Genomic DNA, 57,671 nt, shown 5'->3' with positions numbered 1-57,671 from the left:
CTGAACAGCCATGCCTGCACGCGATCGTTCATGCGCGACACTTTCTCGAGGAACGTGTTGACCGACGCGTCGTCCTGCAACGTGCAGCCGGTCAGCATCGCGAGGCCGCCGAGCGTCAGCACGCGCCGGTTGAAGAGCCGTCGCGACGGCATCTCGAGCGTGCGGCGCACGTCGAGTTCGAGCGACTGCCGGTCGAGCGTCCAGCGCGACTCGCCGCGGTTTTTTTCGGATTCCGACATGATGATTTCCTTCACCCGCCACGCGCGGGTCAGTGGCCGCGCAGCATCGCGAGCAGCGAGCGCGGCACCAGCAACGCCATCGCGACGTGAACGACGACGAAGGCGACCAGCAGCGACATCGCCCAGAAGTGCACGATGCGCGCGTCGTCGTATCCGCCGAACAGCTCGCGCAACAGCGGAAATTGCACGGATTTCCAGATCGTCAGGCCCGACAGCACCAACACGACGAGATCGACGATCGCGGTCAGGTACGCGGCACGCTGCACCGCGTTGTAGACGCTCAGGTCGTCGTGCGACAGCCGGCCGCCGAGCGCGGCGCGCACGTCGCGCCACACCGACGCAGGCGTCACCGGCAGCAACTTGCGCGCGAAGCGCCCCGTCGCGATCGACATCGCGAGGTAGAACAGCCCGTTGCCGACCAGCAGCCACATCGCCGCGAAATGCCATTGCAGCGCGCCACCGAGCCAGCCGCCGAGCGTGATGCCGTGCGCGAACGTGAACGACGGATAGATCGGCGACGCGTCGTAGATGCGCCAGCCGGACAACACCATGAGGATCGCCGCGAGCGCGTTGAGCCAGTGGCTCGCGCGCACCCAGCGCGGATGGATCGTCGGCGCGGGCGGCGGCACGCCCGCGCGATCCGTGACAGGAACCGTTTGCATGATGATGACTCCGGGGATGAAGCGGCGGGACGCGGTGCGCGCCGGCAACCGGCCGGCCGCGCCCCGCGCACGCATTCGTCAGTTCGACGGGCTCATCGCGTCTTTCTTCATCGCGTCGTCCTTCTTCATCGCGTCGTGGCCCATCGCGTCCTTCTTCATCGCATGCTTCTTCATGCCGTCCTTCTTCATCGCACCGTCCTTCGCCATCGCGTCGTGACCCATCGCGTCCTTCGACATCGACATGCCGTCCTTCGACATTGCGTCGTTCTGCGCGTGGGCGCCCGTTGCGATCGTGGCAAGCGCGGCGACACAGGCGGCGAGGAATACGTTTTTCATGACATCTCTCCGATACATGGGTTTGGGAGCCGAATAGACGGAGGACGCCGCCGGAAATGACAGCGATGTCGAAAAATTTTTTGAAACCGGAAACACGGGATGGAAATGCTGCACTGCCCGCCCCTTCCGTCCCGGACGACATGGCGGATCGACGGCAGCGCTTGCCGCGGCGCACCGTGCGCGCACCGGCGGTCGCGATCCGCCGGCCGCCCGGCGCCATCGGCTTCGCACCCGGTTGAAACCGCCGGCAAGCCGGTGTATCGTGTGCCCTTGCTAACGCGGGGGTCCTGCAATGCGTTTGGTCGAACGACCGGCATTGCGGGTGAGAAATACCCTTTGAACCTGATCTGGATAATGCCAGCGCAGGGAAGCGTACGGGTTTCGCCGCCATCCTTCTGACGAAATCCGCCGCCTCACCAAGCCTCGTCTCCTGCTTAGCTCGAGCCCCACATTCGTCAAGGGCTCCGGGCAAGCGCCGAAGCGCCTGTCCGGCGCTCACACAGGAGATTGCATGAACGCCAATCCGAAGTTTCTGTCCGCCGACGCCCACGTCGACGCCGCTGCCGTCGCGCCGCTGCCCAATTCGCGAAAGGTGTATGTAACCGGCTCGCAGCCCGACATCCGCGTGCCGATGCGTGAAATCACGCAGGCCGACACCCCGACCGGCTTCGGCGGCGAAAAGAATCCGCCGATCTACGTGTACGACACGTCGGGCCCCTACACCGATCCGGACGCGAAGATCGACATCCGCGCGGGCCTGCCCGCGCTGCGCCAGCGCTGGATCGAAGCGCGCGGCGACACCGAGGTGCTCCCCGGCCTGTCGAGCCAATACGGCCTCGAGCGCGCGGCCGACCCGGCCACCGCCGACCTGCGCTTTCCGGGCCTGCACCGCAACCCGCGCCGCGCGCAGGCCGGCAAGAACGTCACGCAGATGCACTACGCGCGCCAGGGCATCATCACGCCGGAAATGGAATACATCGCGATCCGCGAGAACCAGCGCCGCGCCGAGTACATCGAGAGCCTGAAGTCGAGCGGCCCGAACGGCGCGAAGCTCGCCGCGATGATGGGCCGCCAGCACCCCGGCCAGGCGTTCGGCGCCGCGGCCTTCGGCGCGAACGCGCTCGCCGAGATCACGCCCGAATTCGTGCGCGACGAAGTCGCACGCGGCCGCGCGATCATTCCCGCGAACATCAACCACCCGGAATCCGAGCCGATGATCATCGGCCGCAACTTCCTCGTGAAGATCAACGCGAACATCGGCAACTCGGCCGTCACGTCGTCGATCGGCGAGGAAGTCGACAAGATGACGTGGGCGATCCGCTGGGGCGGCGACACGGTGATGGATCTGTCGACCGGCAAGCACATTCATGAAACGCGCGAGTGGATCATCCGCAACAGCCCGGTGCCGATCGGCACGGTGCCGATCTATCAGGCGCTCGAGAAGGTCAACGGCAAGGCCGAGGACCTGACGTGGGAAATCTTCCGCGACACGCTGATCGAACAGGCCGAGCAAGGCGTCGACTACTTCACGATCCACGCGGGCGTGCGCCTGCAGTACGTGCCGCTCACCGCGAACCGGATGACGGGCATCGTGTCGCGCGGCGGCTCGATCATGGCGAAGTGGTGCCTCGCGCATCACAAGGAAAGCTTCCTGTACGAACACTTCGAAGAGATCTGCGAGATCATGAAGGCGTACGACGTGAGCTTCTCGCTCGGCGACGGCCTGCGCCCCGGCTCGATCTACGACGCGAACGACGAAGCGCAGCTCGGCGAGCTGAAGACGCTCGGCGAGCTCACGCAGATCGCGTGGAAGCACGACGTGCAGGTGATGATCGAAGGCCCCGGCCACGTGCCGATGCAGTTGATCAAGGAGAACATGGATCTGCAGCTCGACTGGTGCAAGGAAGCGCCGTTCTACACGCTCGGGCCGCTGACCACCGACATCGCGCCGGGTTACGACCACATCACGTCGGGCATCGGCGCCGCGATGATCGGCTGGTTCGGCACCGCGATGCTGTGCTACGTGACGCCGAAGGAGCACCTTGGCCTGCCGAACAAGGACGACGTGAAGGAAGGCATCATCACGTACAAGCTCGCCGCGCACGCAGCCGACCTCGCCAAGGGTCACCCGGGCGCGCAGGTGCGCGACAATGCGCTGTCGAAAGCGCGTTTCGAGTTCCGCTGGGAAGACCAGTTCAACATCGGTCTCGACCCGGACAAGGCGCGCGAATTCCACGACGAGACGCTGCCGAAAGATTCGGCCAAGGTCGCGCACTTCTGCTCGATGTGCGGCCCGCATTTCTGCTCGATGAAGATCACGCAGGACGTGCGCGAATTCGCGGCCCAGCAGGGCGTGTCGGAAACCGAGGCGCTGAAGAAAGGGATGGAGGTCAAGGCGGTCGAGTTCGTGAAGACCGGCGCCGAAATCTACCACCGTCAGTAAGCGCGCCGCGAGCCGCATCGCGATGCACGCAGCCCGCTTTCGAGCGGGCTTTTTTGCGCATGTCGCGTGCCTGCCGGCCCATACGAAACAATTGATTACGAAACCGCGCGAGCCTTAACAAGTCCTTACAGCAGCGTCGCGGGACGGCGCGTAGATTGGGGACATGCGCGGCCGCCAGCCGGCCGTGTGCCTTCCGTTCACTACCACAAGGACAACGATCATGAACTCGATTCGGCGTTTTGGGGTATGCGCGCTCCTCGTCGCGACGGTGGCCAGCCTGTCGGCCTGCGATTCGATGTCGCGACGCCAGCGCGATACGGCAATCGGTGCGGGTGTCGGCGGCGTCGCCGGCGCGGCGATCGGCGGCAACGCGCTGTCGACGCTGGGCGGCGCGGCGGCCGGCGGCATCATCGGTAACCAGGTCGGCAAGTAAAGCAGTCGCATCGGCCGGTTGGGCGTCGCCCAGCCATCGGCAGGTCGGTTCAAACGGCGTTTCCGCACTGCGGAAGCGCCGTTTTCGCATGCGGCATCGCAGCCGGCCCGGCCGCGACCCGGAAATGATCGGTTACCGTTTCTCATACCGTGTCATCGGTACTCGGCCTAAGCTTCAAGCATCTGCCGATGGCCGGCTTTCGCCGGAGACACATCATGAACAGGACCTTCGTCGCCGCGGCGCTCGCCTGCACGACGCTCGCCGGCTGCTATTACCCGTACGGCTACTATCCGGGCGGCTATTACACGGCGGCGCCGGTGCCGGTACAGCCCGCGCCCGTGTATGTCGATCCCGGCCCCGCCTACTACTATCCGGCCCCGGCGTATGCGCCCGCGTGGGGCAGTTATTGGGGCCCCGCGCTGTCGCTCAATTTCGGCTTCGGCGGACGCGGCGGCTGGCGTCATCACTGATCGACCGCGCCGCGTGCGTGTGGCCGGCCGTCCGCCGCCGGTGCCAAACGGCGGAATTCCCGTTTCTTGTCGTTTCATTCGATCGTGAAACGACGGTGCGGTAACGCGGTGTAAGATTCGTCGCATCCCGTCCCCGCCCTCGCCGATCGATGTCGCCCAAGAACGCTTTCCTGCTGACCGTGCTCGCCGCCCTGTGGGGCGCATCCTTCCTGTTCATCCGGATCGGCGTGGTCGATTTCGGCGTCGCGCCGCTGATGGCGCTGCGTGTAGGCATCGGCGCGCTGTTTCTCGCGGGCTTCGCGCTGACGCGCTTCAAACCCGCCGATCTCGGCGCCCGGCTGCGCCGTCATGCGTGGCCGCTGTTCGTCGTCGGCGCGCTGAATTCGGGCATCCCGTTCTGCCTGTTCGCGTTCGCCGAACTGACGCTGTCGGCCGGCGTGACGTCGGTGATCAACGCGACGACGCCGCTGTGGGGCGCACTCGTCGCTTACCTGTGGCTGAAGGACAAGCTGTCGCTGCCGCGCGCGCTCGGCCTCGTCATCGGGTTTGCCGGCGTGCTCACGCTCGTGTGGAACCAGATCGCGAACGCGCACGGCGACACGGGCGCCAGCGCGACCGCGCTCGCTGCGGCGGCCGCGCTCGGCGCGACGCTGCTGTACGGCATCGCGGCCAACTATACGAAACGCAAGCTCGGCGGCGTCGATCCGCTCGTCAACGCAACCGGCAGCATGATCGGCTCGACCGTCCTGCTGCTGCCGTTCGCGATCGCGACGTGGCCGGCCGCGCCGGTCGGCGCGCACGCATGGGGCGCGGTGCTCGCCCTCGGCATCGCGTGCACGGGCATCGCGTATTTCATCTTCTTCTACCTGATCGCGCATATCGGGCCCGCCCGCGCGATTACCGTGACGTTCGTGATCCCGGTGTTCGGGCTGCTGTGGGGCGCGCTGTTCCTCGGCGAACACGTGTCGGCCGTGATGATCGGAGGCTGTGCGATCGTGCTCGTCGGCACCGCGCTCGCAACCGGCGTGATCAAGCGGATTCCCGGCGTCCGACCGCGCGGCGGCGAAGCGGCGTGACGATCGGCGCGCCCGGCGCGCAGAAATCGCCGGCCGCCGCGCGGCCATGCCGATGGCGACGCGACGCGGGTGCGCTAACGCGCCGCCGGTCGCACCGCGGCGCGCGGGCATTCGACTCATTCGTCTGACGGCAGCGGCCGGCCGCCGGGATTTCCCGCATCGGCTCGCATCGGGCGGCAGCGACGCACGGTCATGCCGCCGCCTTGTCGCGGGATCGTCATCCGCCGCCGCGGCGCGCTTCGTTTCGCGACGGTCATGCACCGTACGCATGCACGCGGGGCCGGTCGCCGCGCCGCAGCGCGCGGGCCGCAATCGCGGTGTACCGTTTGCGTCTGGAGTTACCCTGATACGCGCTCCGCGGCAATCCCGTTACACTCGGAACACTCATCCGCAGAAGGCGGTCTCGATGCCTCCCGTTCTTTCGCGTCCGCCAGCGCATGCGGCTGCATCGGCGTGGCGGTACGCCGCCGCCCGCTCCCGGGCACCGTTGACATGAAGTCCTCCCGCGACCTGTCGCTCGACGCCCTGCTCGAACGCCTCACGCCGACGCCCCACGGCTGGCTCGCCACCTACCGCACCACGACATTGCGCAGCGTGTTCCAGCCCGTGCTGTCGATCACGCACAAGCGCGTCGTCGGCTACGAGGCGCTGCTGCGCGTCGTCGACGGGAACGGCGCGCTGGTGTCGCCCACCGCCCTGTTCGACAAGACGCGCGGCGACGCCGACGCGCTGCTTCTCGACCGGCTCGCGCGCTGCCTCCACACGGCCAACTTCGTCACGCAAGGAATCGGCGACGGCTGGCTATTCCTGAACGTGACGCCGCGCGTGCTCGACACGGGCCTCGTGCAGCGCGAGTTCGTCGAGGCGCTGTGCCGGCATTTCGCCCTGCCGCCGAACCGCATCGTGCTGGAAGTGGTCGAGCAGCCGGCACGCGACGAAGCCGCGCTTGCCCGCACGATCGACATGATCCAGCATCGCGATTTCCTGATTGCGATCGACGATTTCGGCACGGGGTTCTCGAACTTCGACCGCGTGTGGCGGGCGCGGCCCGACATCGTGAAGCTCGACCGCTCGCTCGTCGAGCGTTCGACCGCCTCGGCCGACGATCGCCGCATCATGCATCACCTCGTGTCGATGCTGCACCAGGCCGGCGCGATGGTGCTGGCCGAAGGCGTCGAAAGCGACGACGCACTGCAGGCGCTGATGGAAGCCGACATCGATTTCGTGCAGGGTTTCCAGTTCGGCCAGCCCGATGCATCGATCGCGCACGCGAGCGCGGCGGCGCCCGCGATGCTCGATGCCGCGTGGCGGCGCTTCATCGCCCGCCGGCACACGCCGGTGATCGCCCAGCAGCCGGGCTTCGATGCGATCGAACGGCTCGTGCTCACCGGTGCGGCCGCGTTTTCGGCGAGCGGCAACCTGCAGGACGCCGCGCAACGCGTGTTCGCGGTGCCGGCCGCGCGACGCGTGTTCGTCACGGACGAGACCGGCGAACAGTTCCTGCCTTCGATCGGCGCACCGCCCGACGACAGCCAGGCGAGCGTGACCCGCCTCGCGCCGCTATTCCCGGAAACCCACAGCAACTGGTCGCGGCGCCCGTATTTCCAGCGCGCGATCGCCGCCCCCGGGCGCGTCGCACTGATGGGCCCTCACTTCTCGCTGACGGAAGGCCGCGACTGCTATACGGCCGCCGTCGCGATCCGCGCGCAGAGCCGGCTCGTCGTGTTCTGCGTCGACTTCGTGCTCGACAGTGCGGGAACCGTGATGCGTTAGCCGCCGCGCGCGGCGGACGATCGCATGCGACGCACGTCTGCGATCATTGGTCAGTCGACCACCTTCCCGCGCCCCGACTTCACCACGCTGCGGCGCGACTTGTGCTCGAGCCGCCGCTCCTTCGACGCGCGCGTCGGCCGCGTCGCGACCCGGACACGCGGCGTGTGCGCGACGCTGCCGATCAGCGCATCGAGCCGCGCGAGCGCGGCCTCGCGGTTTTTCTCCTGCGTCCGATATTCCTGCGACTTGATCACGACGATGCCGTCGCGCGTGATGCGCTGGTCGGACAACGCGAGAAGCCGCTCCTTGATGACCGGCGGCAGCGACGACGCGCGGATGTCGAAGCGCAGATGAATCGCGCTCGACACCTTGTTCACGTTCTGCCCGCCCGCGCCCTGCGCGCGCACGGCCGTCCATTCGACCTCGGCCGGATCGAGCGTGTAGCGAATCATCATCGCGAAGCCTCCGTACGGCGCCGGGCGAGCGCCTCGTCGACGCGGGCCGCGAGCCCCGAATCGCGCTGCGTGCGCGTCGCGACCGCCTGCGCCAGCACGCGCCGCGGCCCGATCACCTGCACGCGCGTGCGTGCGCGCGTGACGGCCGTATAGACGAGCTCGCGCGTGAGCACCCGGCCGAACGACGCAGGCAGCACGAGCGCGGCTTCGTCGAATTCCGAGCCCTGCGATTTGTGCACCGTCAGCGCGAACGCCGTTTCGTGCGGCGGCAGCGCGGCCGGCGACACCGCACGCGCGGCGCCATCCGCACGCCGGAACCACACGCGCAGCACACCGTGCGCGTCGGGCAGCGCAATGCCGATGTCGCCGTTGAACAGCCCGAGCGCATAGTCGTTGCGCGTGACCATGATCGGCCGTCCGGTGAACCAGTGCGCGCCGACCGCGAGCGGCACGCGCGCCGCATGCCGCACGTGCGCGGCCACCAGCGCATTGACGTGTTCCGCCCCGCGCGAGCCGCTGCGGGTCGCGCACAGGATCCGGAACCGGTTGAGCGCGTCGAACAGCGGTAGCGGATCGGGCGCCGGCGCGGCCAGCGCGTCGCGCAATGCATCGAGGTATGCGCCGAAACGCCGCGCGAGCCGCTCGACCGTCGACGACGCCAGCGTGTCGCCCGCATCGTCGTGAAACGATGCGGCTGCCGAGTCGTCGGCGGGCAGCGCATCGAGCGCCGCCTGCACGTCGCCGCGGCGGATCGCGAGCGACAGCCGGCCGATCGGCGAATCGAGACCGAAGCGGTAATTGCGTTCGAGCCACACGACGCAGTCCGCGAGCGGTGCCGGAGCGGGCGTGCCGACGGACGCGGCAGCGGCTTCGCCGGCCAATGGCGATGCGGCCGCCGTCGTCGACGCCAGCGCCGCATCGTCTGCGTGGAACGGCGCCAGCTCGACGGTGTCGAGCCAAGCGAGTTCGTCGGCCTCGATCCAGGCCGGCGCATTGCCCGGTGCGCCGGCATCGGCCGGTGCCGACTCGGATGACGGCGACGGCGCGATGTCGGCCGACGACGCTTCGGCATCCTGCGGTTCGTCGTCGAAGAGCGACGCCTGTCGCGCATCGACTTTCGGCCGAGGCGCCGATTTGCGCGCAACAGGCGCGGATGCCGATGGCAACGCCGAAGCCTGTGCGGAAGCGGATGCCGGATGCGCGCGCGCATCCGCTGCCGGCGCGGCTTCGTCCGGCACCGGCAACGCCGCGACGAATGCCGCCTCGTCGATGTCCAGCGCCTGCGCGATGCGCTTGCGGGCCGCGGCGGTGAACGCCGGCCGTGCGCTCAGCTCCGCGAACACGGCGCCAGCCTCGACCGCGGCCAGTTGATCCTTGTCGCCCAGCAACACGAGCCGGGCGCCCGGTGCGAGCGCGTCGAGCAGATGCGCGGCGAGCGCGACGTCGATCATCGACGCCTCGTCGACGACGATCAGATCGTACGGCAACGGATTGTCGCGATGATGCCGGAAGCCGGCCGTCCCGCCGCCGCCCAGCAGCCGATGCAGCGTATAAGACGTGTCGGGCAGGCGCGCCGCGAGTTCGGGCGGCAAATCGCCGGCGCGTGCGTGCAGCGCCTCCTGCATCCGCTGCGCGGCCTTGCCGGTCGGTGCGGCCAGCGCGATGCGCAGCCCCGGATGCGCATCGAGCAGGCAGGCCAGCACGCCGACGACGGTCGTGGTCTTGCCCGTGCCCGGCCCACCGCTGACGATCGTCACGCGGCCGGTCAGCGCGACGATCGCCGCCACGCGCTGCCAGTCGACTTCGCCGGTGGCCGGCCCGAAGTAACGAGCGAGACTGTCGCGCAACCGGTCGGGCGACAGGCTTTCGTCCGGCGCGGCGACACCGGCCTGCGCGACGAGCGCATCGGCGAGCCGCCGTTCGTAATCGAAATAGCGCGACAGGTACAAATGATCGAGCCGGTCGACGATCAGCGGCCGTTCGTCGCCGCGTGCGAGCGTGCCGAACGCGACCACGCCGCTCGCGGCCAGCGACGCACGCACCTCGTCGAGCGACGCTTCGTAGCGCTGCGCGAGCGCGCCAAGCGCGACGCACACGTGGCCGCCGGCGGTCGCACGGCTCGTCGCGAACGCGGCGCGCGCGGCCCAGCGCGCCGCCGCGGCCGGCGCACCGGCACGGCGCGCGAGGTCGCCGATGCGGCGCGCGAAGCCTTCCGCGAGCGCGATGCCGAAATCGACCGGCTCGGGCAGCCGCGCGACGAGGCCGCCGGTGAATTCGAGCATGTCGTCGGACGCGGTCATGCGCGGCCCCCTTCCATCATCCGGTCGAGTGCGTCGACGAGTGCACGCGCGGGCCGCCGCGCGTGCACGCCGGCCGGCTCGCCGCCGCTGCGCCAGCCGGGCCGCACGCCGCGCACGAACAGGTACAGGTAACCGGCGATGTGCGTGTCGTAGTCGTAATCGGGCAGCCGGCCGCGCAGGTAGCGATGCAGCGCGACCGTATAGAGCAGCGCCTGCAGGTGATACGCGTGATCGGCCATCGCGACATCGAGCGCGCGCGGGCCATAGGCATCCGGCGTCGTGCCGAGGTGGTTCGACTTCCAGTCGACGATCCAGAAACGGCCGTCGTGTTCGACGATCATGTCGATGAAACCCTTGATGAAACCGGCGAGCGTGCCCGCCTCCAGTGCAACGTCCGGATAGCCGTGCGCGACCAGCAGCCGGCGCAGCGCCGTCAGGTCGAGCGACGGCGCCGGGAACAGGAAACCCATTTCGTCGAGCCGCCTGGCCGGATCGAGATCGGCGAGCCGCATGCCCGGCACGAGCTCGGTGTGCACGACGTCGTCGACGAGCCGCGCCATCATCGCCGGCAGGCGTGCCGCAAGCGCCGGCTCGGCCTCGACCGGACGGTCGTGCAGCGCGCCGAGCGCGGCCTTGTGCCACGATTCGGGCTCCGCGAACCGGCTGAGTTCGAACAGGCGGTGCAAGCATTCGCCGGCCGCCGCACCGCGCGGGAACATGAGGATGTCGTCGTCAGGCGGAGCCGTCACCGTGTCGGCCAGTATCGGTTCGCCGTCCGGCGCCACCGCGGCAAGCGCATCGTGATCGGGCCGCAATTCGTCGTCGGGCACGGCCGCGACGCCCGCCTCCTCGCGCGCCATCGACGCGGTCAACGAGCTGAAGCTCGCCATCCGCCACGCATCGCGCAGGATGCGCGTCGCATGGCGCGCCGCGAGCGTCTGCGACGCATCGTGCCCGGCCGCGAGACGCTCGCGGCGCGCAGGCACGGGCAGCGGCGCGATGCTCACGGGGCCGCCCGCGAGCGCGCGCCATGCCGCATCGAGCGCGGCCTCGTCGGGCGGCTCGTCGAGCCACGCGTCGAACGCATGGCCGGCACCCGCGACGAGCCAGTTGAGCACGCTGCGCCGCGCTTCGCGCGTCGAGCGCGACGACAGGTAGGGCCCGGCGACGACATAGCAGCGATACACCGCGCGCGTGAGCGCCACGTAGACGAGCCGCGCGCGTTCCGCGGCCTGCTCGCGCAGCGCCTGCCGCGCCGCGTGTGCAGCCGCCTCGTCGTCGCATCCGTAATGCAGCACCGCATCGCCCGCGTCGTCGTGATACTCGCGCGCATCGGGCAGCGCGGACGACGGCGGCTCGCGCAACCCGCCATCGTTCAGGAACGGACAGAACACGATCGCGTATTCGAGCCCCTTCGACTTGTGCACCGTGACGATCTGCACCAGGTTGCGATCGGATTCGAGCCGCAGTTGCGCTTCCTCGCCGCCGCCGTCGAGCCGTTGCGCGGCGAGCCAGCGCAGCGTCGGCGCGATGCCGGGCTGTGCGGATGCCCGCGCTTGCGTCAACTCGGCCAGATGGTTGATGTCGGTCACGCGGCGCTCGCCGTCCGCCCCCGCCATCAGCCGTTCGGCGATCAGCAGCTCGCGCGTGAACGTGCGCCACATCACCGCGAAACCGCGTTCGCGCCACAGCAGCCGATACCGCGAGAAACGCTCGACCCAGCTCATCGCATCGGCGCTGTCGGCCGGCGACGCGCCAGGTGGCGCATCGCCGTCGCCCTGCTCCATGCGCCACAGCGCGCCGGCGTCGAGCCCGAACCAGTCGGACGCGAGCGCCGCGCGCAAACGCCGCAGGTCGCCTGGCGCATCGATCGCCGCCAGCACGCGTTCGAGCTGCTCGGCGTCGCCGGTCGAGAACACCGATGCCTGCGCCAGCTCGACGCTGCCGATGCCCCACGTCGCGAGCACGCGCTTCACGAGGCTACCCTGCCGGTGCGTTTGCACGAGCACCGCGATGTCGCCAGGCGACAACGGCGTGTCCCCCAGCCGCACGCGCCCTTCACGTGCGCCGCGCATCAGCCGCGCGATCTCCGCCGCGCAGGCCTGGGCAGCCTGCGCTTGCGCGTCGCGCTTGAGCAACGTGCCTTCGCCGCCCGGCAGCGCCCATATCCGGAAATCGCCGGCCGGCCCCGGATCGGTCTCGTCGACGAACGGCGCCCGCACGCGCGTGCCGGCGCGCACCGCGTAATAGTCGAGCCCGTCGAGCACGAATGCGCGCGGATTCGACATGAAGAAGCGGTTGCACGCATCGACGATCGCGGGCGTCGAGCGCTGATTGACCGCGAGCGTGTAGCACGCACTCGCCCGTGCGCGCGCGGCGAGATAGGTATGCAGATCGGCCGCGCGGAAACTGTAGATCGCCTGTTTCGGATCGCCGACGAGGAACAGCGGGCCGCCCGGCGCGAAGATCCGGTCGAAGATCGCGAACTGCAGCGGATCGGTATCCTGGAACTCGTCGATCAGCGCGGCCGGATAGCGTGCGCGCAGCGTGTCGGCGAGCCACGGATGCGCGTGCAGCGCGTGATACAGGTTCGCGAGCAAATCGTCGAACGACACGACGCGCCGCGTGCGCTTGCGCTCGGCCAATTCGCCCGGCGCCATGTCGAGCCATTCGGCGATCAACGCGAGCCAGCGCGCGCGCTGTGCGGCCTCGGCCGCGGCCACGGCCGCTTCGAGCGCGTCGGCCACCTCGAAGAACGCGTGTGCGGGCGTCGCACCGCCTTTTTTCGTCGCCTTCGTCAGCGCGGTTTGCGTGAGCTTCAGTGCGGCTTTCGGCAGTGCGGCCGTCGCATCGCCCTGCTCGAAATGCACCGCCCACGCCGCGAGCGCATCGGCGAGCGCGTCGGGCTTGTGCGAGCGTTGATTGAGCGCGGGCTGCGCGGCGCGCAGCAGCGCATCGATCGCGTCGCGCTCGGCAGCCCACATGCGCGCGGCTTCCGCGAAGCATTCGGCTGCGGCCGCTTCGGCCGATTCGTCCGGCTCGGTCACGCCGTCCCAGCGCAACGCGGCAAGCGGCTTCTTCAGCCGGCGTGCGAGCTGCGCATCGAGCGCGGCCGGGCCGGCCCCCGATTCGACGAGCCAGGTCGCGAAGCCCGGCCAGCGCGCGGCTGCCGGTTCGACGCGCGTGCGCCAGAAATCCGCGGCGAGTTCGAAGCGCAGCGACGCATCGTCGGCCTCCATGTCGAACGCGAACGGCATCGCCGCCGCGAACGGCGCCTCCTGCAGCGCGCGCTGGCAGAACGCGTGGATCGTATGGATCGCGGCCTGGTCGAACGCGCGCAGCGCGCGCCGGATCCGCTTCGCAGCCGTCTCGGGATCGAGCGCGCCGTCGACGCCGAGCGTGGTCTCCCACAGACGCGCGATGAACGGATCGCCGCCGTCGTCGCCCGTGTCGAGCGCATGCGCAAGCTGCGCGAGCCGGCTGCGAATCCGCTCGTGCAGTTCGGCCGTCGCCGCTTTCGTGAAGGTCACGACGAGGATTTCGTCCGCGCCGAGATCCTTTTCGAGCAGCAGGCGCACATACAGCGCGCAGATGTTCCACGTCTTGCCGGTGCCGGCCGACGCCTCGATCTGGTTGACACCGTCGAGCGGGCACGCGAACACGTCGAGTTCGAGCGCCTGCGGCTGCGACACGGCGCTCATGCGACCTCCTTCAGATGCTCGACGAGCGGCTCGAACACGAGCCGTGCGAGCGTGCCGAACGGCTCGTCGAGCGACGGATGCGCGCCGCGCCATGCGATCGCGATGGCCGGATCGTCGGCTTCGCTGACCACCCGCTCGTTGATCCACACGCTCGCGGCCTTGGCCTCGCCGTCGGACACCCGCGCCCACGCGCTGCGCGGGAAAAACCGCAGCGGCATGCGCCGCCCCGCGCGAAACAGCGCGGCCAGCGGCGCGAGCCGTTCGAGCGGCGCCGCGACGGGCGTCAGCTCGAACGCACCGTCGCTGCCGAACCACAGCGTGCGGCGTGGGCCGCCGGGCTCGACCGCACAGTAGACGAGATGCGCGAGCCAAGCGGACAGGTAATCGCGCGCACTGGGCCGCGCATAGCGATAGATGACCTGCCCGGCCGGCGTCAGCCGATTCAGCGTGCCATGCAATTCGAGCGGCGCGCCTACCGCGTCGGCCGCCAGCATTGCGTCGTCGGCGCCGAACAGCGCCTGCTCGGTATCGGGCCACGCCGGCACGACGGTGAGCGAGAACGGCCGCCGCTCGATGCCGTCGGCCAGTGCACGGCGCACGTTCGACGCAAGCTGCGTCATCGAACCGAGCGCCTGATCGCGCCACACCGCGCCCGTCGCGCCGCCGGGCAGTTCGGGGCTCGCGTCCGCAATGCGCAGCGCATGATCGTGCACGCCGCCGTCGCCCGCTTCGATCAGGAGCGGCAGCACGCGCTCGGCAAGCGCGTCGCTGCCGGCGAAGTCCAGCGCGAACGGCTCGGTATCGAGCAGTTCGGCCTGCGCATCGGCCAGCACGATGCCGAGCCGGCCGCGCAGCAACGCACGCGCCGGATGGCGCCAGAAACGTTCGAATTCGCTGAACGCGACGGGCTCGACCGGCTCCGCCGGCAGCGGCTGCGCGAAGAACGGCTGCTCGCGCGGCCCGTCGCGCGACGCCTCGGCGGCCAGCAGCGACGCGAGCGTCGCCCGCTCGGCGTCATACGAAACGAGGCCGCTGCCCGGCTGGAAATACGCGGCCGCGAACGGTTGCAGCGGATGCTCGACGATGAACGCGCGGCGCGCGGCATCGACCGCGTCCGGTGCGGCGCCGGGCCCGGCCGTGACGTCCGCGAGATGATCGAGCAGTTCGTCGACCAGCGCCGCGGGCGGCAACGGCGCGTTGTCGCGAATGCTGCGGCCCGTATAGGCGATCAGCAACCGGTCGCGGGCGGCGAGCAACAGGTCGAGAAACAGATTGCGCTCGTCGTCGCGGCGCTGCCGATCGCCCAGCTTCGGCAGCACGGCCATCAGGTCGAACTCGTCCGCGCGCGCGAGGCTCGGCAGCACGCCGTCATCCATTCCGAGCAGGCAGACGACGCGATACGGCAGCCCGCGCAAGCTCGTCAGCGACGAGAACGTGACGCCGCCCCACGGCACGCCGCCGCGGGCCGGATCGTCGAGCGCCGCGGTGAGCCCCGCGCGGACGACGGCCGCCGGCAACGCCTCGTCGGGCGCGCCCTCCGTCATCGCGGCCAGCATCGCGTCGAGCGCGTCGCGCACGCCGGCCAGCGCGTCCGCATACGCGGCGCCCGAGTCGAAGAAGCGCGCGAGCGTGTCCGCAAACAGTTCGCTCCAGCCGCGCGGCGTGTGCGACTCCGCGAGCCGCCGCGCGAAGCCGTCGAGATCGTCGGTAAACCGTGCGAGCCGGCCGAGCAGTTCGGCCTCGCTGCCCGTGGCCGCCTCGATCGGCAGCCACGCACCGATCGGCGCCGCCCCTTCGGGCATCGCATAGCCGAGAAAGAGCCGCGCGAGCGCATCGGAGAACGTATGGCGCGGCGCAGGCACGGCCGCGTCGTCGCTCGCGAGCGGCGACAGCCCGCGCCGCGCGCCGGCGGCCGCGAGCCAGGTCTGCACCGTTTCGAGCGCGGCCGCGTCGATGTCGTAGCGCGCGGCCACCGCATCCACGCGCAGCCATTCGACCAGCTCCGGCGCGCCGACCTGCCGCTCCGGCAACGCGAGCCAGTCGAGCAGCACGCGTGCGACCGGATTCGCCTGCGACGGCGGCAGGCCGGTGATCCGGTAAGGCACCCGCGCACCGCCGGCGCCGGCCGTGCCGAACACCGCGTCGATCAACGGCCCGGCCGCGGCGAGATCGGCCACCGCGACGAGCACGTCGGACGGCTGCAGGCTCGCATCGGCGTCGAACCACGCGAGCAGCCGGTCGTGCAGCACCTCGAGCTGGCGCGCGAGGCTGTGGCACACGTGCACCTCGATCCCGCGCTCGACCGGCGTGTCGCCGAGTTCGGCCTCCGGTTGCAGTTCGAGGATCGCGTTCTGCACGCGCGCCAGCCAGGTAGGCGCGGGATTCTCGACGAAACGCGACGCATCGCCTGACGCGGCGCTTTCGGTCAGTTCATGCAGCATGTGCAATTGCGCCTGCGTCTGCCTGCCCCATTCGGCGAGCAGCGGATGGCCGACCTCCTGGTAATCGCGCCGCCCGGCCGCATCGAGCGCCTCGGCGTGCGCGGCGGTCACGATGTCGAACCAGAATTCGCGGCACGGATTCAGCGCGTAGACGCGCACGTCGATCCAGCGCGACAGTTCGCGCAACAGCGCGACGTGCAGCGGCGGCATCGTCGGCAACGCGAACACGCTGACCGATTCGGGCCAGTCGGCGCGCGCGAGCGCATCGGCATCGAGATGGCGCGCTTCGACGAGGAAGCGGTGCGCCGGCGGCGTACCGCTGTCGCTCAGCTCGGCGAGCAGCGCGCGCCACAGCGCGGCCTGCCAGCGCTCGTCGTCGCGTGCGGCGTCGCTGATCCCGCGCGGCGCGCCGTCGCCCGCGAGCACCGATTCGCCGGCCTGCCACGCGGCCAGCCATTCGGGGCGATAGGTCAGGTAATGATCGAGCACGGCCGCGACGCGATGAGCCAGTTCGTAGCGCATCGCATCGTCGGAGGCCGACAGATACGCGGCCAGCCGCGGCGACGCGAGCCACGGCGCACCGTCGGCCGCCTGCGCGAACAGCCGGTAGCAGCGCCACACGAGCCGGTCGGGCGCGAACGGCGAGCGCGCGGGCACCGTCAGCACACGGCCGATCTGCGCCCACAGCCACTGCGCGAGATACGTGAATTCGACGTTCGCGCACACGCCGTTGCGCGCGGCGATGTCGAGCTCGAGGCGGCGGCGCAGCGCCGCGCTCGGCACGATGACCTGTTGCGGCGCCCACGGGCCGTTGCGGGCCGGAAACGCGGCCAGATCTTCGAGCAGCGCGTCGGCCAGCGTTTCGTGACGGTTCGAATAGAAAAGATGGAGCATGAAGCGGGCGTCGGAACCTCGCACCGGCGGGATCGGGCGAACAGGATCACCAAGGATAGCAAATGGGCCGCCGCCGCGAACCTCGGCCGGAAAGCCAGCTTTTGCGAGCGGCGAAATACGATAGACTCGTCGCCAGTCAATACGCCGCCCCCGGGCGTCTTCGTCTGCCATTCAGCCCATCGATGCGCTATTCGGTCGAAATCAGAAAGTTTTTCTACAGCCAGTACTTTTTCGGCGGCCTGCGGATCGCGGTCGGCGTGTCACTGCCGGCCGTGTTGTGCCTGATCGTGTTTCATAACCGGGAGCTCGGCTTCACGATCTCGACCGGCGCGCTCGGCGCGTGCGTCGTCGACATGCCGGGCCCGCTCAAGTACAAGCACAACGAAATGCTCGCGTGCAGCGTGATCGGCTTCCTCGCCGCGCTCGCCACCGGCCTCGCGACACCGAACATCTTCGCGCTGTGGCTCACGATCGTGCCGCTCACGTTCGTGCTGTCGCTGATCGTCGTCTACGGCAACCGCTGGCCGCAGATCAGCTTCGCGACGCTGTTCATGATGGTGATGACGCTCGAGGAGAAGTTCACGCCGCTGCAGGCGTTCGTCAACGCGGGCTGGATTCTCGCGGGCGGCCTCTGGTACACGTACTGGGCCACGCTCGTGTCGCAATGGCAGGCGCGCCGGATCGAGCAGCAGGCGCTGGCCGAAAGCCTGTTCGCCTGTGCCGACTACCTGCTCGCGCGCGCGCAGTTCTACGATCTCGACGCCGATCTCGACGAGTGCTACCGCAATCTCGTCGCCCGGCAGATCACCGCGGTCGAAACGCAGGAAACCGCGCGCGACATCGTGCTGCGCAACCTGCCGAAGCTGCGGCGCGGCAAGCTCGACCCCGGCCGCACGACGATGTACAACCTGTTCATCAACAGCGTCGACCTGCACGAGCTGTTCGTCGGCGCGCACACCGATTACCCGCTCGTGCGCAACACGTTCGGCGGCTCGGATCTCATCATTTTCTACCGCGACCTGATCCGCAAGGCCGCCGCCGATCTCGAGCAGATCGGCCTCGCGGTGCTCGAGAACCGCGCGCCGCATTCGCGCATCAGCGTGAAGGCCGAGCTGCGCGCGATCGAGTACGAGATCGAGCTGATGCGCAAGAAGAACTTCGCGGCCACCAACGCGGAAGCGTATGCGGCCGTGCTCGCGACGTTCCGGCGCATCTGGAGCGCGACGCGCCTGATCGACCGGATGCGCCGCAACCTGTCGGGCCATGCCGATCCGCAGCAAACCGAACTGAAGATCGACAAGGCGCTCACGCGTTTCCTGCAGCGCCGCCGCATGTCGCCGCTGCTGATCTTCTCGAACCTGAACATGCGTTCGCCGAGCTTCCGCCATGCACTGCGCGTGACGATCGCCGTGGCGGTCGGCTTCTGGATCGGCCGGCTGCTGCCGCTCACGAACGCGTACTGGATCGTGATGACCACCATCATCATCCTGAAGCCCGGCTACTCGCTGACCAAGCAGCGCAACGCACAGCGGATCATCGGCACGCTGATCGGCTGCGCGGCGAGCATCGCGCTGATCTACACGGTGAAGGAGCCGCACCTGCTGATCGCGATCATGTTCGGGTCGATGGTGATGAGCTACAGCCTGCTGCTGTTCAACTATGCGGCAAGCGTCGTGTTCACGTCGTCGTACGTGCTGCTGATGTTCCACTTGCTCGCACCGGGCAGCATGCGGATCATCGGCGAGCGCGCGATCGACACGGTGGTCGGCTGCATGATCGCGATCGCCGCGAGCCGGCTGTTCCCGTACTGGGAATACCGGCTGATGGGCAAGCTCGTCACCGACATGCTGACGTCCACCCGCAAGTATTTCGAGGCCGTGTGGCGCGCCGGGCGCGGCATGTCGCCGCCGCCGGTGCCGACCGCCGACGGCGCGGCCGTCGTACCCGTCGTCGCCGCGGCGATCGAAACGCCGGCCAGCACGCTCGACGACGACTACCGCTACCGCCTCGCCCGCAAGGACGTGCACATCGCGTTCGCGAACCTCGGGCAGGCGTTCCAGCGGATGATGATCGAGCCGAAGGCGCACCAGCGCTTCGTGCCCGAACTGAACGATCTGCTCGTGCAGACGCACGTGCTCGGCGCGCAGATCACGGCTGCCGCACCGCTGATTCGCAGCGCATGCGCGGCCGATGGCGGCCTCGTCCACGACGACGCACTGCAGCGCGGCCTCGCCGCCGTGCTCGAGAATCTCGAGAAAGCCGAAGCCGGCGAGCCGCCGCCTGCCGACCAGCTCGAAACGTCGAAGCAGATCACGCGCGATCTCGATGCGATGGTCGTGTCCGCGGAAAAATCCGACGCGGTCGGCGCCGAGCTCACGCACGACCTGAAGGTGCTCGCGCACCAGTGCAAGCAGATGCTCGCGTCGTCGCTGCTGATCCGCAAGGATGCGAGCGTGATCCGCCTGCCCGCCTGACCCCGCATGTCCGCGCCGGCAGGCCGGCCCGCGCACGTCGCGGCTCGGCCATCGGCGCGCTCCGGCTTGACGATTGCCCGAAGCATGCCCCACCCGCGCCACGCGGCCCGCGCCTGCGGGCGCACGAATGCCCCAAGCGCCGTTCCGCTCGCCGCGCCAGTCAGGGAATACCCGATTCCGGTCACCGGGCCCGGCTTGTTATCATTCGTTCACATTCAAGTTGTATAGACAACTTGAGCCAATCGGGCCAGCCCCGCTCGCCCGGTTCGTCGCATAACGATATCGGAGACTCGATGAAAAACTTGCAGCGCCACCTGAGCGCGCGGCACATCCGCTTTCTCGCGCTGGGCTCGGCGATCGGCACGGGCCTGTTCTACGGGTCGGCGTCCGCGATTCAGCTCGCGGGTCCGGCGGTGATCCTCGCGTACCTCCTGGGCGGCGCGGCCGTCTACATGGTGATGCGCGCGCTCGGCGAGATGGCCGTGCGCGAACCCGTCGCGGGCTCGTTCGGCCACTACGCGACCGAGAACCTCGGCCCGTTCGCGGGCTTCGTCACCGGCTGGACCTACACGCTCGAAATGGTGATCGTCGCGATCGCCGACATCACCGCGTTCGGCATCTACATGGGCTTCTGGTTTCCGGATGTCCCGCAATGGATCTGGGTGCTCGGCGTCGTCGCGATCATCTGCGGGCTGAACCTGTGCCACGTGAAGGTGTTCGGCGAGCTTGAATTCTGGCTGTCGATCATCAAGGTCGGCGCGATCGTCGCGATGGTCGGCGGCGGCGTCGCGATCCTGCTGACCGGCATGCACCTCGGCCATTCCGCCGACGTGCCGACGTTCGCGAACCTGTGGAACCACGGCGGCTTCTTGCCGAACGGAATCGGCGGGCTGATCGCGTCGCTGTCGGTCGTGATCTTCGCGTACGGCGGGATCGAGGTGATCGGGATGAGCGCCGGCGAGGCGAAGGACCCGGAGCGCGTGATTCCGCGCGCGATCAACGCGGTGCCCGCGCGCATCCTGCTGTTCTACGTGCTGACGATGGTGGTGCTGATGTCGATCGGCCCGTGGACCGGCGTCGGCAGCGATGGCAGCCCGTTCGTGCAGATCTTCTCGGCGCTCGGCGTGAAATCCGCCGCGACGATCCTGAACCTCGTCGTGATCAGCGCGGCGATCTCGGCGATCAACAGCGACATCTTCGGCGCGGGCCGGATGATGTTCGGGATGGCGCGGCAGGGTCAGGCGCCGCGCGTGCTGATGACGACGTCGCGCCACGGCGTGCCGTGGGTCACGGTGCTCGTGATGGCCGCCGCGCTGCTGGTTGGCGTGCTGCTCAACTACCTGATGCCGAAGGACGTGTTCCTGGTGGTCGCCGCGATCGCGACGTTCGCGACCGTGTGGGTCTGGCTGATGATCCTGCTGTCGCAGGTGGCGATGCGTCGCCGCCTGTCGGGCGCGGAAGTCGCGGCGCTGAAGTTCAAGGTGCCGCTGTGGCCCGTGGCGCCCGCGCTGACGATTGCATTCATGGGCTTCGTGATCGTGATGCTCGGCTGGTTCGACGATACGCGCGTCGCGCTGTATGTCGGCGCGGCGTGGCTCGCGCTGCTCGCGGCCGTGTTCTACGCACGGATCCGCCCGAAGTTCGCCCCTGCGTCACGATGACGCTCGACTGATTGTTCCATGCGGCGCGCCGGCCTCGGCGCCTGCGTCTGTCCGGCGCGATGCGATGGATCACGCGTCGCGCCGCCCCCGTCTCCTCCTGCTTCCTGCGTCTCGCCCACGGCTCCATCGCGCCGCGCAGCGATCATGCACGCCGGCGCTCAGTGCGACGCGGCGCTCGCGGCCTCGGCCGGATGGGCCTCGTCGTACGCGTGCTTCTGCGAAATCGCGTTGTACAGGATCGTCCCGATCACGAGCAGCACGGCCACGACGATCAGGATGCTCACGTTGCGGACAGGGTCCTTCTTGCGCTGATCGTTCATGGTCGGTGCGGCTCCGTCAAATTCGTCGAAGCGGGCATTCTACGCGCTTGCGCCCGCGCTGCGCCGCCCCGTTCGCCGATCCCCGCCCCGTGCATCTCCGCCGCTTTCCGCAAGCTTTCGTTTGTTAATCATTCCCATTTCGATTTAGAATCGCTAATCTTTCATTTTGTAATGTTCCGGGTCGTTCGGGCGGCAGGCGCGCTCCGGAACGCTTCCTCGTCCACCTGCCCCACCGGAGTTCTCCATGTCGAATCCGCGCACCCGCCTGCTGCCGCTCGCCGGCGCCCTCGCCCTGGCTGCGGCCGCCTTCGCGCCGCTTGCCCAGGCGGCCGAGGAAGTGAGCCTGTACACCACCCGCGAGCCGAAGCTGATCCAGCCGCTCATCGATGCGTTCACGAAGCAGAGCGGCGTCAAGGTCAACACGGTGTTCGTGAAGGACGGCCTGCTCGAGCGCGTGAAGGCGGAAGGCGCGCAGTCGCCGGCCGACGTGCTGATGACGGTCGACGTCGGCAACCTGCTCGACCTCGTCGACGGCGGCGTCACGCAACCGGTGCGCTCGAAGGCGCTCGACGACGCGATTCCCGCGAACCTGCGCGGCGCGAACGGCGACTGGTACGCGCTGTCGCTGCGCGACCGCGTGCTGTACGTCGAAAAGGACCTGAAGGTCGATGCGTTCCGCTACGAGGATCTCGCCGATCCGAAATGGAAGGGCAAGGTCTGCATCCGGTCGGGCCAGCATCCGTACAACACGGCGCTCGTCGCGGCGATGATCGCGCACGACGGCGAGGCCGCGACCGAGCAATGGCTGCGCGGCGTGAAGGCGAATCTCGCGCGCAAGGCGACGGGCGGCGATCGCGACGTCGCGCGCGACATCCTCGGCGGGATCTGCGACGTCGGGCTCGCGAACGCGTACTATGTCGGCCACATGAAGCATGCCGAAGCCGGCAGCGATGCGCGCAAATGGGGCGACGCGATCAAGGTCGTGCGCCCGACGTTCGCGAACGCGAAGAGCGGCGGCACGCACGTGAACATCAGCGGCGCGACGGTGGCGAAGCATGCGCCGCACAAGGCCAATGCAGTGAAGCTGCTCGAATACCTGGTGTCGCCGGAAGCGCAGGCGCTGTATGCGCAGGCGAACTACGAATACCCGGTGCGCGCGAACGTGAAGCTCGACCCGGTGATCGCGAGCTTCGGCACGCTGAAGGTCGACCCGCTGCCGCTGGCGGATATCGCGAAGCATCGCAAGCAGGCGAGCCAGCTCGTCGACAAGGTCGGCTTTGACAACTGACGCATCGCCTGCCCGCGTCTATCGAGAGCCGCGCGCGGGCAGCTTGTGGCTGCTCGCGGCGCTGACGATCGCCGCGGCGGTCGCGGCGCCGCTCGCGGTGCTCGTGGCCGCCGCGTTCGACGCCGATCTCGCGCACTGGCGGCATCTCGCCGAATTCGTGCTGCCGCAGGCGCTCGTCAATACGCTGCTGCTGCTCGCGGGCGTCGGCACGATCGTGTCGATCGTCGGCACCGGCTGCGCATGGCTCGTCACCGCGTACGAATTTCCCGGCCGCCGGATCCTGACCTGGGCGCTGTTGCTGCCGCTCGCGGTGCCCACCTACATTGTCGCGTTCGCGTATCTCGACCTGCTGCATCCGATCGGCCCCGTGCAGGGCGCGATCCGCTGGCTGCTCGGCTTCGACAGCCCGCGCCAGTTCCGCCTGCCCGATCTGCGCTCGCTGCCCGGCGCGATCTTCGTGCTGGGCTTCGTACTGTATCCGTACGTCTATCTGAGTACGCGCGCGATGTTCGTCACGCAGTCCGCGAGCCTGCTCGAGGCCGCGCGCACACTCGGCGCCGGCCGCGTCGCGACATTCTGGCGCGTCGTCGTGCCGCTTGCCCGGCCGGCGATCGCGGTCGGCATGAGCCTCGCGCTGCTCGAAACGCTGAACGATATCGGCGCGTCGGAATTTCTCGGCGTGCAGACGCTGACCGTGTCCGTCTATACGACGTGGATCACGCGCTCCGATCTCGCCGGCGCCGCGCAGATCGCCCTTGCGATGCTCGCGATCGTCGTCGGCATGATCGCGCTCGAACGCTACGGGCGCCGCCGCCAGCGCTACGCGCACGGCCGGCGCATGCGGCCGATCGCGCCGCGCCGCCTGGCCGGCACGGCCGCGCTGGGCGCCGCGGCGCTCGGCTGGCTGCCCGTCCTGCTCGGCTTCGGCGCGCCGGCCGCCTATCTCGCGGTCGAGACCGGCAAGCGGCTGCACCTCGTCGGCGGCGTATCCGCGCAACTGATGACGGGGCTCGCGAACACGCTGACGATCGCGACCGCCGCCACCGCCGCGACGCTCGCATGCGGGCTCGTCGTCGCATGGGCCGCGCGCGCGCAGCGCGACAGCGCGCGTGCGAGCCCTGCCCGCCTGTGCACACGGATCGCGAGCCTCGGGTACGCGGTGCCGGGCACCGTGCTCGCGATCGGCCTGCTGATTCCGTTCGCGGCGGCCGACCGGCTGTTCGGCGTGGCGCTCGGCCGCGACGGACTGCTGCTGATGGGCTCCGCGACCGCGCTCGTGATCGCCTACACCGTGCGCTTCCTCGCGATTCCGGCCGGCGGCATCGAAGCCGGCCTCGCGCGCATTCCGCCATCGCTCGAACAGGCCGCGCGCTCGCTCGGCGAGACGGCCGGCGGCACGTTGCGCCGCGTCCATCTGCCGCTGTTGCGGCCCGCGCTCACGACGAGCGCGCTGCTGGTGTTCGTCGACGCGATGAAGGAGCTGCCGGCCACGCTGCTGCTGCGCCCGCTGAACTTCGACACGCTCGCGACGTGGCTGTATGCGGAAGCCGCGCGCGGCACCTATGAAGAAGGCGCGGTCGCCGCGCTCGCGATCGTGCTGGCCGGGCTCGTGCCCGTGATCCTGCTTGCACGCACCCGCCACAAGATCGGAGGCTGATACCGTGAACCTGCTCGAACTCGACGACCTCTGCATCGCCTACGACACGCCGCACGGCCGCCGCACCGTCGTCGACGGCCTGAGCCTCGCGCTGCCGCGCGGCGACATCGGCTGCCTGCTCGGCGCGTCCGGCTGCGGCAAGACCACCGTGCTGCGCGCGATCGCCGGCTTCGAACCCGTGCGCATGGGGCGCATCGTGCTGGACGGCACGCCGGTCGCGGCGCCGTCGCTCGACGTGCCGCCCGAGCGGCGGCGCATCGGCATGATGTTCCAGGATTACGCGCTGTTCCCGCACCTGAGCGCGGCCGACAACGTCGCGTTCGGCCTGCGGCGCAGGCCGAAGGCCGAACGGCGCCTGCGCGTCGCGCAGATGCTCGAGCTCGTCGGCCTCGCCGATTCCGGCGACGCGTATCCGCACGAACTGTCGGGCGGCCAGCAGCAGCGCGTCGCCCTCGCGCGCGCACTCGCGCCGTCGCCGGAATTGCTGCTGCTCGACGAACCGTTCTCGAATCTCGACGTCGATACGCGCGAGCGGCTCGCGTTCGAGCTGCGCGACATCCTGAAGCACACGGGGCACACCGCGATCCTCGTCACGCACAATCAGGCGGAAGCGTTCGCGATCGCCGACCGGATCGGCGTGATGAAGGACGGCCGGCTCGCGCAATGGGATACGCCGTACGCGCTGCACCATCATCCGGCCAGCCCGTTCGTCGCGGATTTCGTGCGCCGCGACGCACTGGCCGACGAGCGCGCACGCGCACTCGCGCGCGGCCGCTGACACCGCGCCGCCGGCGCGGCGGCGTGTCCGTCAGGCGGGCTCGGCCAGATTGCGCACGGGCAACGCGGTCGAATACTTGATCTGCTCCATCGCGAACGACGAACTGACGTCGAACAGCGGCACCGTGCGAATCAATTGCTTGTAGACGCGGTCGTAGTCGTCGATCCCGGCCACGACGACGCGCAGTAGATAATCGGTCTCGCCGCTCATCCGGTAGACCTCGACCACTTCCGGCATGTCGCGCACCGCCTGCGTGAAACGCTGCGCCCATTCCTCGGTGTGCTGGTTCGTGCGGATCGCGACGAACACGGTCGTGCCGACCCCGAGCTTGCGCGGATCGCACAGCGCGACCTGCGCGCGAATCGCGCCGGTTTCCTTCAGCCGCTGCACGCGCTTCCAGCACGGCGTCTGCGACAGGTTCACGCGCTGCGCCAGCTCGGCGATCGGCAGCGTGGCATCCGCCTGCAGCAGCTCCAGCAGCTTGCGATCGATGGCGTCCATTTCTCCATTCCCTCGTCGATAGAAATTTATTCTATTCATCCTGTCCGACGGAGAACAATATGAAAACTGCTTCGTTGCGTCGACCGGTGTAAATACCGATCCGTCATGCATGCGACGCTTTCGCGCGCCAAATGAAACAGGCGACGCCACCCGCGAGGGCGGAATCGCCTGAAATGGCTGCGCGTCGCCGCTTGCACGTCGCACCCGGGCCGGCGCTTACCCGCCGCCGGCCGTCACGCCGCTCAATACGCGACCGTCGCGATCTCGCGCACGAAGCTGTCCTGCTCCAGCGCGTCGACGAACGCGACCGCGTAATCTTCCGCCGAGATCTTGCTGTTGCCTTGCGCGTCCACGATCAGCTTGCCGATGCCGGTGCGGAACGTGCCCGTGCGCTCGCCCGGCGCGATCAGCGCAGCCGGTGCGAAGAAGGTCCAGTCGAGATCGGCGACCGTCTTCAGGTAGCCGAGCGCGTCGCGGTGCGCGAGCGCCTGCGGCTTGTACGCGTCCGGGAAACCTTCGGTGTCGACGAGTTGCTTGCCCGGCGCGACTTCGAGCGAACCGGCGCCGCCCACCACGACGAGCCGCTTCAACCCGGCCTGACGCGTGCCGGCGACCAGCGCCTTCGCAACCGCGACGACCTGCGCCGCATCTTCCTGCTTCGGGCCGTACGCGCTTGCGACGACGTCATGGCCCGGCAGAGCGGCCGCGATGCTGGCGGCGTCGAACAGGTCGGCCGCCTTCGCGGTGATGCCGTCGCCGGATGCGCCCGGATGGCGCGAAAGCGCCGTGACGCGGTGGCCGCGCCGCACGGCTTCCGCCGCGATGCGCGAGCCGATCATGCCGGTGGCGCCGAACAGCGCGATATTCAACGAACGTTGCGTCATATCGATTCTCCAGAAATAAAAATATGTAACACCATTAATTACATATAAGACCGAAAAAAACGGGGCGAAGCCCCCGTTGCGCCGATCGTCGCGCGTCCGCGCCGTCCGGCTTCCTGCCTGCCCTGCCGCCGGGCACCCGTCGTCGGTTGTCCGCCGCAAGTCGCCCCGCTGCCGGTCGCCCGCCGCCGTTTACCCGCCGGCGCGCGCCGCTCGTTGCGTGCGCTGTTCCAGATCCAGCATGTCGGCCGTCACGTCGACCAACGTGCGCGTGGCGAGCGAAGCCTCCATCGCGCGCTGCGCGTCGCCGATATAGCCGGTCAGCACGCCCTGGATGTGCCGCCCGACGAGACACGCCGGATTCGGTGCCTCGCGGTGCAGCGCGAACAGTTGCGCATCGTCGACCGCACGATACACGTCGAGCAGCGTGATCTCGCCGGGCTCGCGCGCGAGCAGCGCACCGCCGCCCGCACCGAGCTGCGACGTGGTCAGCCCGGCTGCTGCCAGCATCGACAGCAACCGGCGAATCAGCGCCGGATTCGTATTCACACTGCCCGCGATGACGTCGGACGACAACGGCACGCCTTCCTGCATCGACAGCAAGGCGAGCACGTGAACGGCGAACGCGAACCGGCTGCTGGTATTCATTCCTGACTCACTCGGCGACACCGGCCCGACCCGCGGCCGGCGACATGTGTAACTATCATAATTACATTTTGCGGATCGTGCAAGCCCGCGTCATTCGCCGCTCGCGGGTTTCGCCCCCGCGGCGTTCTGCTGGCTCCACTGCTGGAGTTTCTTGCCGGCTTCGGCGATCTTCGCGCCCGCTTCTGAAGCCGCATGCGCGACGACGGCGGACGCCGCCGCGTCGATTTGCGCCTGCGCGGCCGACGCGAGGCCGCTTGCGGACAACGGCGGCACGGCCGACGCCGCGGATGCGAGGCCCGCCTTCGCCGCGTTGATCTGCTGGTTGACGGTGCTCGCCACCTGGTCGAGCGCCTTGGCCGCATTGTTCGCCGCATCGGCGGCCGCGCTCGCGGCTGTATCGGGTTGCGCGGCCGGCGTGCCGGACTTCTCGCAGCCCGCGAGCAACAGCAACGCGCCGGCGGCCACGGCCGCCAGCACGGACCCGGGCACGCGACGCGCCCGCGATGTCTTCATGTTCATCAGCAATCTCCGGCCGCGCGTTGCACGACCTCGTGGTTGGACCGGTGTCGATGATACCGCCTGTGGAACAGGCTCAATGACGACCCGCCATTAAAAATCCCTTTCAATTTCGGATTCGTCTGATTCAATCGCGGGCGCCACACCTCTAAAGTGGGCACGCTTCAATTCGCTTCTTCCGTACCCTCTTTTTCTCGTTATGGCTTTCCTCGTCGACTGGCTCATCGCCCTGGCCGCGCTGCTCGCCGCCACCCTGTTCATGAGCCTGCGCGCGCCGTCGGCGCGCCGCCTCGCCGAATCCGGGCGTCCGCGCCGCATCGCCTGCGCGCGCTTGCTCACGCAGGCCGTGATCGGTTTCTGGACGGCCGCGCTGATCGTCGCGCAAGGCATCCTCGGCGCCGACGGCGACGGCCAGTCCGTCGCCGGCTTCGCGGCGCTCGCGTTGGCCGCGCTCGGGCTGGCGACCGTCGCCGGCTACTGGTCGGCGTGCGCGCTGCGGCTGCGTCGGCCGCCCGCGCTGTTCGCGCGCCACTGACGCGCCAGATCGGTGCACGGCGGCGCGGCATTGCGCACCACTCCAATCGTCGCACGCACCGATTCGGCACGTACCGCACCACACGCGTGCAGAGAACCGGGCGCTCCTTCGGCATCCGTCCCGCCCCGATCGCGTGCACGATTCACCGGAATACCGCATCGTGCGGTATCCGGGCACCAATTCCACGCAGCCGTTCACCAGGTTGGCTCGATACTTGCATTCCTTGCCCGTTTTTTGCGCAAGGAAGCCAGGGCATGGATGGTCTGAAATCCGGCGTCGACACACTGTTCCTGTTGATCGGCGCCGTCATGGTGCTCGCGATGCACGCGGGCTTCGCATTTCTCGAACTCGGCACGGTCCGCAAGAAGAACCAGGTCAACGCGCTCGTGAAGATCCTGGTCGACTTCTCGGTGTCGACGCTCGCGTATTTCTTCATCGGCTACACGATCGCGTACGGCGTCGAATTCTTCGACGACATCGGCACGCTGTCGCAGCACAACGGCTACGCGCTCGTGCGCTTCTTCTTCCTGCTGACGTTCGCGGCGGCGATCCCGGCGATCGTGTCCGGCGGCATCGCCGAGCGCGCGAAGTTCAACCCGCAGCTCGTCGCGACGCTGATCATCGTCGGGTTCATCTATCCGTTCTTCGAAGGAATCTCCTGGAACGAGCGCTTCGGCGTGCAGGCCTGGCTCACGCACGCGTTCGGTGCGCCGTTCCACGACTTCGCGGGCTCGGTCGTCGTACATGCGTTCGGCGGCTGGGTCGCGCTGCCGGCCGTGCTGCTGCTCGGCGCGCGCCACGGCCGCTATGCGAAGGACGGCCGCATCGCCGCGCATCCGCCGTCGAACATCCCGTTCCTCGCACTCGGCGCCTGGGTGCTCGCGGTCGGCTGGTTCGGCTTCAACGTGATGAGCGCGCAGACGCTCGACAAGATCAGCGGCCTCGTCGCGGTGAACTCGCTGATGGCGATGGTCGGCGGCACGCTCGCGGCGTGGATGGCCGGCCGCAACGACCCGGGCTTCACCTACAACGGGCCGCTCGCGGGCCTCGTCGCAGTATGCGCGGGCTCCGACGTGATGCATCCGATCGGCGCGCTCGTCACGGGCGCGGCGGCCGGTGCGCTGTTCGTCGCGATGTTCACCTGCGTGCAGAACCGCTGGCGCATCGACGACGTGCTCGGCGTCTGGCCGCTGCACGGGATGTGCGGCGCGCTCGGCGGCCTCGCGGCCGGCGTGTTCGGACGGCCGGCGCTCGGCGGTCTCGGCGGCGTGTCGTTCCTGTCGCAGCTCGTCGGCACGCTCGGCGGCATCGCGATCGCGACCGCGGGCGGCACGCTCGTCTACGGCGCGCTGAAGGCGACCCTCGGCCTGCGTCTCGATCGCGAAGCCGAATTCGACGGCGCCGACCTGTCGATTCACCGCATCTCGGCCACGCCCGAGCGCGATTGAGCGCGAGCAAGCATCCGATGGGCATCCCGCAGCATGCCTGACGGATGCCCGACACCTCATTACGTTTCCAATTCAAAAAACTTTCATCTAGCGTCCCTACACTTCGGTCCAGATTTCAACTTGCCTTCGCGAAGCTTGCCGCTCGCCTGCTTCGCGAAGGCCATTCTTCCAACAACCGAAACTGGACTCCACATGCCCGCGTTGCCCAATGCTTCCCGTCGTCAGGCCCTGAAGATCCTCGCCGGCGCGCCCATGCTTCCCCTTTCCGGCCTCGCGCTGCCGGCCCTGCTGACGGGTTGCGGCGGCGACGACGATCCCGCGTCGACGCCGGCCCCGGTCGCCGCTGCCTATACGTCGGCGGCATTCTCGACGATGGCCGCGCCTACGCTCGACAACGCGGCCGCGATGGCCACGACGACGGTCGGCTCGACGCTGTCGGTGTCGTTCTCGGACGGCTCGTCGCGCAACTTCAAGCTCGCATACCGGCCGTTCTTCGTGACGGGCGACATGGTGCCGGACGGCAACGGCGGCACGACGCTCGCGGGCGGCTACTACGACATCAACAACCAGCCGATCATCGATCGCTCGGTGGCCGGCAAGGAGCGCCAGTTCTATTCGGACTGCCCGGACGGCAGCTCGCTGCTGACGCTGAAGAACGCGAACGTGCCCGGCGTGAAGGGCAACACCGTGTTCGCGGTCGTGCAGTTCGAATACGCGACGCGCGACCAGGCCAGCGCGTCGCAGTACGGCCAGTTGCCGTCGCCGATCGCCGTGCTCACGCTCGACCAGGATCCGGCCACCGGCGCGCTGAAGGTCGTGAAGTACCACAACGTCGACACGTCGAAGGCGCACGGCCTGTGGATCACCTGCGGCGCCAGCCTGTCGCCGTGGGGCACGCACCTGTCGAGCGAGGAATACGAGCCGGATGCGACCAAGGCCGCGACCGACGCGCAGTTCAAGGCGTTCAGCAAGAACACGTTCGGCGACGAGACGAAGGCGAATCCGTATCACTACGGCCATCTGCCGGAGATCACCGTGAATCCGGACGGCACCGGCACGGTGAAGAAGCACTACTGCCTCGGCCGCATCTCGCACGAGCTGATCCAGGTGATGCCGGACCAGCGCACGGTGATGATGGGCGACGATGCGACCAACGGCGGCCTGTTCATGTTCGTCGCGGACAAGGCGGCCGACCTGTCGGCCGGCACGCTGTACGTCGCGAAGTGGACGCAGACGTCGTCCGCGGGCGCGGGCACCGCGACGCTCACGTGGATCAAGATCGGCCATGCGACCAGCAGCGAAATCGAAACGCTCGCGAACACGCTGAAGGCGTCGGACATCATGGACCTGGCGACCGCCGATCCGAACGATGCGAGCTACACGAAGATCCACTTCGGCGGCAAGTTCAACTGGATGCGCGTGAAGCCGGGGATGGAAAAGGCCGCCGCGTTCCTCGAGACGCACCGCTACGCGGCGCTGCTCGGCGGCAGCATGGCGTTCACGAAGCTCGAAGGCACGACCGTGAACGCGAAGGACAAGATCGTCTACACGGCGATGTCGCGGATCGAAACGTCGATGGTCAAGGGCAACGCGGTGTCGCGCGACGTCGCGGTCGACAAGAAGATCGCCGCGGGCGCCGTCTATGCGCTGAACCTGAAGGGCGGCCAGCGCGACACGACGGGCGGCGCGATCGACAGCGAATGGGTGCCGGTCGACATGGGCGCGCCCGCCGCGCTCGTCGGCGAGGATCTCGCCGCGGCCGACGCGCTCGGCAACCTCGCGAACCCGGACAAGATCGCGAATCCGGACAACCTGAAGTTCTCCGAAAAGCTGCGCACGCTGTTCATCGGCGAAGACTCGGGCATGCACGTGAACAACTTCCTGTGGGCCTACAACGTCGACACGAAGTCGCTCGCGCGCGTGCTGTCGTGCCCGGCGGGCGCCGAATCGACAGGCCTGCACGCGGTCGACGAGATCAACGGCTGGACTTACATCATGAGCAACTTCCAGCACGCGGGCGACTGGGAATCGCCGCTGCACGACAAGGTCAAGCCGACCCTCGACCCGCTCGTGCGCGCGAACTACAAGGATCGCTTCGGCGCGAGCGTCGGCTACCTGACTGCGGAGCAGACCAGCATCAAGCTCGCGAAGGGCTGACGGGCCGCGCGCGAGGGGCGTTGCTCCTTGCAGGGCGCCTGGCCGGACGCCCCTGGCCAGGCTTCTTTTCTTCATCACCGTTCATTCGTCGGCGCTCCACGCCGTTTCACGCGCGATGCCCATTGCGGGCATCGCGCTTTTTTTTGCGCGTGGGGATCTCGTGCAAGCGACGTCAACCCCGCGTGCAAGCAGCCACGAAATTGGCCCAGACGGGCGTTTACGGCGATCGGGGGATAATACGGGCCTGACGCGTCCGGGCGAACAGTCGGAAACGGGCAAAAAAAAGCGCCACGGAGACCGTGGCGCTAAAAAAGTTCTAGCCATTCCGAGGGCCGTGCTAGAACCTGAGAGACTGCGCGAAACATCGTTGCCGGTTAAACTCTTGAAACGATGTTTCGAAAACGTGAGACATTCTTTCCGTTTCCGCCCGACAAGTCAAGCGGTATTTGCACCGGTTCATGCACTTTCCGACAACGCTCATTTGAGTGTTTTCCCAATAAACCAAGGGTGAACCCGTAAAATCTCATCCAATGACCGATTCACCCGCGGAACATGCATCTTTTGGCAATAGTCCTACAATACCAACAAAATTGAAATCGAGTTTCGGAATTAGAGAGAATCCCTCGTGTCGACCACTGTAACCTCTCCCGCGTCGCGGGACCGTGAATCGTCGCCCGACGAGATCACCGCCCTCGCCCGCGGTCTCGCCGTGCTGCGCCGCATCGCGGCTGCCGACGCCCCCGTCAGCAACCGCGAACTAACCGAATTGACCGGCATCCCGAAGCCGACCGTCTCGCGCATCACCGCGACGCTCGTCAGCGCCGGCTTCCTGTTCCAGTTGCCCGACAGCGAGCGCTTCGTGCTGACCGCGTCGGTGCTCGAACTCAGCCACGGCTTCCTGCGCAACTTCGACATCCGCGCGCGTTCCCGGCCGTTCATGATCGAACTGGCCGAACGCACGTCGCTGTCCGTGCACCTCGCGGTGCGCGACCGGCTCGACATGGTCGCGATCGACGTGATCCGCCCGCGTTCGGCCGTGCTCGTCACGCGCCTCGAAATCGGCTCGCGGATGGACATCGCGCGTACGGCCGTGGGCCGCGCGTATCTCGCCGCGCTCGAGGACGACGAGCGCCGCCAGTTGCTCGAGTCGCTGCGCACCACCGCCGGCGACGACTGGCCGCACGTGTCCGCCCGCCTGACACCCGCGCTCGACGATGCGATGCGCGACGGCCACGCGATCGCGATCGGCGAATGGCGCGAAGGCCTGAACGCGGTCGCGGCCGGTTTCGTCGGCCCGTCGGGCCAGCGCTATTCGGTGAATTGCGGCGGCGCGTCGCACCAGTGTCCGCCCGAATGGCTGCAGGAACACGTCGTGCCCGCGCTGCACGAATGCATCGCGAAAATCACCCGCGAAATCGGCGGCGCGCCGGCCCGGCGTGTCGGCTCGTAATCGTTTCGTCATCGTCGTGTCGCGTTGTGTAACGACCGTAACCCGTTGAAAGATAGACCGCTGGACTGTAACGGGGACGGCACGTAGGATCATGCCCATCGTCGCACCGCATTCGCGGTGTGCACCGCTCTTTTCCCGCGCGGATCGGCGGGGCCCCGGACCGAGCCGGGCCGCCCCGTCGCGTCGCCCCACGCGCAGCCGAGCAGCCCGATTTCCGGGCCGCCGCGCCGTCTTCCTGACAGAACACGATGGATAACGAACAAAAGCCCACGCCCCCTTCGAAAGACCCCGCACCCACCGTCGCACGCCGCCCGCGCCGCACGCTGCTGCTCGGGACCGTCGCGGTCGTCGTCATCGGCGGCCTGTTGTGGTGGCACCCGTGGAACCGCACGCCGGCGGCAGGCAACACCGCGAAAGGCGCGGGCGCCAGCGCCGCTGCGGGCAGCCATCGCGGCCGCGGCGGCCCTGCTGCGATGGCGAACGTGCCGCAGCCGGTGCAGGTCGCCACCGCGACGCAGGGCGAGATGCCGATCGTGTTGTCCGCGCTCGGCACCGTCACGCCGCTCGCGAACGTGACGGTGAAGACGCAACTGTCGGGCTACCTGCAGTCGGTGTCGTTCCAGGAAGGCCAGATCGTCAGGAAGGGCGACGTGCTCGCGCAGATCGATCCGCGCCCGTACCAGGTCGCGCTCGAGAACGCCGAAGGCACGCATGCCCGCGACGCGGCGCTGCTCGCGACGGCCCGCCTCGACCTGAAGCGCTACCAGACGCTGCTGTCGCAGGACTCGATCGCGTCGCAAACCGTCGATACGCAGGCGTCGCTCGTCAAGCAGTACGAAGGCGCGGTGAAAACCGACCAGGCCGCGATCGATTCCGCGAAACTCAATCTCACGTATGCGCGCATCACGGCGCCCGTCTCCGGTCGCGTCGGCCTGCGCCAGGTCGACCCGGGCAACTACGTGACGCCGGGCGACACCAACGGCATCGTCGTGATCACGCAGTTGCAGCCGATGAGCGTGATCTTCACGACGTCGGAAGACAATCTGCCGCAGATTCTCAAGCAGGTGAACGCGGGCCGGAAGCTGTCGGTCACCGCCTACAACCGCAACAACACGGTGCCGCTCGAGACGGGCTCGCTCGCGACGCTCGACAACCAGATCGACACGAGCACCGGCACGGTCAAGCTGCGCGCGAACTTCGATAACAAGGAAGGCATGCTGTTCCCGAATCAGTTCGTGAACACGCGGCTGCTCGTCGACGTGATCCGCAACGCGACGATCGTGCCGACCTCCGCCGTGCTGACGGGCTCGATCGGCCAGTTCGTCTACGTCGTGAAACCCGACAACACGGTGACCGTGCGCAAGGTCACGGTCGGCCCGGTCGACGGCGAACGCACGAGCATCGTCAGCGGCGTCGCGCTCGGCGAGCGCGTGGTGACCGACGGCTCGGATCGCCTGCGCGAAGGCGCGAAGATCTCGATTCCGGCCGACAAGCCGAAAGGCGCGTCGGGCGCGCACGGCGCAGGCGCGGCATCGGGCGCATCGGGCGCCGGCGGTCATCGCGGCGGACACCGGCACGGCGCGTCGCAGGCAGCGGCCCCCGCGGCCCAGTAACGCGCGGGCCGCTCGATGAATCCATCCCGCCTCTTCATTCTCCGGCCGGTCGGCACCGCTCTCCTGATGGCGGCGATCATGCTGGCCGGTCTCGTCGCGCTGCGGTTCCTGCCGCTCGCCGCGCTGCCCGAGGTCGACTACCCGACGATCCAGGTCCAGACCTTCTATCCGGGCGCGAGCCCGGAAGTGATGACGTCGTCGGTCACAGCGCCGCTCGAACGCCAGTTCGGGCAGATGCCGTCGCTGAACCAGATGTCGTCGCAAAGCTCGGCCGGTGCATCGGTGATCACGCTGCAGTTCTCGCTCGACCTGCCGCTCGACATCGCCGAACAGGAAGTGCAGGCCGCAATCAACGCGGCCGGCAACCTGCTGCCGTCCGATCTGCCGGCCCCGCCGATCTACGCGAAGGTGAACCCGGCCGATGCGCCGGTGCTGACGCTCGCCGTCAAGTCGAAGACGCTGCCGCTCACGCAAGTGCAGGACCTGGCCGACACGCGCCTCGCGATGAAGATCTCGCAGATCGCCGGCGTCGGCCTCGTCAGCCTGTCGGGCGGCAACCGGCCGGCCGTGCGGATCCAGGCGAACCCGACCGCGCTCGCGAAGTACGGGATGAATCTCGACGACCTGCGCACGACGATCTCGAACCTGAACGTCAACACGCCGAAGGGCAACTTCGACGGCCCGACGCGCGCGTACACGATCAACGCGAACGACCAGTTGACGAGCGCCGACCAGTACAACAGCGCGGTCGTCGCGTACAAGAACGGCCGCCCGGTGATGTTGACCGACGTCGCAACGGTCGTCGCCGGCTCGGAGAACACCAAGCTCGGCGCGTGGGTGAATTCGGACCCCGCGATCATTCTGAACGTGCAGCGCCAGCCGGGCGCGAACGTGATCGCGACCGTCGACGCGATCAAGGCGCAGTTGCCGAAGCTGCAGGAGACGCTGCCGGCCGCGCTCGACGTCGAGATCGTCACCGATCGCACGACGATGATCCGTGCGGCCGTGCGCGACGTGCAGTTCGAGCTGCTGCTCGCGGTCGCGCTCGTCGTGCTGGTGATGTATCTGTTCCTCGCGAACGTCTACGCGACGATCATCCCGAGCCTGTCGGTGCCGCTGTCGCTGATCGGCACGCTCGCGGTGATGTACATGGCCGGCTTCTCGCTGAACAACCTGTCGCTGATGGCGCTCACCATCGCGACCGGCTTCGTCGTCGACGATGCGATCGTGATGATCGAGAACATCGCGCGCTACGTCGAGGAAGGCGAATCGGGGCTCGAGGCCGCGCTGAAGGGCTCGCGGCAGATCGGCTTCACGATCATCTCGCTGACGGTCTCGCTGATTGCGGTGCTGATCCCGCTGCTGTTCATGGGTGACGTGGTCGGGCGCCTCTTCCACGAATTCGCGATCACGCTCGCGGTGACGATCGTGATCTCGGCGATCGTGTCGCTCACGCTCGTGCCGATGATGTGCGCGAAGCTGCTGCGCCATTCGCCGCCGCCGGAGAGCCATCGCTTCGAGGCGCGCGTGCACCGCGCGATCGACTGGGTGATCGCGCGCTACGCGGTGGCGCTCGAATGGGTGCTGAACCGGCAGCGCTCGACGCTCGTCGTCGCACTGCTGACGCTCGGGCTGACCGCCCTGCTCTATGTCTACGTGCCGAAGGGCTTCTTCCCCGCGCAGGACACCGGCGTGATCCAGGCGATCACGCAGGCGCCGCAGTCGATCTCGTACGGCGCGATGGCCGAACGCCAGCAGGCGCTCGCGGCCGAGATCCTGAAGGATCCGAACGTCGACAGCCTCACGTCGTTCATCGGCGTCGACGGCAGCAACATCACGCTGAACAGCGGCCGGATGCTGATCAACCTGAAGGCACGCGACGAACGCAACGAAACCGCCGCGCGGATCATCCGCGACCTGCAGCAGCGCGTGTCGAACATCACCGGCATTTCGCTGTTCATGCAGCCGGTGCAGGATCTGACGATCGACTCGACGGTCAGCCCCACGCAGTACCAGTTCATGCTGACGAGCCCGAACGCCGACGAATTCGCGACCTGGGTGCCTAAACTCGTCGCGCGGCTGCAGCAGGAGCCGTCGCTGGCCGACGTCGCGACCGACCTGCAGAGCAACGGGCAGTCGGTGTACATCGAGATCGACCGCGCGAGCGCCGCGCGCTTCGGCATCACGCCGGCGACCGTCGACAACGCGCTGTACGACGCGTTCGGCCAGCGCATCGTGTCGACGATCTTCACGCAGTCGAACCAGTACCGCGTGATTCTCGAGTCGGAGCCGAAGGAGCAGCACTACGCGCAATCGCTGAACGACATCTACCTGCCGTCGGCCGGCGGCGGCCAGGTGCCGCTGTCGTCGATCGCGTCGTTCCACGAGCGGCCGTCGCCGCTGCTGGTCGCGCACCTGTCGCAGTTCCCGTCGACGACGATCTCGTTCAACCTCGCGCCAGGCGCGTCGCTCGGCGAAGCGGTCAAGGCGATCGAGGCCGCCGAGAAGGACATCGGCCTACCCGGCTCGTTCCAGACGCGCTTCCAGGGCGCGGCGCTCGCGTTCCAGGCGTCGCTGTCGAACCAGCTGTTCCTGATCCTCGCGGCGGTCGTCACGATGTACATCGTGCTCGGCGTGCTGTACGAGAGCTACATCCATCCGATCACGATCCTGTCGACGCTGCCGTCGGCCGGCGTCGGCGCGCTGCTCGCGCTGATGATCACCGGGCACGACCTCGACATCATCGGGATCATCGGCATCGTGCTGCTAATCGGTATCGTGAAGAAGAACGCGATCATGATGATCGACTTCGCGCTCGAGGCCGAACGCGCCGAAGGCAAGCCGCCGCGCGAGGCGATCTACCAGGCGTGCCTGCTGCGGTTCCGGCCGATCCTGATGACGACGCTCGCCGCGCTGCTCGGCGCGGTGCCGCTGATCGTCGGCTCGGGCGCGGGCTCCGAGCTGCGCCAGCCGCTCGGGATCGCGATCGCCGGCGGCCTGATCGTGTCGCAGGTGCTGACGCTGTTCACGACGCCCGTGATCTACCTCGGCTTCGACTCGCTCGCGCGCCGCGTGCGCGGCTGGTTCGAACGCCACGGGCCGGGCGCCGATGCAGGCAAGCACACGGGTGCGTAAATGAAACAACCCCCACGCTCACTTCGTTCGCGTGGGGGGGCGCAGCCCCCCCATCTCCCGAAAACGCATCCGTCGGAACACGCGGCGGCCCAGCGAGTGCCGACATGAACCTGTCGCGCCCCTTCATCAACCGCCCCGTCGCGACGACGCTGCTCGCGCTCGGCGTCGCGCTCGCGGGCCTGTTCGCGTTCATCAAGCTGCCGGTGTCGCCGCTGCCGCAGGTCGACTTCCCGACGATCTCGGTGCAGGCGTCGCTGCCGGGCGCGAGCCCGGAAACGGTCGCGACCAGCGTGACGAGCCCGCTCGAACGGCACCTCGGATCGATCGCGGACGTCTCCGAAATGACGTCGACGAGCACGGTCGGCAACGCACGGATCATCCTGCAGTTCGGCCTGAACCGCGACATCGACGGCGCCGCGCGCGACGTGCAGGCCGCGATCAACGCGGCGCGCGCCGACCTGCCCGCCGCGCTGAAGAGCAATCCGACCTACCGCAAGGTCAACCCGGCCGATTCGCCGATCATGGTCGTGTCGCTGACGTCGGAGACGGCGTCGCCGGCGAAGGTGTACGACGCGGCGTCGACGGTGCTGCAGCAGTCGCTGTCGCAGATCGACGGGATCGGCCAGGTCACCGTGAGCGGCTCCGCGAACCCGGCCGTGCGCGTCGAGCTCGAACCGCAATCGCTGTTCCACTACGGGATCGGCCTCGAGGACGTGCGCGCGGCGCTGGCTTCCGCGAACGCCAACGCGCCGAAGGGCGCGATCGAGTTCGGCCCGCAGCGCTTCCAGCTCTATACAAACGACCAGGCGTCCCAGGCGTCGCAATACCGCGACCTCGTCGTCGCGTACCGCAACGGCTCGGCCGTGCGGCTGTCCGATCTGTCCGACGTCGTCGATTCGGTCGAGGACCTGCGCAACCTCGGCCTGTCGAACGGCAAGCGCGCGGTGCTCGTGATCCTCTACCGTTCGCCCGGCGCGAACATCATCGAGACGCTCGATCGCGTGCGCGCAGCGCTGCCGCAGCTCACCGCGTCGCTGCCGGCCGACATCACGGTCACGCCGGTGCTCGACCGCTCGACCACCATCCGCGCGTCGCTGAAGGACACCGAACACACGCTGCTGATTGCGATCAGCCTCGTCGTGATGGTCGTGTTCCTGTTCCTGCGCAACTGGCGCGCGACGCTGATCCCGAGCGTCGCGGTGCCGATCTCGATCGTCGGCACGTTCGGCGCGATGTACCTGCTCGGCTTTTCCATCGACAACCTGTCGCTGATGGCGCTGATCGTCGCGACCGGCTTCGTCGTCGACGACGCGATCGTCGTGCTCGAGAACATCGCGCGGCACATCGAGAACGGCAAGTCGCGGATGCAGGCGGCGCTCGACGGCGCGCGCGAAGTCGGCTTCACGGTGCTGTCGATGAGCATCTCGCTCGTCGCGGTTTTCCTGCCGATCCTGCTGATGGGCGGGATCGTCGGGCGGCTGTTCCGCGAGTTCGCGCTGACGCTGTCGCTCGCGATCGCCGTGTCGCTCGCGGTGTCGCTCACGGTCACGCCGATGATGTGCGCACGCCTGCTGCCCGACAAGCACGACCCGCGCGACGAGGGCCGCTTCGGGCGCTTCCTCGAACGCGGCTTCGCGCGCATGCAGCGCGGCTACGAGCGCTCGCTGTCGTGGGCGCTGCGCCGGCCGCTGCTGATCCTGCTGACGCTGTTCGCGACGATCGGGCTGAACGTCTACCTGTACGTCGTCGTGCCGAAGGGCTTCTTCCCGCAGCAGGACACCGGGTTGATGATCGGCGGCATTCGAGCTGACCAGTCGACGTCGTTCCAGGCGATGAAGCTGAAGTTCTCCGAGATGATGCGGATCGTGCAGGCCAACCCGAACGTGAAGAGCGTCGCGGGCTTCACCGGCGGCACGCAGACCAACTCCGGCTTCATGTTCGTCACGCTGAAGGACCGCACCGAGCGCAAGCTGTCGGCCGACCAGGTGATCCAGCAACTGCGCCCGCGGCTGGCGGACGTGGCAGGCGCGAGCACGTTCCTGCAGGCCGCGCAGGACATTCGCGTGGGCGGCCGGCAGAGCAACGCGCAGTACCAGTTCACGCTGCTCGGCGATTCGAGCGCCGACCTGTACAAGTGGGGGCCGATCCTGACCGAGGCGCTGCAGAAGCGCCCCGAGCTGACCGACGTGAACTCCGACCAGCAGCAAGGCGGCATGGAGGCCATGGTGACGATCGACCGCGCGACGGCCGCACGGTTCGGCATCAAGCCCGCACAGATCGACAACACACTGTACGACGCGTTCGGCCAGCGCCAGGTCTCGACGATCTACAACCCGCTGAACCAGTACCACGTCGTGATGGAAGTCGCGCCGAAGTACTGGCAGAGCCCGGAGATGCTGAACCAGGTGTGGATCAGCACGTCGGGCGGCAGCGCGAACGGCTCGCAGACCACCAACGCGGCCGCCGGCACCTTCGTCGCGACCTCGGCCGGCACGTCGAGCGCGGGCACGGCCACGCAGAGCGCCGCGGCGATCGCATCCGATTCCGCGCGCAATCAGGCGCTCAACGCGATCGCGGCGAGCGGCAAGTCGAGCGCGTCGTCGGGCGCGTCGGTGTCGACGTCGAAGTCGACGATGATCCCGCTGTCGGCGATCGCGACGTTCGGGCCGAGCACGACGCCGCTGTCGGTCAACCACCAGGGGCTGTTCGTCGCGACCACGATCTCGTTCAACCTGCCGCCGGGCGTGTCCCTGTCGCAGGCGACCCAGGTGATCTATCAGACGATGGCGCAGATCGGCGTGCCGCCGACGATCGTCGGCAGCTTCCAGGGCACCGCGCAGGCGTTCCAGCAATCGATGAACGATCAGCCGATCCTGATCCTCGCGGCACTCCTGGCCGTCTACATCGTGCTCGGGATCCTGTACGAGAGCTACATCCACCCGATCACGATCCTGTCGACGCTGCCGTCGGCCGGCGTCGGCGCGCTGCTCGCGCTGCTGCTGTTCAAGACCGAGTTCAGCATCATCGCGCTGATCGGTGTGATCCTGCTGATCGGCATCGTGAAGAAGAACGCGATCATGATGGTCGACTTCGCGATCGACCAGACGCGCAACAACCGGAAGTCGTCGTTCGATGCGATCCACGAGGCGTGCCTGCTGCGCTTCCGGCCGATCATGATGACGACGATGGCGGCGTTGCTCGGCGCGCTGCCGCTCGCGTTCGGCAGCGGCGACGGCGCCGAGCTGCGCGCGCCGCTCGGGATCGCGATCGCCGGCGGCCTGATCGTGTCGCAGGTGCTGACGCTCTATACGACGCCGGTCGTCTACCTGTACATGGACCGGCTGCGCGTGTGGGCCGAGAAGCGCCGCAACCGCCGCGGCAATACCGGCGGGCCGGCGGTCGCCGGCGAGTGACGGAAAGCGGCCGCCGCCCAGGCGGGCGCTTTCCGCGCTTGAACACCGGCCGCGATCGGCTATCGTGTGTCCATGCACACCGCCGCCCGCTTCACGGGAGCCCGCCATGAACGTCCAGCTCAACCACACGATCGTCTGGTGCCGCGACAAGCGCGCATCGAGCCGCTTCCTCACCGACCTGCTGGAACTGCCGCCGCCGACGCCGTTTGGCGCGATGCTGGTCGTCGCGCTCGACAATGGCGTGTCGCTCGATTTTTACGAACAGGCGGGGGAGATCCGGTCGCAGCATTACGCGTTCCTGATCGACGAAGCCGGCTTCGATCGCGTGCTCGCACGCATCCGCGAACGCGGGTTGCCGCACTGGGCCGATCCGGCGAAGCGGCAAGCCGATGACATCTACCGCCACAACGGCGGACGCGGCGTGTACTTCGACGATCCGGACGGTCACTTCCTCGAAGTGATGACGCAGCCGTACGTGCTGAACGGCTAGCGCGGCAGGCCGGCGTGGCGCCGGCCCGGACGGCGCGGCCCGGACAGCGCGGCGCGGATGTCGCCCGGTTGCGGACGAAACCCGGCCGATCGCGCGACTGCCGCCTGCCGCCGTTACCCCGCCGTTACCCCGCCGTTACCCATTACTCGGCGGCAGCCGTCGTCTTGCGCGGCCGACGCGCACGCGGCGCCGCCTTGCGGGCCGGCTTCTTCGGCTTGGCGGCGGCCGGTGCTTCGGCAGTCCCTTCGGGCGGTGCTTCGGCCGGCGCCACGTCGTGCGACGGTTGCGCGGCCTCGTCCCTGGCGCCGGAGGCGCGAGACGCCGGCTCGGCGGGCGCCGCCGCCGCGTGCCCCTCGTCATGCGCCGCGTCGCGATGCAGTTCGTCCGCATGCTGGCCGTGCGTGTGCGCATCGCCACCCTGCGTCGCGTCGCCCTGCGTGGCGGCGTCCGGCTTGCCGGCCGCGTGGCGACCGGCGCCCTTCGCGGCCGCGCCCTTCTTCGCGCCGGTCTTCTTTGCCGCGCTCTTGCGCGCACGCTTGCGGCCATCCTTCGCGTCACCCTGAGCGTCGGCCACCTCGGCCACGTCGGACGTGTCGCGCGTTTCGGCCGGCGCCGCGTCGGCGACCTCGGCAAGCGCCGCGTCTTCCGTGTCGACCTGCACGCTTTCGTGAACGACCGCTTCCGCCCGCTCCTCGCGCCGGCGCGCTCCGCGACCGGCCGGCGCCGGCTCCACCGCGCGCGTGCCGCGCTGGGCGCCGTGGTACGCCGCGCCGCCCTCACCGCCTGCCGCGACGGGCTCGGCTGCAGCCGACTGGCGAGCCCGCGACACGAACGCACCCGATTTGTCGTCGCGCCCCACTTCGAGCAGGCCGCGCGCCTGCGCCTCGTCGAGCAGGTTGCCGAACGCGCGGAATCCGTAGTACGACTCGTTGAAGTCCGGCTTGCGGCGCTTGATCGCGCTCTTGAGCACCGACGCCCAGATCTTGCCGACGTCGTCGCGCTCCGACGCGAGCGCGTCGAACGTCTCGACCGCCAGCGCGATCGCCTCGGCCTTGCGCGCGTCCATGTCGTGCTTGCGCGACGGCTCGTCGGGTCGCTTCGCGCCGCCGTTGCTCGCGCGCTGCTGCTGTTCGCGCTTCGCGAGCGCACGCTGCTGCTCGCGCACCAGATCGTCGTAGAAGATGAATTCGTCGCAGTTCGCGACCAGCAGATCCGACGTCGATTTCTTCACGCCGACGCCGATCACCTTCTTCGCGTTCTCGCGCAGCTTCGACACGAGCGGCGAAAAATCCGAATCGCCGCTAATGATCACGAACGTATCGACGTGCGACTTCGTGTAGCAGAGATCGAGCGCGTCCACGACGAGCCGGATGTCGGCCGAATTCTTGCCCGACTGGCGCACGTGCGGAATCTCGATCAGCTCGAAGCTGGCTTCGTGCATCGACGCCTTGAAACCCTTGTAGCGATCCCAGTCGCAATAGGCTTTCTTCACGACGATGCTGCCTTTCAGCAGCAGCCGCTCCAGCACGGGCTTGATGTCGAATTTCTCGTACTTCGCGTCGCGCACGCCGAGCGCGACGTTCTCGAAGTCGCAGAATACGGCCATGCTCACGTTGTCCAGGGGTAATGCCATGTGTACTCCAACCGGTGGGCCGACGCGTTATTCACACGTAGCGGCGAAAAATGCATCGCGCACATGATAGCCGGTCGGCGCGTCATTCCCGCATCCGTGTGAACGAACGCCGCCACCCTTGGGGTATGCGCTCGCCGGTACGTCCGCGCGGTATGCCCCTTATTACGCGCCCGCCGCCGGGCCGATTCGACATTACACTTGAGTTATCGGTCGTCCGTCCCTATCTGGGTGGATGACGCATCGAGCAAGGAGCGGTTTCATGACGACGAAGGTACTGCTGATTGGCGCGACCGGCCGGACGGGCCGGGCCTGCGCGGATCTGCTGCTCGAGCAGCCGGAGTTCGAGCTCACGGCGCTCGTGCGCCGGCACGGCTATGTGCTGCCGGGCGCGCGGGTCGTCGAGGCCGATCTGACGAACGATTTCTCGCACGCGTTCCAGGGCATCACGCACGTGATCTACGCGGCAGGCTCGGCCGAATCGGAGGGCGCGACCGAAGAGGAACAGGTCGACCGCGACGCGGTCGCCCGCGCGGCCGAGTATGCGCTCGCCTACAACGCGCAGAAGCTCGTGGTGGTCAGCTCACTGTCCGCATACCGGCCCGAGCAGGGGCCGGACGCGCTGCACCACTATTCGCAGATGAAGCGCGAAGGCGACGATCGCGTGATCGCGTCGGGCGTCGATTACGTGATCCTGCGCCCGGGCCCGCTCACGGACGACCCGGGCGTCGGCAAGATCGCGCTGACCGACACGTGGCTCGAGCCCGCGCCGCCCGTCTCGCGCCAGGACGTGGCATGGGCCGCGATCGAGGCGATCAAGCTCGGCATCTCGCGCAAGGTCGTCGGCTTCGTCGGCGGCAGCGTGCCGATCGAACAGGCCTTGCGCGCGTAACGGCCCGTTGCGCGCCGCCGGCAGGCGGCGCATGCCCGTGCTCGCGGCCCGCACGACGGGCCGTTTTCACGCGCGGGGCAGCCGCTTACTGCTTCGGATGCGCGTCGGCCCACGCCTTCACGGCGGCGAGCGTGTTCTCGACGTGCTTGTCGGGCGACAGGCTCGTGTATTCGTAGAGAATCTTCCCTTCCGGCGAAATCACGTAGGACACGCGGTTCGCGCGGTCGAGCGCCGGCAGCTTCGCGTCGTATTCGCGGATGATCTTCGCATCCGGATCGGCCGCCACCGGGAACTTGCTCCGGCACTCGCTCACCGAGAACTTCGTCAGCGTGTCGATGTTGTCGGCCGATACGCCGATCACCGTCGCGCCGTAAGCCTTGTAACGGTCGACCGCGTCCGCGAACGCATGCGCCTCGATCGTGCAGCCCTTCGTGAACGCCGCCGGATAGAAATACAGCACGACCGGCCCCTGCTTCAGCGCGTCCGCGAGCGAGTACGTGTAAGTCTTGCCGCCCAGCGACGCCTGCGTCGTGAAATCGGGCGCCGCCGCGCCCGGCTTCAGTTCCGCCTGCGCCAGCACCGCATGCCCGGCCACCAGCGCCGCCACGGCGCCCAGCAACAGTTTTCGCTTCATCTGCGTCCTCATTTCTTATAAAGTCAGCCCGATGTAGGCCACGTGGGCGTTCGCCTGCCGAACACCCGTGTCGATGATCCGGATCCGCGGCAGCGCCGCCCGCGGCCGGCCCGTTAAAGATTCCGCACAGTCTGCCGTTATTCCTTCCGGACAACCGGTTCCAGCCCTTCACGTCAGCGAGAAACATGGAAGCCAACAGGAAACAGACGTCACGCAAGGGCTCCTGGCGCAGCGCCTTGCATACGCTGCGCCGCTTCGCCCGGTCGGGCGGCGCGCTGATGCCCGCGCGCGCCGTCGCGCCGCGCCGCGACGATTCCGTGCGCAACTGGCTGGAACAGACGGTCGGCACGGTGGATTTCCTCGCCCATGTGGACCGCGAACTGCGCTTTCTGTATGTGTCCGACGCCAGCCTGCGCTTCATCGGCTACCACCGCGACTACCTGCATACGCTGACGCTGCGCGACCTGATCGCCGAACAGGATACCCCGGCGCTCGAAGGGCTGCTCGCCCGCGCCGCACGTTCCGGCCAGGTCGAGAAGGCGACGATGTGCATCGTCAAGTCGCTCACCTACCCGCTGGACGTCGAGGTTCGCGCGTTCAAGAGCCGTCACCACGGCGTCGACGGCTTCGCGATCGCGGCCTTCGACGTGTCGTCGTGGCGCGCGCTCGAGGCACGCCTGACGTACGAAATGCACCACGACCCGATGACGGGGCTCGACAACCTGTCCGCGCTCGTGCCGGCGCTGATGCGCGCGCAGCAGACCGCCGACGAGGACGGCACCTGCGCGGCGCTGCTGCTGCTCGACCTCGACGACTACCAGCGGATCAACCGCGCGCTCGGCTACGACGCGGGCGACATGCTGCTGCGCGAGACCGCGCAGCGGCTGCAGGCGCTCGTCACGCCGAACGAGCGGCTCGCGCGCGTCGCGAGCGACAAGTTCGCGGTCGTGCTGAGCGCACCGGACCGCACGCAGGCGAGCCAGACCGCCGATGCGCTCGCGCGCCGGCTGCAGGCCGCGGTGCGCGAGCCCTACGTGTACCAGGGGCAAACCGTGCACCTGTCCGCGAGCATCGGCATCGCGCTCTACCCCGACGAACGTGCCGCGCCGCATCGGGCGCAGCACCACAGCCCGCTGCTGCGCCGCGCCGACCACGCGCTCGCGCAGGCGAAGGCATCGGGCGGCAACGCGCTCGCGTTCCATGCACCCGTCGACGACCCGGCCGACGCCGAACGGCTCAAGCTCGAAGCCGACCTGTACGACGGCGTGCGCAACGGCGAGTTTTCGCTGCATTTCCAGCCGATCACGCGCAGCCAGTCGGGCGCGGTGGTCGGCGTCGAGGCGCTGATCCGCTGGCGCCATCCGGTGCACGGCCTCGTGCCGCCAGCCACCTTCATCCCGCTCGCCGAATCGATCGGGCTGATCAACTACCTCGGCAACTGGGTGCTCAAGGCCGCGTGCATGCAGCTCGTCGCGTGGGACGGCCAGGGGCTCGCGCTGCAATACGTGGCGGTCAACGTGTCGCCGCAGCAGTTCCGCGACCCGCGCTTCACGCAAAGCGTGCGCGAGGCGATCGCGCTGACCGGCATCGACCCGCGCCGTATCGTGCTCGAAATCACCGAGAGCCTGCTGATGCACGATCCCGCGCACGCGAAAATGCTGCTCGAGGAGCTGACCGGCCTCGGCATCCGCTTCGCGATCGACGATTTCGGCACCGGCTATTCGAGCCTCGCCTATCTGCAGCGCTTCCCGCTCGCGAAGCTGAAGATCGACCGCAGTTTCGTCGAGAACCTGCTGACGTCGCGCAACGACCGCGCGATCGTGTCGGCGGTGGTCGGCCTCGCGCAAACACTGGATCTCGAGCTCGTCGCCGAAGGCGTCGAGACCGAGGCGCAGCGCGAGCTGCTGACGGAGATGGGCTGCAATCACATCCAGGGCTGGCTCGTCTGCCAGGCGCTGCCGTCCGAAGAGCTCGCGCGGCGCTTCGAGGCGCAGCAGCTGCACCTGCACGCCGCCGCCTGACGCGCGCGGCGAACCGAACAGATCCGTATGTCAATCACCGAACACCTGCCCCGCACCGCGCTGCTCGACAAGCTGTGGGCCCGGATGAACGAGCGGGGCGATTTCCCGCTGCTGTCGGAATCGCTGCGCGCGACGATGGCCGCGATGAAGAACGACGACCTCGACTTCACCGCGCTCGTGCGCGTCGTGCTGTCGGACTTCGCGCTCACGCAGAAAGTGCTGCGCCTCGCGAACTCCGCGATGTACATGGCGTTCGGCGGCAACATCACCACCGTGACCCGCGCGCTGATGGTGCTCGGCATGGACGCCGTCGGCCATCTCGTCGTCGGGCTCAAGCTCGTCGACCATTTCCATCAGAGCACGCCGCGGCGCATCGACGCGAAGCTGGAGCTGAACCGCGCGCTGCTGTCCGGCTGCATCGCGCGCAAGCTCACCGAGCGCGTCGAACTGCGCGCGGGCGAGGAAGCCGTCGTCTGCACGCTGATGCGCCAGGTCGGCAAGCTGCTGGTGGTCTGCTATCTCGACAGCGAATGGGACCGCATCCGCCGCCGCGCGGCCGAGCTGAACGGCGACGAATCGGCCGCCTGCGCCGACGTGCTCGGCGTCGGCTTCGACGAGATCGGCCTCGAGGCGGCCGCGCGGTGGCGGCTGCCCGACGTGATCCGCGCGGGGATGGCCAACGACGACGGCCACGCGACCTGTGCCGACGCATTCGACGATGACGGCGTGGGCGGCTGCTGCCCGGCGGTCGCCGCCGACGACGGCCCGGCCGATCGCGGCCCGGCCGACCGTATCCACTGGCTGCGCGCGGTGAGCCGCTGCTCGACCGACGTCGCAAGTGCGCTCGCGCTGCCGGCCGGCCCGCAGCGCGACGCGCGCGTCGCGGCGCTCGCGCAGCACTGCAGCCCGGCACTCGGCATGGAACCCGCAGCGCTCGTCGACATCGCCGAGCGCCTCGCGCGCGAGGAAGCGAGCGACACCGTGATGCGCGAGATCGTCGAGCTGCGCGCGAACGCCGATGCGATCGCGCGCGCGCAGGCCGAGCCCGAGGCATGCCTCGAAGCCGGCCTCGCGGACCTGCGCGCGCTGCCGTCCGAGCACGTGCTGACGCCGGTGCTCGCGCTCGCGTCGGAAAGCCTGCTGGCCGGCCTCGCCTTCACGCGCACCGTGATGTTCGTGCGTCACGACGACGGCACGTTCGCCGCGCGTCTGGGCTTCGGCCCCGGCGTCGATACGGCGCTCGACCGGCTGCGCTTCGACGAGCGCTTCGAGCCGGACGTGTTTCATCTCGCGATCTCGAACTCGGTCGGGATCTTCATCGAGCAGGCGCGGGAGCCGAAGATGATGAAGCGCCTGCCCGCGTGGTATCTCGACGTGTTCGACGACACGCGCGCGTTCGTGCTGCTGCCCGTGCGCGTCGGCGCAACGAGCGTCGCGCTGCTGTACGGCGACTGGGCCGGCGGGCAGCCCGCGCGCAAGATCTCGCAGCAGGAGATGGCCGTGCTCAACGAACTCGCGCGCGAGCTCGGGCGGTTCTTTCCCGCGCCGCCCGGCTGACGCTCGGCCCCGCCGTTTGCGCTCCACCAAAGCAAACCGGCCGCATCGGCGGCCGGTTTTTTACCATCGTGCGATCGAACGAAACGCTTACTTGAGCGTGACGGGTACGCTGAAGTACTTCTTCGCGAGGTTGTCGATCGTGCCGTCGGCCTTCAACTCCTTCAGCGCCTGATCGAGCGCGGTCTTCAGCGCCGCGTCGTTCTTGCGCAGGCCGAAGCCGACGCCCGAGCCGAGAATCTCGGTGTCGCTGACCGTGCCGCCCGCGAACGCGAAGCCCTGGCCTTGCGGCTTCGTCAGGAAGCCCTTCGAGCCGGCTTCCGAATCCTGGAAGGTCGCATCGAGACGGCCCGACTTCAGGTCGGCATACGCCAGATCCTGCGTCTGGTACGGCACGACTTCAACGCCGGCCGGCGCCCACTTCTTCTTCGCATACGCTTCCTGGATCGTGCCCTGCAGCACGCCGACGCGCTTGCCCTTCAGCGATTGCGGGGTCGGCAGCAGGCCGCTGCCCTGCTTCGCGATCAGCTGGTTCGGAATCGTGTAGATCGGGTCGGTGAACGCGATCGCGTGCTTGCGCTGGTCGGTGATCGTCATGTCCGAATTGATCGCGTCGAACTTGCGCGCCTGCAGCGCCGGGATCAGGCCGTCGAAGTCGTTCTCGACCCACACGCACTTCGTCTTCAGCTTCGCGCACACCGCGTTGCCGATATCGATGTCGAAGCCGGTCAGCTTGCCGTCGGGCGTCTTGTATTCGAACGGTGCGTACGAGGCCTCGACGCCGAACCGGATCTCCTTCAGATCCGCGGCAAACGCGCTGCCTGCCGCCACGGCCGATGCCGCCACCACCGCATGCGCGGCCACTTTACGCCAATCCAACTTCATCAGGTGTTCTCCTCGATACTCGAATGTTCCGGAACGACGGGCGCATGCATCATCGCAGGGTCGGATGACACCGGCAATGTCGACGCCGCGTCGTGATGCGGCGCAACAGCCGCAAGGCCGCGATTGTACCAATCCGCGCGGCCCCATATGGCAAAGCGGCCACCGATACGCGATGCTGCGCTGCGTGCGCGGCGGCCGCCACGCGACCTGTCGAACTTGCAAGACGGTGTCGCAAATATGCAAGCGCGGCCCGCTCACCGTGTGCGCGGCGTACGGGCGTCGTCGCAAAAATGAATGGACCGCAGAACGATGCGCGGGCCGCGAGCGCCGCGGTCCGCCCGATGGCGCATCGATCAGACGAGCGCGGCCAGCGTGTCGCGCGTCGTATCGACGACGAGCAGGCCCGCGCGCAACCCCGGCTTCACGGTCGGGTTCGGGAACACGATGCGTTCCTCGTCGTGCTGCACCGTATAGCGATAGTCGCCGTCCTGCGCGAGCACGGTGCCGCGCGGGAACGCGGTGAAATTCGCGACGTCGGCCGCGACGAACAGCTTGAGCGCGTCGCTCTGCTTCGTGATCTGATCGATCACAGTGAAAACGCGCGGCAGCGACGGATGGCCGCCCCCGGCATCGCCATCCGTCGGCACCCCCGACACGAGCTTGCGCACCGCGCGATCGGCCGGCGCGAAGCGCGTCAGGTCGTTCTGGCCGAACGGCCGCACCTTGCCGAGTTCCAGCGTGCACGCGAGCGCGCCGCAATGCTCGGCCGTGAAATGCGAATACGTGTTGCCTTTCGCCGTATGCAGCAGCACGGCCGCGATGCGGGCGTCGCCGAGCCATTCGACCATTGCGCGCGTGGGCGGCGTGCCCGTGTACGGCAGCAGCGCGAATTGCTCGAACACCGAGGCGCGAATCGCCGTGTGCATGTCGATGTGCCAGCGTGCGCCGGCCGCCGGCGCCGCCGCGAAGAATGCGGACGCCGCCGCTTCGAGTTGCGCGGCGCGCGGCGCTTCGCGGCTCGCGGGCGCCTGTGCGTGACGACCGCTGAACAGCCGGTTCAGATCGTCGTCGAAATAGCGTTCGCCCGCGCGCATCGCCGGCACGTTGCCGAGCACGACGAGCAGCCGGCACGCGAGCGGCAGCGCGCCCGACGCCAGATCGCGCACCAGCATCGACAGCAGTTCGATCGGCGCGGTCTCGTCGCCGTGCACGCCGGCCGACACGAGCACGCTCGCGCGCGCCGCGGCGTCGGCCGCTGCCGGTTCGAACGCGAGCAGCCCGTCGCCGAGCCATTGCCAGCGCACCGCGCCGCCCGCGCAGGCGCCGTCCTTGACGGCCGGCGCATCACCGGCCAGCGTGAACGCGAGAAAATCGTCTAGCAGCGCGACGGCCGGCATCCGTGCCTCAGCGCTGGAAGTCATACAGCGAGCCGACGCGCAGGATCTGCGTGAGCTCGTCGAGCGCCGTGCGCGACTCGTCGAGCAGCGCCGGATCCGCGAGGTCTTCCGGTGCGAGGCGATCGCGATAGTGCTTGTCGATCCACGCGTCGAGCGACGCGAACAGCGTATCGTTGATCCACACGTTCGACGTGACGGCCGCGCGCTCCGCCTCGGTCAGCACGACGCGCAGGCGCAGGCACGCGGGGCCGCCGCCGTTCTTCATGCTTTCGCGCAGGTCGAACACGAGCACGTCGCGAATCGGGCCGTTGCCGGCCGCGAGCTGGTCGAGATAGGCGGCGACCCTCGCGTTCTCGCGGCATTCCTGCGGCACGACGAGCACCTGCGACCCATCCGCGCGCGACAGCAGCTGGCTGTTGAACAGATACGACGTCACCGCGTCGTTGACGCTCACGGCCGCGTCCGGCACCTCGATTACGTTCAGGCGCGCACCGCGTGCGTCGAGCGCGGCCGTCAACGTGTCGTAGATCGCCTGCTTGTTGACGAACGCGCGCTCGTGCGTGAACAGCGTATCGCGGTTGCCGACCGAGATCACGTCGTTGTGGAACACGCCCGCATCGATCACGTCCGGATCCTGCTGCGCGTAGACCGTCGCTTCCTCGGCGAGCCCGTGACGATGCGCGACCGCGCGGCTCGCCTCGAAGGTCTGGCGTGCCGGGAAGCGCTTCGGCTCGGGGCCGCGGCGGTATTCGGCACGGCCGTACACGAAGAACTCGATACCCGGCTTGCCGTATTCGGCGCAAAAGCGCGTGTGGTTCGCCGCGCCTTCGTCGCCGAGCGCCGGCGTGCCCGTCAGCGCTTCATGCACCGCGAAGTGCGCGGGGTCCGCAAACAGCGTCGACAGCGTGCGGCGCGTCGCTTCGTGTTCGATCGCTCGATGCAGCTTGCTGCACAGGTTCGCCGGCGTGAAGTGCACGCGGCCGTCGCTCGTATCCGCCGACGGGCTGACGGTGGCCGCGTTCGCGGTCCACATCGCCGACGCCGAACTCGCCGCGGCGAGCAGCTCGGGCGCCTGTTTCGCGGCCTTCGCGATCACGTCGGCGTCCTTGCCCGAGAAGCCGAGCTCGCGCAGCAGGCGCAGCGACGGCCGCTCCTGCGGCGGCAGCACGCCTTGCGCGAAGCCGAGATCCGCGAGCTGCTTCATCTTGCGCAGCCCTTGCTTCGCGGCGGCCTTCGGGTTCGCGGCCGACTTCTCGTTGTTCAGCGACGCCACGTTGCCGAACGACAGCCCGGCGTAGTTGTGGGTCGGGCCGACGAGCCCGTCGAAATTGGCTTCTTGTGCGTTCATCGTCGTTCCCTCGATCAGAAATGCAGGCCCGGCGACAGGCTCGCGGGCAAAGTCAGTTGCGTGCTTTCCACCGACGCCATCGGATACGCGCAATAGTCGGCCGCGTAGTACGCGCTCGGGCGATGGTTGCCCGAGCGGCCCGTGCCGCCGAACGGCGCGGCGGACGACGCACCGTTGGTCGGCCGGTTCCAGTTGACGATCCCGGCGCGGATCGTGCGGCGGAAGTGCTCCCACACCTTCGCGTCGTCGGCCAAGAGGCCCGCGGATAAGCCGAATGCCGTGTCGTTCGCACGCTCGATCGCGTCGTCGAACGTCGCATAGCGGACGATCTGCGCGAGCGGGCCGAAGTGTTCTTCGTCGGGCAGGTTCGCGACGCCCGTCACGTCGACGATCGCCGCGTTCACGAAGCCGAGGCGCGGATCGCGCTGCGTCATCGCGACGATCGGCTTCGCGCCCTGCTCGATCAGGCGCGACTGCGCGTCGACCAGCTTCGCGGCCGCACGCGCCGAGATCACCGCGCCCATGAACGGCTGCGGATCGGCGTCGAACACGTCGGCGGTGATCTTCGACGTGACGTCGGCGAAGCGCGCGAGGAAGCGGTCGCCGAACGCGCCCTGCGGCACGAAGATGCGGCGCGCGCACGTGCAGCGCTGGCCGGCCGACAGGAACGCCGACTGGATCGTGTGATGCACGGCCGCGTCGATGTCCTCGACTTCGCCGATCACGAGCGGGTTGTTGCCGCCCATCTCGAGCGCGAGCACGATTTCCGGACGGCCGCCGAACTGCTTGTGCAACAGCGTGCCGGTATCCGAGCTGCCGGTGAAGAACAGCCCGTCGATCTGCCGATGGTTCGCGAGCGCGATGCCGGTGTCCTTCTCGCCCTGCACGAGGTTCAGCACGCCGGCGGGCAGCCCTGCTTCCTTCCATACTTCGACCGTTGCGCGCGCAACGCCTGGCGCGAGTTCGGACGGCTTGAACACGACCGTGTTGCCGGCAATCAGCGCCGGCACGATATGACCGTTCGGCAAGTGGCCGGGGAAGTTGTACGGGCCGAACACCGCGACGACGCCGTGCGGCCGGTGACGCAGCACCGCGACGCCGTCGGCCATGTCCTGGCGCTTCTCGCCGGTGCGTTCCTGGTAGGCCTGGATCGAGATGCCGACCTTCGCGGCCATCGCCGCGACTTCGGTGCGTGCTTCCCACAGCGGCTTGCCCGTTTCGCGGCCGATCGCGGTCGCGATCGCTTCCTTGCGTTCGGCAAGCAAGGCGGCGAAGCGCTTGACGATCTCGCAGCGTGCTTCGAAGTCGAGCGCCGACCAGCCGGCGAACGCGCGGCGCGCGCTCGCGACCGCACGGTCGACGTCGGCGGCCGACGCGCTTGCGCCCTGCCATGCGATCTCGTCGGTACCGGGGTTGCGCGAAGCGAAGACGGGGCCCGAGCCTGCGACCCAGGCGCCGTCGATGAAGAGTTCCGTCATGATTCGTTTATCCCTGTTTGACTTTGAGCGGCAGCACGCGCACCGGATCGCCGGCCTTCACGTCGAGCGCGACGGCATCGTCGGCCGACAGCACGAACGAGCCGTTCGCGACCACGCCTGGCGCGACGCCGACGCGGAAATCCCCGAGCGACGTGTTCGACACGAGCGACTTCGGCGCGTCGTCACGTGCATCGGGCACGCCGATCGCGACCGGCACGACGACGCTCTCGCGCACCGTGCGCAGGTCGTTGACGTGGCATTCGAGCACGGGGCCCGCATCGAAGATGTCGACGTGGTTCTGGTAACGCAGCCCTTCCGCCTCGAGCATCTTGCGGGCCGGCAGCGTGTCGCGGTGCGTGAGGCCGACCGCGTCCTGCGCGTCCTGCGGCAGCAGGTCGACGTACACGGGATAGCGTGGCATCAGTTCCGCGAGGAACGACTTGCGGCCGTGCGAGCTGAGGTAGTCGGCCGCGTTGAAATCGATCTGGTAGAAGTGCGAACCGACCGCGCGCCAGAACGGCGACGTGCCGTCCTCGTCGAAGTGGCCGCGCAGTTCCGCGCAGATGCGTTCCGGAAAGCGGTCGCGGAACTGCGCGATGAACATGAAGCGCGAGCGCGACAGCAGGCCGCCGACGCCGCCCGTGCGATAGCGCGGGCTCAGGAACAGCGAGCAGACTTCCGCGTAGCCCGTCAGGTCGTGCGAGATGTTCAGCGCGGACATCCGCGTCCACACGCCGAGCTCCTGGCTCGCGTGCACGACCGTGCTCACGCGATAGTTGTAGAACGGCTGCTCGAGGCCGACCTGCGTTTCGATTCCGCACACGCCTGCGATGTCGCCCGTCTTCGAGTCTTCCATCACGAAGAAGTAGCCGGCTTCACCCGGTGCGGCCCGGCCTTCGAGCGTGCGGCGCGAGCGTTCGATGCGCGCGGCGAGCGCGTCGCGGTCGGGCTTGAACGTGGTCAGGCCCGGCCCGGTTTCCTGCGCGAGCGACACGAGCGCGTCGACGTCGCCCGTTTGTACGACTCGAACGACGATCATGCTGCGTCTCCCGTCAAATCTTCATCGCTGCGGCGATGCAGCGGCACGCAGCGCACCACATCGCCTTCCTTCACATCGAGCGCCGCGCGCACGTCGCCGGCCAGCGGCGCATCGTGCGCGTCGCCCGGCAGGTCAGCCAGCACGCAGCGGAACGATTCGCCGCTGCCCGTCGACACCATGTACGCAACGTCGCCCTGCTGATGCGCGGTCTCGCGCACGACGCGTTCCGAGCCGTGCTTCACGCACGCGGTGCGGTCGACCTGCGCGGTCAGCACCGGGCCGGCGTCGAAGATGTCGACGAAGCGGTCGGGCTCGAAACCTTCCTCGAGATGGATGTCGTACGCGAGCAACGCCGTTTCGTTCGGCTCGCCGAGCACGCGCTGCGCGGCTTCCGGCAGCAGCGGCACGTAGAGCGGATAGGCCGGCATCACTTCCGCGATGAACGTGCGGCTGCGGCCGCCCGATGCGATGTCGACGTCGGTGAAGTCGCGGCCGAAGAACTTGCGGCCCACCGCTTCCCAGAACGGCGACGCGCCCGTGGCATCGCTCACGCCGAGCAGCAGCGTGAAGACTTCCGGCGTGAAGCGGCGACGGTTAGCGGCGATGTACATCATCCGGGCGCGCGAGATCAGGTGCGCGGCCGCGTCGCCGCGCAGCGACGGATCGACGTAAAAGCCCGCGAGCCGGCTCTTGCCGGTCAGCTCGTGCGACATCGTGAGCGCGTGGATCTTGCGATTCACGTGCAGCTCGCGCGACGCGTGGATCAGTGCGTCGTTGCGGAACGCGTAGAACGGTTCCGAGTAGCCGGCTGCGGCCACGATGCTCGCCGTGCCGAGCAGCTTGCCGGTCGACGAATCCTCGAGCACGAAGAGATAGAACTCCTCGCCGGCGAAGTCGACGTCCGCGCGAAACGAATCCTCGGAGAGCGCCACACGCGCTTCGAGCACCGCGCGGTCGTGCGGCAGCGAGTGCAGGACCGGCTGCGCGGTACGCGCCATGTGCGCGAGCGCATCGAGATCCGTGAGTTTGCCGGGGCGAACAAATAGCATCGTCGTTCCTGTCTGCGATGGGCGCGCCGATCAGCGCGCGGTGGCTTCCTGTGCGGCGAGCACTTGTTCGACTGCCTTCTCGAAGCGCTTCATGCCTTCGTCGAGCAGGTCGAACGGGATCACCAGCGACGGGACGAAGCGCAGCACGTTCGGGCCGGCGATCAGCATGATCAGGCCGTTCTCGGCGGCGGCGGTGACGAAGTCCTTCGCGCGGCCGTCGAATGCGGCGGTGAGTTCCGCGCCGACCAGCAGGCCCTTGCCGCGGACGTCCTTGAAGATGCCGAAACGCGCGTTGATGCGTTCGAGCGCGCCCTTCAGGCGCACGCTGCGTTCGCGCACGCCTTCGAGCAGGGCCGGATCGCCGATCAGTTCGACGACCTTGTCCGCGATCGCCGACGCGAGCGGGTTGCCGCCGTACGTCGTGCCGTGCACGCCGACCTTGAAGTGCGCGGCCAGTTCGTTCGTCGTCAGCATCGCGCCGATCGGGAAGCCGTTGCCGAGCGCTTTCGCGGTCGTGAGGATGTCCGGCGTGACGCCCGTGTCCATGTAAGCGTAGAACTGGCCCGTGCGGCCCACGCCCGTTTGCACTTCGTCGAAGATCAGCAGTGCGTCGTTGGCGTCGCATGCTTCGCGCAGCGCCTTCAGGAACGCCGGATCGGCCGGAATCACGCCGCCCTCGCCCTGCACCGGCTCGACGATCACGGCACAGGTTTTCGGGCCGATCGCGGCCTTCGCGGCTTCGATGTCGTTGAACGGCAGGTGCTTGATGCCTTCCGGCACGGGGCCGAAGCCTTCCGAGTATTTCGGTTGGCCGCCGACGCTGACCGTGAAGAACGTGCGGCCATGGAACGACTGAACGAACGACACGATTTCGAATTTGTCGGCGCCGTGGCGATCGAAGGCGACGCGGCGCGCGAGCTTCAGCGCGGCTTCGTTCGCTTCCGCGCCCGAGTTCGCGAAGAATGCGCGATCGGCGAAGGTCAGCGATTCGAGGCGCTTCGCGAGGCGCAGCACGGGCTCGTTCGTGTAGCCGTTGCCGATGTGCCAGAGCTTGCGGCTTTGCTCGTCGAGCACCTTCAGCAGTTCCGGGTGGCCGTGGCCCAGCGACGTCACCGCGATGCCGCACGCGAAATCGATGTATTCACGGCCGGCCGTGTCCCACACGCGGGAGCCCTCTGCGCGATCCGGCACGAACGGGGCGGGAGAAAATACCGGCACCATCACTTCGTCGAATGTCTGGCGGGTCACGGTCGAGGTCGTCATGGTCGTTCCTTTCGGTTTCGTAAGAGGGTTCAACAGGATCAAGTTTAGGTAAGGGTGACGCAAGCGTCTTGCGGAATTGCGACGGGTTCTATCGGAAGGTTTTGGTTTTTTGCCCTCTCGGGATGGGGCAGCTGCCGCTTGGCGGTATTCTGGGGCTTTTGCTGGTTGGCGGGTTGCTTGCGGTTTTCGTGAAATGCCCGTGATCGTGTCGGTCCAGGGGGTGTCAGGATTTCCGTGTTCAAGGCGGGTTGAGTAATTACACGGAAGGTCGAACGAACCGGTCTGCATAAAGG

The 57,671-nt window shown here is 68.3% G+C and carries 42 protein-coding genes and 1 riboswitch (1 of these 43 running past the window's edge); of the genes, 21 read left to right on the top strand and 21 right to left on the bottom strand.

The window, feature by feature from the left end; all coding sequences use genetic code 11:
* The 3 genes from WS61_RS17535 to WS61_RS17525 form a co-directional block, all read right to left on the bottom strand.
* Positions 1 to 239, bottom strand: partial view of a molybdopterin-dependent oxidoreductase gene (locus tag WS61_RS17535; protein ID WP_059501873.1) — the 5' end (the start) only. It extends 550 nt beyond the left edge of the window; only the first 239 of its 789 coding nucleotides appear in the window; the start codon lies at positions 237 to 239; the stop codon falls past the left edge of the window.
* Between the two features lie 29 nt (positions 240 to 268).
* Positions 269 to 901, bottom strand: a complete 633-nt coding sequence (locus tag WS61_RS17530) for a cytochrome b/b6 domain-containing protein (RefSeq protein ID WP_059502106.1) — start codon at positions 899 to 901, stop codon at positions 269 to 271.
* A 78-nt stretch (positions 902 to 979) separates the two neighbouring features.
* Positions 980 to 1,237 carry a pentapeptide MXKDX repeat protein gene (locus WS61_RS17525; RefSeq protein WP_034206862.1) on the bottom strand — a complete coding sequence of 86 codons (258 nt, stop codon included), beginning with the start codon at positions 1,235 to 1,237 and terminating at the stop codon, positions 980 to 982.
* Positions 1,238 to 1,507: 270 nt separating this feature from the next.
* Positions 1,508 to 1,624: riboswitch (TPP riboswitch) on the top strand.
* 124 nt (positions 1,625 to 1,748) lie between these two features.
* Here WS61_RS17525 and thiC point away from each other — a divergent pair.
* From thiC to WS61_RS17500, 5 genes are all read left to right on the top strand, one after another.
* The gene (thiC, locus tag WS61_RS17520; protein ID WP_034206861.1) at positions 1,749 to 3,680 is read left to right on the top strand and encodes a phosphomethylpyrimidine synthase ThiC; all 1,932 of its coding nucleotides are present in this window, start codon (positions 1,749 to 1,751) and stop codon (positions 3,678 to 3,680) included.
* A 220-nt stretch (positions 3,681 to 3,900) separates the two neighbouring features.
* Positions 3,901 to 4,113: a glycine zipper 2TM domain-containing protein gene (locus WS61_RS17515; protein ID WP_011545020.1), complete on the top strand. Its 213-nt coding sequence runs from the start codon at positions 3,901 to 3,903 to the stop codon at positions 4,111 to 4,113.
* Between the two features lie 215 nt (positions 4,114 to 4,328).
* On the top strand, positions 4,329 to 4,583 hold the full coding sequence (locus WS61_RS17510; protein ID WP_027784015.1) for a hypothetical protein: 255 nt from the start codon (positions 4,329 to 4,331) through the stop codon (positions 4,581 to 4,583).
* 149 nt (positions 4,584 to 4,732) lie between these two features.
* Complete coding sequence (locus tag WS61_RS17505; protein WP_059501871.1) at positions 4,733 to 5,659, top strand: DMT family transporter; 927 nt, start codon at positions 4,733 to 4,735, stop codon at positions 5,657 to 5,659.
* 492 nt (positions 5,660 to 6,151) lie between these two features.
* A complete protein-coding gene (locus WS61_RS17500) occupies positions 6,152 to 7,432 on the top strand; it encodes an EAL domain-containing protein (protein WP_059502103.1) in 1,281 nt (426 codons plus the stop codon).
* Positions 7,433 to 7,482: 50 nt separating this feature from the next.
* Here the strand turns inward: WS61_RS17500 and arfB are convergent, their stop codons facing one another.
* From arfB to recC, 4 genes are read right to left on the bottom strand one after another with little or no spacing between them, the layout of a single operon-like run.
* Positions 7,483 to 7,887 (bottom strand): alternative ribosome rescue aminoacyl-tRNA hydrolase ArfB, encoded by a 405-nt coding sequence (gene arfB, locus WS61_RS17495; protein WP_059501869.1) that lies wholly within the window; start codon positions 7,885 to 7,887, stop codon positions 7,483 to 7,485.
* A complete protein-coding gene (locus WS61_RS17490) occupies positions 7,884 to 10,187 on the bottom strand; it encodes an AAA family ATPase (RefSeq protein ID WP_059501867.1) in 2,304 nt (767 codons plus the stop codon). Before WS61_RS17490 ends, arfB begins: the two co-directional genes overlap by 4 nt.
* A complete protein-coding gene (gene recB, locus WS61_RS17485; protein ID WP_059501865.1) occupies positions 10,184 to 13,888 on the bottom strand; it encodes an exodeoxyribonuclease V subunit beta in 3,705 nt (1,234 codons plus the stop codon). The genes WS61_RS17490 and recB overlap by 4 nt, the downstream gene beginning before the upstream one ends.
* On the bottom strand, positions 13,885 to 17,223 hold the full coding sequence (gene recC / locus WS61_RS17480; RefSeq protein ID WP_059501863.1) for an exodeoxyribonuclease V subunit gamma: 3,339 nt from the start codon (positions 17,221 to 17,223) through the stop codon (positions 13,885 to 13,887). The genes recB and recC overlap by 4 nt, the downstream gene beginning before the upstream one ends.
* A 182-nt stretch (positions 17,224 to 17,405) precedes the next feature.
* On the opposite strand from recC, the gene WS61_RS17475 reads away from it, so the two are divergent.
* Together WS61_RS17475 and WS61_RS17470 are read left to right on the top strand one after the other, a co-directional pair.
* Positions 17,406 to 19,697, top strand: coding sequence for an FUSC family membrane protein (locus WS61_RS17475; RefSeq protein WP_059501861.1), 2,292 nt, complete (start codon positions 17,406 to 17,408; stop codon positions 19,695 to 19,697).
* A gap of 293 nt (positions 19,698 to 19,990) precedes the next feature.
* On the top strand, positions 19,991 to 21,358 hold the full coding sequence (locus WS61_RS17470) for an amino acid permease (protein WP_059501859.1): 1,368 nt from the start codon (positions 19,991 to 19,993) through the stop codon (positions 21,356 to 21,358).
* Between the two features lie 158 nt (positions 21,359 to 21,516).
* On the opposite strand, the gene WS61_RS33620 is transcribed toward WS61_RS17470, so the two are convergent.
* Positions 21,517 to 21,678, bottom strand: coding sequence for a hypothetical protein (locus WS61_RS33620; RefSeq protein WP_095211769.1), 162 nt, complete (start codon positions 21,676 to 21,678; stop codon positions 21,517 to 21,519).
* A gap of 244 nt (positions 21,679 to 21,922) precedes the next feature.
* On the opposite strand from WS61_RS33620, the gene WS61_RS17465 reads away from it, so the two are divergent.
* From WS61_RS17465 to WS61_RS17455, 3 genes are read left to right on the top strand one after another with little or no spacing between them, the layout of a single operon-like run.
* A complete protein-coding gene (locus WS61_RS17465) occupies positions 21,923 to 22,966 on the top strand; it encodes a Fe(3+) ABC transporter substrate-binding protein (protein ID WP_059501858.1) in 1,044 nt (347 codons plus the stop codon).
* On the top strand, positions 22,956 to 24,623 hold the full coding sequence (locus WS61_RS17460) for an iron ABC transporter permease (protein WP_059501856.1): 1,668 nt from the start codon (positions 22,956 to 22,958) through the stop codon (positions 24,621 to 24,623). Before WS61_RS17465 ends, WS61_RS17460 begins: the two co-directional genes overlap by 11 nt.
* A 4-nt stretch (positions 24,624 to 24,627) precedes the next feature.
* Positions 24,628 to 25,401, top strand: a complete 774-nt coding sequence (locus WS61_RS17455) for an ABC transporter ATP-binding protein (protein ID WP_059501854.1) — start codon at positions 24,628 to 24,630, stop codon at positions 25,399 to 25,401.
* A gap of 30 nt (positions 25,402 to 25,431) precedes the next feature.
* Here WS61_RS17455 and WS61_RS17450 read toward each other — a convergent pair whose 3' ends face one another.
* The 4 genes from WS61_RS17450 to WS61_RS17435 form a co-directional block, all read right to left on the bottom strand.
* On the bottom strand, positions 25,432 to 25,902 hold the full coding sequence (locus WS61_RS17450; RefSeq protein ID WP_059501852.1) for an Lrp/AsnC family transcriptional regulator: 471 nt from the start codon (positions 25,900 to 25,902) through the stop codon (positions 25,432 to 25,434).
* 242 nt (positions 25,903 to 26,144) lie between these two features.
* Positions 26,145 to 26,786 carry an NAD(P)-dependent oxidoreductase gene (locus tag WS61_RS17445; RefSeq protein WP_034206850.1) on the bottom strand — a complete coding sequence of 214 codons (642 nt, stop codon included), beginning with the start codon at positions 26,784 to 26,786 and terminating at the stop codon, positions 26,145 to 26,147.
* A gap of 189 nt (positions 26,787 to 26,975) precedes the next feature.
* Positions 26,976 to 27,431, bottom strand: coding sequence for an Rrf2 family transcriptional regulator (locus WS61_RS17440; protein ID WP_059501849.1), 456 nt, complete (start codon positions 27,429 to 27,431; stop codon positions 26,976 to 26,978).
* A 90-nt stretch (positions 27,432 to 27,521) separates the two neighbouring features.
* A complete protein-coding gene (locus WS61_RS17435) occupies positions 27,522 to 27,950 on the bottom strand; it encodes a hypothetical protein (protein ID WP_059501848.1) in 429 nt (142 codons plus the stop codon).
* Positions 27,951 to 28,146: 196 nt separating this feature from the next.
* Here WS61_RS17435 and WS61_RS17430 point away from each other — a divergent pair, with 196 nt between their 5' ends.
* The 8 genes from WS61_RS17430 (at position 28,147) to WS61_RS17395 (ending at position 42,188) form a co-directional block, all read left to right on the top strand.
* Positions 28,147 to 28,482 (top strand): hypothetical protein, encoded by a 336-nt coding sequence (locus WS61_RS17430; RefSeq protein WP_059501846.1) that lies wholly within the window; start codon positions 28,147 to 28,149, stop codon positions 28,480 to 28,482.
* 254 nt (positions 28,483 to 28,736) lie between these two features.
* A complete protein-coding gene (locus WS61_RS17425; protein WP_059501844.1) occupies positions 28,737 to 29,930 on the top strand; it encodes an ammonium transporter in 1,194 nt (397 codons plus the stop codon).
* A 192-nt stretch (positions 29,931 to 30,122) separates the two neighbouring features.
* Complete coding sequence (locus WS61_RS17420; protein ID WP_059501842.1) at positions 30,123 to 32,087, top strand: PhoX family phosphatase; 1,965 nt, start codon at positions 30,123 to 30,125, stop codon at positions 32,085 to 32,087.
* A gap of 625 nt (positions 32,088 to 32,712) precedes the next feature.
* Positions 32,713 to 33,537 carry an IclR family transcriptional regulator gene (locus WS61_RS17415; protein ID WP_059501840.1) on the top strand — a complete coding sequence of 275 codons (825 nt, stop codon included), beginning with the start codon at positions 32,713 to 32,715 and terminating at the stop codon, positions 33,535 to 33,537.
* Positions 33,538 to 33,785: 248 nt separating this feature from the next.
* Positions 33,786 to 35,150 carry an MdtA/MuxA family multidrug efflux RND transporter periplasmic adaptor subunit gene (locus WS61_RS17410; RefSeq protein WP_059501838.1) on the top strand — a complete coding sequence of 455 codons (1,365 nt, stop codon included), beginning with the start codon at positions 33,786 to 33,788 and terminating at the stop codon, positions 35,148 to 35,150.
* Between the two features lie 15 nt (positions 35,151 to 35,165).
* The gene (locus WS61_RS17405) at positions 35,166 to 38,285 is read left to right on the top strand and encodes an MdtB/MuxB family multidrug efflux RND transporter permease subunit (RefSeq protein WP_059501836.1); all 3,120 of its coding nucleotides are present in this window, start codon (positions 35,166 to 35,168) and stop codon (positions 38,283 to 38,285) included.
* A 104-nt stretch (positions 38,286 to 38,389) separates the two neighbouring features.
* Positions 38,390 to 41,698: an efflux RND transporter permease subunit gene (locus tag WS61_RS17400; protein ID WP_059501834.1), complete on the top strand. Its 3,309-nt coding sequence runs from the start codon at positions 38,390 to 38,392 to the stop codon at positions 41,696 to 41,698.
* 106 nt (positions 41,699 to 41,804) lie between these two features.
* Positions 41,805 to 42,188 carry a VOC family protein gene (locus tag WS61_RS17395; RefSeq protein WP_059501832.1) on the top strand — a complete coding sequence of 128 codons (384 nt, stop codon included), beginning with the start codon at positions 41,805 to 41,807 and terminating at the stop codon, positions 42,186 to 42,188.
* A 142-nt stretch (positions 42,189 to 42,330) separates the two neighbouring features.
* Here the strand turns inward: WS61_RS17395 and WS61_RS17390 are convergent, their stop codons facing one another.
* Positions 42,331 to 43,821, bottom strand: coding sequence for an NYN domain-containing protein (locus tag WS61_RS17390; RefSeq protein WP_059501830.1), 1,491 nt, complete (start codon positions 43,819 to 43,821; stop codon positions 42,331 to 42,333).
* 259 nt (positions 43,822 to 44,080) lie between these two features.
* On the opposite strand from WS61_RS17390, the gene WS61_RS17385 reads away from it, so the two are divergent.
* Entirely contained in the window at positions 44,081 to 44,710 is a 630-nt protein-coding gene (locus WS61_RS17385; RefSeq protein WP_059501828.1) for an SDR family oxidoreductase, read from the top strand.
* 85 nt (positions 44,711 to 44,795) lie between these two features.
* On the opposite strand, the gene WS61_RS17380 is transcribed toward WS61_RS17385, so the two are convergent.
* The gene (locus WS61_RS17380) at positions 44,796 to 45,344 is read right to left on the bottom strand and encodes a peroxiredoxin (RefSeq protein WP_059501827.1); all 549 of its coding nucleotides are present in this window, start codon (positions 45,342 to 45,344) and stop codon (positions 44,796 to 44,798) included.
* Positions 45,345 to 45,622: 278 nt separating this feature from the next.
* On the opposite strand from WS61_RS17380, the gene cdpA reads away from it, so the two are divergent.
* Positions 45,623 to 47,365 (top strand): bifunctional diguanylate cyclase/phosphodiesterase, encoded by a 1,743-nt coding sequence (cdpA, locus tag WS61_RS17375; RefSeq protein ID WP_218919463.1) that lies wholly within the window; start codon positions 45,623 to 45,625, stop codon positions 47,363 to 47,365.
* Positions 47,366 to 47,392: 27 nt separating this feature from the next.
* Positions 47,393 to 48,922: an HDOD domain-containing protein gene (locus WS61_RS17370; protein WP_059501823.1), complete on the top strand. Its 1,530-nt coding sequence runs from the start codon at positions 47,393 to 47,395 to the stop codon at positions 48,920 to 48,922.
* Between the two features lie 87 nt (positions 48,923 to 49,009).
* Here WS61_RS17370 and WS61_RS17365 read toward each other — a convergent pair whose 3' ends face one another.
* From WS61_RS17365 to WS61_RS17335, 7 genes are all read right to left on the bottom strand, one after another.
* Positions 49,010 to 49,804, bottom strand: coding sequence for an ABC transporter substrate-binding protein (locus WS61_RS17365; RefSeq protein ID WP_006490898.1), 795 nt, complete (start codon positions 49,802 to 49,804; stop codon positions 49,010 to 49,012).
* A gap of 353 nt (positions 49,805 to 50,157) precedes the next feature.
* Positions 50,158 to 51,201 carry a succinylglutamate desuccinylase gene (astE, locus tag WS61_RS17360; RefSeq protein ID WP_179949686.1) on the bottom strand — a complete coding sequence of 348 codons (1,044 nt, stop codon included), beginning with the start codon at positions 51,199 to 51,201 and terminating at the stop codon, positions 50,158 to 50,160.
* Positions 51,202 to 51,208: 7 nt separating this feature from the next.
* Positions 51,209 to 52,549, bottom strand: coding sequence for an N-succinylarginine dihydrolase (gene astB / locus WS61_RS17355; protein WP_059501819.1), 1,341 nt, complete (start codon positions 52,547 to 52,549; stop codon positions 51,209 to 51,211).
* A 14-nt stretch (positions 52,550 to 52,563) separates the two neighbouring features.
* The gene (gene astD / locus WS61_RS17350; RefSeq protein WP_059501818.1) at positions 52,564 to 54,027 is read right to left on the bottom strand and encodes a succinylglutamate-semialdehyde dehydrogenase; all 1,464 of its coding nucleotides are present in this window, start codon (positions 54,025 to 54,027) and stop codon (positions 52,564 to 52,566) included.
* A gap of 7 nt (positions 54,028 to 54,034) precedes the next feature.
* Entirely contained in the window at positions 54,035 to 55,066 is a 1,032-nt protein-coding gene (gene astA / locus WS61_RS17345) for an arginine N-succinyltransferase (protein WP_059501816.1), read from the bottom strand.
* Entirely contained in the window at positions 55,063 to 56,115 is a 1,053-nt protein-coding gene (aruF, locus tag WS61_RS17340; protein ID WP_059501814.1) for an arginine/ornithine succinyltransferase subunit alpha, read from the bottom strand. The genes astA and aruF overlap by 4 nt, the downstream gene beginning before the upstream one ends.
* 30 nt (positions 56,116 to 56,145) lie before the next feature.
* Positions 56,146 to 57,378, bottom strand: a complete 1,233-nt coding sequence (locus WS61_RS17335; protein WP_059501812.1) for an aspartate aminotransferase family protein — start codon at positions 57,376 to 57,378, stop codon at positions 56,146 to 56,148.
* Between the last annotated feature and the right edge of the window lie 293 nt (positions 57,379 to 57,671).

It is taken from the genome of Burkholderia sp. ABCPW 11 (assembly GCF_001523445.1).
Lineage (GTDB): Bacteria > Pseudomonadota > Gammaproteobacteria > Burkholderiales > Burkholderiaceae > Burkholderia.
Note: the sequence above shows the minus strand (reverse complement) of the source record. Positions and strands in the feature narration are given on the sequence as shown.

Coding starts and splice junctions, on each gene's coding strand:
- WS61_RS17530 (WP_059502106.1), bottom strand. CDS start 901: ATGCAAACGGTTCCTGTCACGGATCGCGCGGGCGTGCCGCCGCCCGCG.
- WS61_RS17525 (WP_034206862.1), bottom strand. CDS start 1,237: ATGAAAAACGTATTCCTCGCCGCCTGTGTCGCCGCGCTTGCCACGATC.
- thiC (WP_034206861.1), top strand. CDS start 1,749: ATGAACGCCAATCCGAAGTTTCTGTCCGCCGACGCCCACGTCGACGCC.
- WS61_RS17515 (WP_011545020.1), top strand. CDS start 3,901: ATGAACTCGATTCGGCGTTTTGGGGTATGCGCGCTCCTCGTCGCGACG.
- WS61_RS17510 (WP_027784015.1), top strand. CDS start 4,329: ATGAACAGGACCTTCGTCGCCGCGGCGCTCGCCTGCACGACGCTCGCC.
- WS61_RS17505 (WP_059501871.1), top strand. CDS start 4,733: ATGTCGCCCAAGAACGCTTTCCTGCTGACCGTGCTCGCCGCCCTGTGG.
- WS61_RS17500 (WP_059502103.1), top strand. CDS start 6,152: ATGAAGTCCTCCCGCGACCTGTCGCTCGACGCCCTGCTCGAACGCCTC.
- arfB (WP_059501869.1), bottom strand. CDS start 7,887: ATGATGATTCGCTACACGCTCGATCCGGCCGAGGTCGAATGGACGGCC.
- WS61_RS17490 (WP_059501867.1), bottom strand. CDS start 10,187: ATGACCGCGTCCGACGACATGCTCGAATTCACCGGCGGCCTCGTCGCG.
- recB (WP_059501865.1), bottom strand. CDS start 13,888: ATGAGCGCCGTGTCGCAGCCGCAGGCGCTCGAACTCGACGTGTTCGCG.
- recC (WP_059501863.1), bottom strand. CDS start 17,223: ATGCTCCATCTTTTCTATTCGAACCGTCACGAAACGCTGGCCGACGCG.
- WS61_RS17475 (WP_059501861.1), top strand. CDS start 17,406: ATGCGCTATTCGGTCGAAATCAGAAAGTTTTTCTACAGCCAGTACTTT.
- WS61_RS17470 (WP_059501859.1), top strand. CDS start 19,991: ATGAAAAACTTGCAGCGCCACCTGAGCGCGCGGCACATCCGCTTTCTC.
- WS61_RS33620 (WP_095211769.1), bottom strand. CDS start 21,678: ATGAACGATCAGCGCAAGAAGGACCCTGTCCGCAACGTGAGCATCCTG.
- WS61_RS17465 (WP_059501858.1), top strand. CDS start 21,923: ATGTCGAATCCGCGCACCCGCCTGCTGCCGCTCGCCGGCGCCCTCGCC.
- WS61_RS17450 (WP_059501852.1), bottom strand. CDS start 25,902: ATGGACGCCATCGATCGCAAGCTGCTGGAGCTGCTGCAGGCGGATGCC.
- WS61_RS17445 (WP_034206850.1), bottom strand. CDS start 26,786: ATGACGCAACGTTCGTTGAATATCGCGCTGTTCGGCGCCACCGGCATG.
- WS61_RS17440 (WP_059501849.1), bottom strand. CDS start 27,431: ATGAATACCAGCAGCCGGTTCGCGTTCGCCGTTCACGTGCTCGCCTTG.
- WS61_RS17435 (WP_059501848.1), bottom strand. CDS start 27,950: ATGAACATGAAGACATCGCGGGCGCGTCGCGTGCCCGGGTCCGTGCTG.
- WS61_RS17430 (WP_059501846.1), top strand. CDS start 28,147: ATGGCTTTCCTCGTCGACTGGCTCATCGCCCTGGCCGCGCTGCTCGCC.
- WS61_RS17425 (WP_059501844.1), top strand. CDS start 28,737: ATGGATGGTCTGAAATCCGGCGTCGACACACTGTTCCTGTTGATCGGC.
- WS61_RS17420 (WP_059501842.1), top strand. CDS start 30,123: ATGCCCGCGTTGCCCAATGCTTCCCGTCGTCAGGCCCTGAAGATCCTC.
- WS61_RS17410 (WP_059501838.1), top strand. CDS start 33,786: ATGGATAACGAACAAAAGCCCACGCCCCCTTCGAAAGACCCCGCACCC.
- WS61_RS17405 (WP_059501836.1), top strand. CDS start 35,166: ATGAATCCATCCCGCCTCTTCATTCTCCGGCCGGTCGGCACCGCTCTC.
- WS61_RS17400 (WP_059501834.1), top strand. CDS start 38,390: ATGAACCTGTCGCGCCCCTTCATCAACCGCCCCGTCGCGACGACGCTG.
- WS61_RS17395 (WP_059501832.1), top strand. CDS start 41,805: ATGAACGTCCAGCTCAACCACACGATCGTCTGGTGCCGCGACAAGCGC.
- WS61_RS17390 (WP_059501830.1), bottom strand. CDS start 43,821: ATGGCATTACCCCTGGACAACGTGAGCATGGCCGTATTCTGCGACTTC.
- WS61_RS17385 (WP_059501828.1), top strand. CDS start 44,081: ATGACGACGAAGGTACTGCTGATTGGCGCGACCGGCCGGACGGGCCGG.
- WS61_RS17380 (WP_059501827.1), bottom strand. CDS start 45,344: ATGAAGCGAAAACTGTTGCTGGGCGCCGTGGCGGCGCTGGTGGCCGGG.
- cdpA (WP_218919463.1), top strand. CDS start 45,623: ATGCCCGCGCGCGCCGTCGCGCCGCGCCGCGACGATTCCGTGCGCAAC.
- WS61_RS17370 (WP_059501823.1), top strand. CDS start 47,393: ATGTCAATCACCGAACACCTGCCCCGCACCGCGCTGCTCGACAAGCTG.
- WS61_RS17365 (WP_006490898.1), bottom strand. CDS start 49,804: ATGAAGTTGGATTGGCGTAAAGTGGCCGCGCATGCGGTGGTGGCGGCA.
- astE (WP_179949686.1), bottom strand. CDS start 51,201: ATGCCGGCCGTCGCGCTGCTAGACGATTTTCTCGCGTTCACGCTGGCC.
- astB (WP_059501819.1), bottom strand. CDS start 52,549: ATGAACGCACAAGAAGCCAATTTCGACGGGCTCGTCGGCCCGACCCAC.
- astD (WP_059501818.1), bottom strand. CDS start 54,027: ATGACGGAACTCTTCATCGACGGCGCCTGGGTCGCAGGCTCGGGCCCC.
- astA (WP_059501816.1), bottom strand. CDS start 55,066: ATGATCGTCGTTCGAGTCGTACAAACGGGCGACGTCGACGCGCTCGTG.
- aruF (WP_059501814.1), bottom strand. CDS start 56,115: ATGCTATTTGTTCGCCCCGGCAAACTCACGGATCTCGATGCGCTCGCG.
- WS61_RS17335 (WP_059501812.1), bottom strand. CDS start 57,378: ATGACGACCTCGACCGTGACCCGCCAGACATTCGACGAAGTGATGGTG.